General features: G+C 44.9%; 49 protein-coding genes, 3 pseudogenes and 1 riboswitch (2 of these 53 cut by a window edge). Of the genes and pseudogenes, 35 read left to right on the forward strand and 17 right to left on the reverse strand.

The genetic code is table 11. From position 1 onward, the window contains the following. Positions 1-264, forward strand: partial view of a zinc-binding alcohol dehydrogenase family protein gene (locus AB6E54_RS14600; protein ID WP_102333933.1) — the 3' end only. The gene continues 762 nt to the left of window position 1, outside the view; only the last 264 of its 1,026 coding nucleotides appear in the window; the start codon falls outside the window, past its left edge; it ends in the stop codon at positions 262-264. Between the two features lie 122 nt (positions 265-386). On the opposite strand, the gene AB6E54_RS14605 is transcribed toward AB6E54_RS14600, so the two are convergent. The 7 genes and pseudogenes from AB6E54_RS14605 to AB6E54_RS14635 form a co-directional block, all read right to left on the reverse strand. Continuing rightward, the gene (locus AB6E54_RS14605) at positions 387-998 is read right to left on the reverse strand and encodes a CIA30 family protein (protein WP_102333932.1); all 612 of its coding nucleotides are present in this window, start codon (positions 996-998) and stop codon (positions 387-389) included. Between the two features lie 41 nt (positions 999-1,039). Then, complete coding sequence (locus AB6E54_RS14610; RefSeq protein ID WP_102333931.1) at positions 1,040-1,306, reverse strand: DUF3081 domain-containing protein; 267 nt, start codon at positions 1,304-1,306, stop codon at positions 1,040-1,042. Between the two features lie 274 nt (positions 1,307-1,580). Beyond that, on the reverse strand, positions 1,581-2,783 hold the full coding sequence (locus tag AB6E54_RS14615; protein WP_372106324.1) for a type III PLP-dependent enzyme: 1,203 nt from the start codon (positions 2,781-2,783) through the stop codon (positions 1,581-1,583). After that, entirely contained in the window at positions 2,776-4,641 is a 1,866-nt protein-coding gene (locus AB6E54_RS14620) for an IucA/IucC family siderophore biosynthesis protein (protein WP_372106326.1), read from the reverse strand. Before AB6E54_RS14620 ends, AB6E54_RS14615 begins: the two co-directional genes overlap by 8 nt. After that, positions 4,613-5,830: an MFS transporter gene (locus AB6E54_RS14625; protein WP_372106328.1), complete on the reverse strand. Its 1,218-nt coding sequence runs from the start codon at positions 5,828-5,830 to the stop codon at positions 4,613-4,615. Before AB6E54_RS14625 ends, AB6E54_RS14620 begins: the two co-directional genes overlap by 29 nt. Positions 5,831-5,836: 6 nt before the next feature. Then, positions 5,837-7,647: pseudogene (locus AB6E54_RS14630) on the reverse strand (IucA/IucC family protein). Beyond that, positions 7,644-8,855 (reverse strand): acetyl-CoA carboxylase biotin carboxylase subunit family protein, encoded by a 1,212-nt coding sequence (locus tag AB6E54_RS14635; protein ID WP_372106330.1) that lies wholly within the window; start codon positions 8,853-8,855, stop codon positions 7,644-7,646. Before AB6E54_RS14635 ends, AB6E54_RS14630 begins: the two are co-directional and overlap by 4 nt. Before the next feature lie 241 nt (positions 8,856-9,096). Here AB6E54_RS14635 and AB6E54_RS14640 point away from each other — a divergent pair, with 241 nt between their 5' ends. From AB6E54_RS14640 to AB6E54_RS14670, 7 genes are all read left to right on the forward strand, one after another. Further along, positions 9,097-11,145, forward strand: a complete 2,049-nt coding sequence (locus AB6E54_RS14640; protein WP_280541703.1) for a TonB-dependent siderophore receptor — start codon at positions 9,097-9,099, stop codon at positions 11,143-11,145. Positions 11,146-11,329: 184 nt separating this feature from the next. Beyond that, positions 11,330-13,459, forward strand: a complete 2,130-nt coding sequence (locus tag AB6E54_RS14645) for a TonB-dependent siderophore receptor (RefSeq protein ID WP_017089233.1) — start codon at positions 11,330-11,332, stop codon at positions 13,457-13,459. An 87-nt stretch (positions 13,460-13,546) separates the two neighbouring features. Then, entirely contained in the window at positions 13,547-14,524 is a 978-nt protein-coding gene (locus AB6E54_RS14650; protein ID WP_372106332.1) for a Fe(3+) dicitrate ABC transporter substrate-binding protein, read from the forward strand. After that, complete coding sequence (locus tag AB6E54_RS14655; RefSeq protein ID WP_372106333.1) at positions 14,521-15,555, forward strand: FecCD family ABC transporter permease; 1,035 nt, start codon at positions 14,521-14,523, stop codon at positions 15,553-15,555. The genes AB6E54_RS14650 and AB6E54_RS14655 overlap by 4 nt, the downstream gene beginning before the upstream one ends. After that, positions 15,555-16,526 (forward strand): FecCD family ABC transporter permease, encoded by a 972-nt coding sequence (locus tag AB6E54_RS14660; RefSeq protein WP_372106335.1) that lies wholly within the window; start codon positions 15,555-15,557, stop codon positions 16,524-16,526. Before AB6E54_RS14655 ends, AB6E54_RS14660 begins: the two co-directional genes overlap by 1 nt. A 2-nt stretch (positions 16,527-16,528) precedes the next feature. Beyond that, the gene (fecE, locus tag AB6E54_RS14665; protein ID WP_372106337.1) at positions 16,529-17,293 is read left to right on the forward strand and encodes a Fe(3+) dicitrate ABC transporter ATP-binding protein FecE; all 765 of its coding nucleotides are present in this window, start codon (positions 16,529-16,531) and stop codon (positions 17,291-17,293) included. A gap of 230 nt (positions 17,294-17,523) precedes the next feature. Then, the gene (locus AB6E54_RS14670) at positions 17,524-17,943 is read left to right on the forward strand and encodes a VOC family protein (protein WP_108180409.1); all 420 of its coding nucleotides are present in this window, start codon (positions 17,524-17,526) and stop codon (positions 17,941-17,943) included. Positions 17,944-18,101: 158 nt separating this feature from the next. Here AB6E54_RS14670 and AB6E54_RS14675 read toward each other — a convergent pair whose 3' ends face one another. Together AB6E54_RS14675 and AB6E54_RS14680 are read right to left on the reverse strand one after the other, a co-directional pair. Then, complete coding sequence (locus AB6E54_RS14675) at positions 18,102-19,001, reverse strand: DMT family transporter (protein WP_372106339.1); 900 nt, start codon at positions 18,999-19,001, stop codon at positions 18,102-18,104. Positions 19,002-19,043: 42 nt separating this feature from the next. Beyond that, the gene (locus tag AB6E54_RS14680; protein ID WP_372106341.1) at positions 19,044-20,018 is read right to left on the reverse strand and encodes a LysR family transcriptional regulator; all 975 of its coding nucleotides are present in this window, start codon (positions 20,016-20,018) and stop codon (positions 19,044-19,046) included. 100 nt (positions 20,019-20,118) lie between these two features. Here AB6E54_RS14680 and AB6E54_RS14685 point away from each other — a divergent pair, with 100 nt between their 5' ends. Beyond that, complete coding sequence (locus AB6E54_RS14685; RefSeq protein WP_017062432.1) at positions 20,119-21,471, forward strand: MATE family efflux transporter; 1,353 nt, start codon at positions 20,119-20,121, stop codon at positions 21,469-21,471. A 200-nt stretch (positions 21,472-21,671) separates the two neighbouring features. Continuing rightward, positions 21,672-21,917: a hypothetical protein gene (locus tag AB6E54_RS14690; RefSeq protein ID WP_010430578.1), complete on the forward strand. Its 246-nt coding sequence runs from the start codon at positions 21,672-21,674 to the stop codon at positions 21,915-21,917. A gap of 27 nt (positions 21,918-21,944) precedes the next feature. On the opposite strand, the gene AB6E54_RS14695 is transcribed toward AB6E54_RS14690, so the two are convergent. Further along, positions 21,945-22,142, reverse strand: a complete 198-nt coding sequence (locus tag AB6E54_RS14695) for a hypothetical protein (RefSeq protein WP_102501220.1) — start codon at positions 22,140-22,142, stop codon at positions 21,945-21,947. 102 nt (positions 22,143-22,244) lie between these two features. Between AB6E54_RS14695 and AB6E54_RS14700 the strand changes: the two genes are divergently transcribed. From AB6E54_RS14700 to AB6E54_RS14710, 3 genes are all read left to right on the forward strand, one after another. Continuing rightward, complete coding sequence (locus AB6E54_RS14700) at positions 22,245-23,249, forward strand: response regulator (protein WP_029236531.1); 1,005 nt, start codon at positions 22,245-22,247, stop codon at positions 23,247-23,249. A gap of 1 nt (position 23,250) precedes the next feature. Next, positions 23,251-23,691, forward strand: coding sequence for a PAS domain-containing protein (locus AB6E54_RS14705; protein WP_017062430.1), 441 nt, complete (start codon positions 23,251-23,253; stop codon positions 23,689-23,691). 778 nt (positions 23,692-24,469) lie between these two features. Then, positions 24,470-25,513, forward strand: coding sequence for a GMP reductase (locus AB6E54_RS14710; RefSeq protein ID WP_372106373.1), 1,044 nt, complete (start codon positions 24,470-24,472; stop codon positions 25,511-25,513). Positions 25,514-25,616: 103 nt separating this feature from the next. Here the strand turns inward: AB6E54_RS14710 and AB6E54_RS14715 are convergent, their stop codons facing one another. Next, a complete protein-coding gene (locus AB6E54_RS14715; protein WP_102333929.1) occupies positions 25,617-26,291 on the reverse strand; it encodes a glutathione S-transferase family protein in 675 nt (224 codons plus the stop codon). A 497-nt stretch (positions 26,292-26,788) separates the two neighbouring features. Here AB6E54_RS14715 and AB6E54_RS14720 point away from each other — a divergent pair, with 497 nt between their 5' ends. From AB6E54_RS14720 to thiM, 10 genes and pseudogenes are all read left to right on the forward strand, one after another. Further along, entirely contained in the window at positions 26,789-27,886 is a 1,098-nt protein-coding gene (locus tag AB6E54_RS14720) for a YdcF family protein (RefSeq protein ID WP_017061919.1), read from the forward strand. Between the two features lie 107 nt (positions 27,887-27,993). Next, a complete protein-coding gene (locus AB6E54_RS14725) occupies positions 27,994-28,245 on the forward strand; it encodes a DUF2999 family protein (RefSeq protein ID WP_004731647.1) in 252 nt (83 codons plus the stop codon). Between the two features lie 245 nt (positions 28,246-28,490). Further along, positions 28,491-29,231, forward strand: a complete 741-nt coding sequence (locus tag AB6E54_RS14730) for a helix-turn-helix domain-containing protein (protein WP_372106343.1) — start codon at positions 28,491-28,493, stop codon at positions 29,229-29,231. Between the two features lie 77 nt (positions 29,232-29,308). Next, entirely contained in the window at positions 29,309-30,226 is a 918-nt protein-coding gene (locus AB6E54_RS14735; protein ID WP_017061917.1) for a DMT family transporter, read from the forward strand. Positions 30,227-30,324: 98 nt separating this feature from the next. Then, a riboswitch (TPP riboswitch) is annotated at positions 30,325-30,436 on the forward strand. A gap of 98 nt (positions 30,437-30,534) precedes the next feature. Then, positions 30,535-31,419: a bifunctional hydroxymethylpyrimidine kinase/phosphomethylpyrimidine kinase gene (gene thiD / locus AB6E54_RS14740; RefSeq protein ID WP_017064402.1), complete on the forward strand. Its 885-nt coding sequence runs from the start codon at positions 30,535-30,537 to the stop codon at positions 31,417-31,419. Beyond that, complete coding sequence (locus AB6E54_RS14745) at positions 31,409-32,167, forward strand: ABC transporter ATP-binding protein (RefSeq protein ID WP_372106345.1); 759 nt, start codon at positions 31,409-31,411, stop codon at positions 32,165-32,167. The genes thiD and AB6E54_RS14745 overlap by 11 nt, the downstream gene beginning before the upstream one ends. Before the next feature lie 73 nt (positions 32,168-32,240). Continuing rightward, positions 32,241-32,975: pseudogene (locus AB6E54_RS14750) on the forward strand (ABC transporter permease); the annotation flags it as partial. Between the two features lie 120 nt (positions 32,976-33,095). Further along, positions 33,096-34,052, forward strand: coding sequence for an ABC transporter substrate-binding protein (locus tag AB6E54_RS14755; RefSeq protein ID WP_372106347.1), 957 nt, complete (start codon positions 33,096-33,098; stop codon positions 34,050-34,052). An 8-nt stretch (positions 34,053-34,060) separates the two neighbouring features. Beyond that, complete coding sequence (tenA, locus tag AB6E54_RS14760; RefSeq protein ID WP_076666710.1) at positions 34,061-34,741, forward strand: thiaminase II; 681 nt, start codon at positions 34,061-34,063, stop codon at positions 34,739-34,741. Between the two features lie 29 nt (positions 34,742-34,770). Continuing rightward, complete coding sequence (thiM, locus tag AB6E54_RS14765; protein ID WP_017064406.1) at positions 34,771-35,556, forward strand: hydroxyethylthiazole kinase; 786 nt, start codon at positions 34,771-34,773, stop codon at positions 35,554-35,556. A gap of 123 nt (positions 35,557-35,679) precedes the next feature. Here the strand turns inward: thiM and AB6E54_RS14770 are convergent, their stop codons facing one another. Continuing rightward, a complete protein-coding gene (locus AB6E54_RS14770; protein WP_372106349.1) occupies positions 35,680-37,623 on the reverse strand; it encodes a methyl-accepting chemotaxis protein in 1,944 nt (647 codons plus the stop codon). 261 nt (positions 37,624-37,884) lie between these two features. On the opposite strand from AB6E54_RS14770, the gene thiE reads away from it, so the two are divergent. Beyond that, the gene (gene thiE / locus AB6E54_RS14775) at positions 37,885-38,502 is read left to right on the forward strand and encodes a thiamine phosphate synthase (protein WP_171733114.1); all 618 of its coding nucleotides are present in this window, start codon (positions 37,885-37,887) and stop codon (positions 38,500-38,502) included. Between the two features lie 100 nt (positions 38,503-38,602). Here the strand turns inward: thiE and AB6E54_RS14780 are convergent, their stop codons facing one another. Then, positions 38,603-38,947 (reverse strand): hypothetical protein, encoded by a 345-nt coding sequence (locus tag AB6E54_RS14780; protein WP_017064409.1) that lies wholly within the window; start codon positions 38,945-38,947, stop codon positions 38,603-38,605. Between the two features lie 421 nt (positions 38,948-39,368). Then, entirely contained in the window at positions 39,369-40,271 is a 903-nt protein-coding gene (locus AB6E54_RS14785; protein ID WP_372106351.1) for a LysR family transcriptional regulator, read from the reverse strand. Positions 40,272-40,409: 138 nt separating this feature from the next. Between AB6E54_RS14785 and AB6E54_RS14790 the strand changes: the two genes are divergently transcribed. From AB6E54_RS14790 to AB6E54_RS14805, 4 genes are all read left to right on the forward strand, one after another. Continuing rightward, complete coding sequence (locus AB6E54_RS14790) at positions 40,410-40,838, forward strand: PACE efflux transporter (RefSeq protein ID WP_372106352.1); 429 nt, start codon at positions 40,410-40,412, stop codon at positions 40,836-40,838. Between the two features lie 451 nt (positions 40,839-41,289). Next, positions 41,290-42,354, forward strand: a complete 1,065-nt coding sequence (locus tag AB6E54_RS14795) for a PAS domain S-box protein (RefSeq protein WP_372106354.1) — start codon at positions 41,290-41,292, stop codon at positions 42,352-42,354. A gap of 22 nt (positions 42,355-42,376) precedes the next feature. Further along, positions 42,377-43,456 carry an AI-2E family transporter gene (locus tag AB6E54_RS14800; RefSeq protein WP_372106355.1) on the forward strand — a complete coding sequence of 360 codons (1,080 nt, stop codon included), beginning with the start codon at positions 42,377-42,379 and terminating at the stop codon, positions 43,454-43,456. Then, complete coding sequence (locus AB6E54_RS14805; protein ID WP_010430488.1) at positions 43,457-44,116, forward strand: potassium channel family protein; 660 nt, start codon at positions 43,457-43,459, stop codon at positions 44,114-44,116. A 101-nt stretch (positions 44,117-44,217) separates the two neighbouring features. Here the strand turns inward: AB6E54_RS14805 and AB6E54_RS14810 are convergent. Continuing rightward, a pseudogene (locus AB6E54_RS14810) lies at positions 44,218-44,475 on the reverse strand (hypothetical protein); the annotation flags it as partial. A 456-nt stretch (positions 44,476-44,931) separates the two neighbouring features. Here AB6E54_RS14810 and AB6E54_RS14815 point away from each other — a divergent pair. Further along, complete coding sequence (locus AB6E54_RS14815) at positions 44,932-45,525, forward strand: hypothetical protein (RefSeq protein ID WP_017061898.1); 594 nt, start codon at positions 44,932-44,934, stop codon at positions 45,523-45,525. A 230-nt stretch (positions 45,526-45,755) separates the two neighbouring features. On the opposite strand, the gene AB6E54_RS14820 is transcribed toward AB6E54_RS14815, so the two are convergent. Then, positions 45,756-45,965, reverse strand: a complete 210-nt coding sequence (locus AB6E54_RS14820) for a hypothetical protein (RefSeq protein WP_004731601.1) — start codon at positions 45,963-45,965, stop codon at positions 45,756-45,758. A gap of 928 nt (positions 45,966-46,893) precedes the next feature. Between AB6E54_RS14820 and AB6E54_RS14825 the strand changes: the two genes are divergently transcribed. The 6 genes from AB6E54_RS14825 to AB6E54_RS14850 all read left to right on the forward strand — a co-directional run bounded on the left by AB6E54_RS14825 (position 46,894) and on the right by AB6E54_RS14850 (position 56,901). Further along, a complete protein-coding gene (locus tag AB6E54_RS14825) occupies positions 46,894-47,826 on the forward strand; it encodes a siderophore ABC transporter substrate-binding protein (RefSeq protein ID WP_017066720.1) in 933 nt (310 codons plus the stop codon). Positions 47,827-47,926: 100 nt separating this feature from the next. Continuing rightward, positions 47,927-48,880 (forward strand): ABC transporter permease, encoded by a 954-nt coding sequence (locus AB6E54_RS14830; RefSeq protein ID WP_017061896.1) that lies wholly within the window; start codon positions 47,927-47,929, stop codon positions 48,878-48,880. Continuing rightward, positions 48,873-49,823, forward strand: a complete 951-nt coding sequence (locus tag AB6E54_RS14835; RefSeq protein ID WP_065585088.1) for an iron chelate uptake ABC transporter family permease subunit — start codon at positions 48,873-48,875, stop codon at positions 49,821-49,823. Before AB6E54_RS14830 ends, AB6E54_RS14835 begins: the two co-directional genes overlap by 8 nt. A 12-nt stretch (positions 49,824-49,835) precedes the next feature. Continuing rightward, positions 49,836-50,600, forward strand: a complete 765-nt coding sequence (locus AB6E54_RS14840) for an ABC transporter ATP-binding protein (RefSeq protein ID WP_372106357.1) — start codon at positions 49,836-49,838, stop codon at positions 50,598-50,600. A gap of 309 nt (positions 50,601-50,909) precedes the next feature. After that, the gene (locus tag AB6E54_RS14845; protein ID WP_372106359.1) at positions 50,910-51,935 is read left to right on the forward strand and encodes an HD-GYP domain-containing protein; all 1,026 of its coding nucleotides are present in this window, start codon (positions 50,910-50,912) and stop codon (positions 51,933-51,935) included. A 70-nt stretch (positions 51,936-52,005) separates the two neighbouring features. Then, positions 52,006-56,901 (forward strand): ATP-binding protein, encoded by a 4,896-nt coding sequence (locus tag AB6E54_RS14850; protein ID WP_372106361.1) that lies wholly within the window; start codon positions 52,006-52,008, stop codon positions 56,899-56,901. Positions 56,902-56,995: 94 nt separating this feature from the next. Here the strand turns inward: AB6E54_RS14850 and AB6E54_RS14855 are convergent, their stop codons facing one another. Next, a protein-coding gene (locus AB6E54_RS14855) for a LysR family transcriptional regulator (protein WP_017061891.1) crosses the window boundary here: on the reverse strand, positions 56,996-57,671 show its 3' portion. It continues 215 nt past the right edge of the window; the window shows 676 of its 891 coding nt (coding positions 216-891); its start codon lies beyond the right edge, outside the window — the gene reads right to left on this strand; the stop codon is at positions 56,996-56,998.

Consider the following 57,671-nt stretch of genomic DNA (forward strand, 5'->3'; position numbering starts at 1 on the left):
GATGGTGGCATTGACTTGTCAGCGCTGCAAGGCAAATCAGCAGGCTTTGTTTGGGAGCTGATGTTTACACGTTCACTGTTTAACACCGAAGATATCCAGAAGCAGCAAGACATCCTATTCCAAGCCGCGAATCTGATTGATGCGGGCCGTATTAAATCGACGCTAACCTCGACCCTAAATGGCTTTAGTGTGGAAACACTTAAAGATGCACACCAACGTATTGAAAGCAGTGCCTCGATTGGTAAAACAGCTATCAAATACTAATTGCTGATGTTTTAATCCGCCGTTGTTTTGAATTGTTGACGGTTTAAATAGAAGAAGCCCCTGATATCTGATTGCTAGTCAAAAGGTTTCAGGGGCTTTTGTTTGTTTTCAGTTTAGTCAGTTTAGTCAGCTTCTGGTGATGTGATAGGTTTCGATGTTCTGAAGTGAAGCTGTATTAGGTCTAGCTCAAAAGGCGAGGGCTCTTTGTCCGCAATCAAAAAAACGATTTGTTTGATGTCTCGTGCCTTAAGTTCCGGCGCATCGCTCAGTAGCCGACCTCTGAACACAGCTTGAAAATCATTGAAGTGGAACACCTTGTTAAGCCGCACTCCCTTTATCGTAACGAAATCGTGTTTGTATTGAACTCGATTACCATCTTTCGATGTTGTGAGCCTCAGTTGGTAGGTGCGACCATCACCAACGAAAACTAGCTCTGCGCTATCTATTTCATGGGCTGGTGATTCAATGGAGCGCTTTATGGAACTGAACCCCCCATTATTTTCTAACGATAGCTCGCCCTTAAATTGACTCGTCTCGCCTTCGTAAACAAGCTCGCCTGTTGAGATGCCGCCCATCACATTGTCGTTGGTCGCTGTCCAATTCTTATGTTCGTTCGGTTGTGTAAAGTCAATCATACCTATGCCTGCTACAGATACTTGAGACCATAAAAAGGAGAGGCTGAGTACTAGCCAAAAAGGGTGTCTTCGCTTAAGCAATGAAGCCGTTTCGTTCATGATTGTCTCCGTTAGCCGTTAGCCGTTAGTCTGTTCGCGTTTTATGGAGAAGGTTCAGTGGCAAGCATACCCATACAATGCTCAATAAATTCAGAGTAATTTGAAGCGTTGTCGTACTCAATTTTTAGCGAACCGTGAAACATCAGCGTCACCGTAACGTCTCGGTAGCTCAACCAACAGGTGTAACCATCGTAATCGTGCCACGCTACCATCTCGCCCAATTGATACTTGCTGTCCAATTGCTTGCCCGAGGAGCGAATGCAATCGAACACTCTGAGAAACTCTAAGATAGTGATTCTGTTGTCCATGTATCACTCCCGCTGCGCAGTCGATGAAAAATGCTAAGTGCTTGTATTCGAATTAACTACGGTTTGGTTCTGCATTACGATCACTGTGGGGGGGCGGTTGCTCAATCACTGCAGCTGTTTTGCAAAAGGGCTAAGATAAACAGAAGAAAGGCGTTAGTAGACTTGAGTTTACTAACGCCTTTTTATTTGGTGACTTTTTATTGAGTGCCTTTAGCTGGCTCTATGGAGTTTCAACTCAAACTATCAGTTAGAAATCATAGAGCACAGCGGATGCCTAGAAGTAATGAAACACCGGAGGTTCATGCATTAAGAAGTTTTGATGCGAGATGTTCCAAGCATAAGCGCCTGCTAGCGTGAACACCACATAGTCACCGATGTCGATGTGATCGATATTTTGATTCCGTGCCAGAACATCTTTTGGCGTACAAAGCTGTCCAACCAACGTGGCTGTGGCATGGTTTATCGGATGTGAAATAGTGGGTTGCTGATTACTTTTCACGATTGCAAAAGGGTGGTCATGGCTTTGCGCTGCCGGAGTACGGAAATGATGTGTGCCTCCGCGAGCAATCACAAAGTTTTCACCGAGATTTTGTTTAATGTCTAACACCTCCATCACGTAGTAGCCACAAGGTGCTGAGATGTAGCGCCCGCACTCAAAACGCAGTGTCCAATCTTGTAGTTGTTCTTTGGCAATCAGAAATTCCAATTTGTCACAAAACTCTACCCACGGAAAATGTTGTTTCTGATCTTGATAATTGATTCCCATACCGCCACCCAAGTTGATCGTAAGATCTTCAAGTGAGTATTCTTCTTTCCATTCCTTCACTACTTGGAAATAGCGTTCCATCAAAGCTAAGTGTCGACCGACTTCAAGCTGGTGTGACATCAAATGGAAGTGAAAGCCATTCAACTTGATTAAGGGGAAATCGCGTAGGTACATCAAGGCATTACTTAACTCACTCTCATCGAGGCCAAACGGGGTGGGCTTTCCTCCCATGGCTAATTTGCTAAGTGTGATGTCACCAATGTCTATGTTCATACGCAGGAAGATCGGAGCAGGTCGATTCAACTTTTGTGTTAAAGAACCAATGCGTTGTAACTCAGTGAGGCTCTCTACATGAATCGCATCAACATCGAGTATAATCGCTTGATCTAACTCACTGGGCACTTTCCCTGGGCCACCAAAGATCAGTGGTTTATTGAGTTGTTGCTGGTGGAGGTGTGCAAGCTCTCCGCCTGATGCTGCTTCGAAACCATCAACATAAGGGGCTAAAGTGCGTAATATCGGCTCTGAAGGATTCGCTTTCGCGGCGTAAAATAGCTCTACGTTTTTTGGCAATACATGGCGCATCTGCTTAATGTGCTGCTCCAATGCATCGAGATCATAAAGATAAGCACATAATGGTTGCGTTTGTTGCTTGGCCAATTGCTGGATTTCTTGATGGATAGAGGCTGAAAGTTGAGGAGAATTAAGCATGGTGAACTCCTTTTGAATGAGTTGGCCACGGTGCTGCAACTTGGGTGTAACCGGACTCTTTATCGGCATTTTGCATCAAACGTGTTGTGAAGTTATTTTTGCTTGGAAAATGACCATCGTTAAGCAATGCCATTAGTTCGGGTTGCTGGCCATTGATAGACGTCCAGCGGACGATAGCGTCTTTTAAAGTTCCCCATAACGTATTCTCAAGTGCCGAGTTACCCTCAGCGATAAAGAAAATGGCCTCGCTGATATTGTTAATGAAGGTGCAATAGCCAATACGGTTCCAACCTTGCTCACGGCTGTAGTACACCGATTGACGAGCACGCTCTGAAAGTTGCTGAAGTGTTTCTGATGGCCAAAATTCGCGTAGTAGCTTGGTACCTTCTAAGTCTCGAATCCATACACAGCAAGGCATGCCTTTTTCAAATCCAATCAACGTATTTTGTAAGTGCGGTTCAAACGCAACCCCATGTTTGAAGTAGTAGTTAAAGACGCCCGGAATCAAACAATGCAGATAGCGCTCAAACCACAGCGTGGCGACATTGTCATATTGGCTTTGTGTTGTTTGCGCTTTTTGTTTGAGTTGAGTGGCGATGCAGCTGTTCCCGTCTGTATCGTAAGCAAAGAGGGCACCCGCTAACGTTGGTTGCAAAATATCGGTTTCGCTTAAGGTGAAATTCTCTCGATACAAAATACCAAACGACTCGCGAGCTTTAATAACATCAGTTTGTTCCTGCTCGGCAACCGACTCTAGATCCAATGTGGTCGCGTAAGGTTCAGTCATTACCTTGAATACAGGATTACGTAACTGTTCACTCTCTTTGATGGGATGCAGAATCGAGGTTAATTGAACGGCACTATCGAGCTCATACCATGCGTTTTTACGTACGCAGTTAGTTAAACGTACATTGATAGAGAACTTAGCAAACCAATCCATATCTGGGTGGTACAGAGTGCGCACGGATGAAGTGGGTAAGAGTTTTTCACCACCTAATCCAAGCGGGATGATTTTGCCTTGTTCAATGGCCGTTTTGACCACTGGGTTTTGCAAAAGTGTGTAACTTTCCCAAGGGTGGCAAGGGTAAAGCATAGTACCTGCGGAATTGTTTTCATCAGGTGCAAGTTGTTCAAGCATGGTCGTTGGTGAGGTTCGGTCATCTGAACTCAAGACGTCGAGCAACGCGGTGTCGACCTTAAACCAATATAGGGGAACCTTAGCGCCAACCTCAGGGGAACACGCTAGCAGATCATCGATACTGACCCCTGAGCGACTCTTTGGCGTTGGATGAAAAGTATGTCCCCAAAGTAACGATTGCTCTGATGCGATAAACGCGTTGTGATGCTGAGGTGAGTTGTCTGAGTTTAGGAACTGCTCGGTAATCAACAAACTTTTTCCCATTTGCTCGACCAACTCGTGATTGAATGGAATCGTCAGCATTTCTTTTAGGTAACTGAGTAGAAGCGTCAGGGTTTGAGTTGCGTCCAATTTGCACCAAGCTGCACCTGGCATTTTAGCCCAAGGTGTATCACTGAGCTTCACTTTCCCCAGTTTACTGGTGTACTCAACGGGTAAAACCATCAGACCATTTTTCTGAGGTTGATCTTGGTGAGGTAGGTGAATGGCCACGCGTTGGTGAGCGTTGTAGTTTCTTTTCAAAGTTTGAGGCAGAGAGGCAGAACTGTAGCGCCAATTAACCTGTTTCTTTGGTATCGCGTATTCACGTAAGTAACAGTTCACCACGCCCATGATGGTATTGAGTTGAGCTTTTTCTCGGTTTAGCAGTACTTTTTTACGATTTTGAAGAGCTTGGTCTTCAGCGTAATGTTCACTTGGAGATAATTGAGTCTGTAACATGTTGATGTCCAAATTTTGAATGGATGATCAGCGCGATAGCCGCAATGCCACTGACCAACATAGAAAGTATGAAAGGAACCTCAAGCCAGCCCAAGCTTGATATGAAAGACGCGCTCAACCCAGCCGCAACGCCACCCCATTTAGACATAGCATCAAAGCGCGAAAATACTTTGCCGCTTTGTCGTCGATCAATTTGGTTTGCCAACACTTGATGCAAGCCGTGATAACAGCAAACCATGCCAAGTCCGAAAACAATACGAGCAATAATCAACACTTCTTGATAAGGATTGAGATGCATTGCTGCACTGAGTGAAAGCAAACCAAAGCCTAGCCATAAAGTACGCTGCGTTTGATTGCGTTCAAACTGGTGGCGATCAACCCATTCTGAGAACAGATGGACTTTTCCTGCAAAGAGCAGATAAACACCATGTGGGAGGGCATATAAAAACCCAATCCACGCTTGGCTTGTCACGCCATATTGCTGCATATAAGGCGAGAAATAGGGGAACGTGACGACCATGGCGAAAGCAAAGCTGAACTGCGCGCCAAACACCCAATAAAGCGTATTTAACGAGTTGGTTTGGCTGCTTTGAGCTTTATTCGATACCTGATCTTTTACAATTCCCTTAGATTTCGCTAAGTCATCGATGGGTAATGTTAAGGTGATCAATAGCGCGAATAGCGGCAAAGCGGACAACCACAGATACGCGTTCAGCGGGTTTGTTTCTGATAAGCTCCAGCCAAGCCCTATCGGAGCAATAATTAGAGCCAGACGGGCAGAAAGCTGAGTTTTATTGAGTGACTTACCGAGTGATTTCGCATCGTTGATTTGGCTGGATAAGTAGCTGTTTGAGGCGGCCATGGTGCCACCAAAGGTTCCTTGAATGATAAGACCAAACACAAACATTGAGAGATTATCGGCTAAGCCACACAGCGCGAAGCCTGCTGCAAGCCCGAGTTGAGCACGTAATAGAGAGCGACGTCTGCCATATTTATCAGCAAACTGCCCCCAAAAGCGTGCCGCAACGGCAGTGCAAAAGGTCGGCAAAATGAACAGTACCCCCGCCCAGTCCGAAGTAATGTTTGCATCCAGTGTTGGCAATACCATTGGCAAAAACAGCGGCATTCCTAAGGCTGCAAATGCGGCGATAAAGTGGCTTAAAAGTACACAATAGATGAGTTTGGTCATGATGCGTTAACTCACACTCTGCTTGATGTTTTCAAGGTAAGCGTGTTGTGCTTCTTCGCTGGTTAGCAATAAAAAGTTCGGTGCTGACAAGCCATAAAATTTATTGATATCGCTTGCACCGGATGACTCTTTAGACAACAAACTACCCGAGCTCAATAGATACTTAGCGTATAGGTTGGGTGACTCAAACAACATCTCGTTTGCGAGCTTGGTGTTGTGTCCTTGTTTGTCCAACTGGCTAAGCTGTTGGGAGAGGCTATTGGCGACCACTTCATACAGATAAGCTGACGTGGCGATTCCTTTCGTCGCCATTGCTTAGACAATCGCGGCAATGTCTAACTGCAAAGTAATCGTGGTAAACATCTGACCAAGAGCAAGCTCGTTGTCTACAGTGATGCGTTGATCTAAAAGGTGGTCGCATTTTACGGGCGATTGTTGCTCAAACGTTTGGAAACGCTCTGGCCAAATACGCGCAGCATCGTTGTCTTTCATGGCTAAGGTCATCTTGCCTTGCTGATTGAATGCAATGATGGCGTTTTGTTGGTTAGACTCCAAAGCAATACCGTAACGAATCCACAATGTAAGGTGCACCTTGCATAGCAGATCGACGTAATCTTTAAACCAAGTCAGTGTATTTTGCTGATAATACTGCTCTGCGAGGTGTTCCAAGAACAAACGTCCATCAGGCATTGGACTGGCAAGCGCAGCCACAGGCACCAGTGCTTTGTCTTGGAAGTAACTCAGCGGGTATTCACGCACAATATAAGCAAAGGTTTTATCATCACCAACATGGCCGCCATGTTTCTCATAACAATGGAAAAACGTGCCATGTAAGTCTATATCTGTTTGCTCTAAGTGCGTCAACAAACGTTCAAACCAATGCCCATCATAGAGCGTGGAGGGTTTGATTAGGCGAATGTTTTTAGTACCCAAAGATCGCATGATCAGCGGACCTTGATGTGGGTCTGTGGTGCTTGATTCACGACCACAGTGCGCACTGACAGGGTAGGAGTCACCTCAAGATACGCAACCGGTGCTTCAATGACACCGTCAGAAATGCCATCAAGACTTCTTAGTGTTAATGGGTGTGCGGGGAATAACTCATGGCTAAGAGTAAAATCGGCGGGCAGACCCACTTGTTCCATCGTTGGCCAACATTCTGGTTGTGGACTGGTCAATGTAACGAGTGACTTCTCGATTGCGAGCCAACGAAGTTCAAAGCTTTGTGCAAATTCTGGCGCGAATTGTTCTAGGTCGTGATCGCTTAAACCGAACTTAGCACGTGCTGTCGGGTAGTAAGGGTGGTCAAGATAGGATGCGATTTGATCGGCACGTAATAGCTTTTTCTCCCAACGTTCTAGTTGAGAAATCGGCTGCATGAGTGATTCGGATTGCTGACTGAAGGCGCTATCACACAATCCTTTGTGTTTTTCTGCGCATTCGAGTTCTTGCAAATAACCATCTAATAACGAATGCGAGCTTTCGTGAGCACTTGCTTTCAATAATTCGATCCAATCTTGATAGTGCTGCTGGGTTTCAACGACACCATTTCTCTCGATGAACCAACCATCACCTTTCGAGCCATCTGGTTGGCCGTATACCCAACGCTGCATGTAATAGCTCGGAGTAACGGGCAAGTAGAGTGTAAAGTCTGAACCCGCAAAAACAGCCCAAATTTGATTACGAGGATAAGAAGATAACTTGAGTGTACTCGGGAGCTGAGATTCAAATCGGCTTTGAGAAACTAATCCGAATAAATCTTCACGCAAGCAAGTATCGACTAAGCGTTGAGTGAGGTATAACGCGTTTTCATTCATGCTTTTACCTCGTTTGTTGCTGTTAGATTGAAGCGAGAGATTGCCTGTTGTAGCGCGGGTTCTAGAGTTTGACCAGAAGGAGAAACGACCGAAATTCTCGCTAAGTAATCCTTGTTGGAGAAACTTTGTTGGAACGTCTCACCAACCTTCTTAAGCACTTGCTGTTGAGTGACAATATCGCCCTCTTGGTGAATGAAAGAGGTTGATGACCCTTCAATCAAACCGCTTTGTTGCGCCACTACATAGTGCACATGGGCACTGCCATCAATACGAAATATAGGGTCAAGCTTGTGACCCAAGTGAAGATTTAAGATGGTATTGAACCAATTCCCGCCACTGAGGTTATCAAGCAAAAATTCCCGGCCATCACCAATACTTCGATAGTTGATCTCGACCAGTACCGGCCCCGAATCTGTGATGATGAATTCGCTATGACAGACACCAAACCCCACCCCAAATGTTTGAAGCTGACGTATACATTCTTCTCGGTAGTGCACGCTGTTAATACCATTCCAACTCGCCGCTGTTTCGATGAAGTAAGGTGGCGCAGAGAGTTCTACATCGAACCCACCAAGTGCGACTAAATTTTCCCCGTCGCCAATGGTTTCGACAGTGATAAGCGGACCTTGTAAAAACGCCTCAACCAAAATGGGAGTCGTAGGGTGCTTTTGCCAAAACGTATCGCAATAGTTATCCAGCTCAGCTACAGACTCGCAGCGCTGCACGTCTAAACTAGCCACGCCTTCCTTGGGCTTCGCAACGACAGGAAAATCGAAATCGAATACAGGAGCGCTCTCTCGACTTAACAAAACACTTTGAGTATTAGGTAACGATTTTTCGTTGAGAACCTGACGAGTTAAGTATTTGTTTTTCGCCTTAAGAGTCACATTCCAATCTTTAGCAGGCACACCAAAGAATTGTGCACAGATTGCGGTGGAAGTTTGTAGGTGGTCGCTGTTACTGAAAACAGCATGAGGTTCTAGCTCTTGCTCTGTGATGATTTCGATGAGTTCAAGAGGGTTGAAGACATCGCATTCCAAAATTTCATCGGGATTAAAGCGGTCATCTTCATTTGCCAGTTTTAAGTGGTTGAGTTTGTGGTCTGTGATCAAAATGACGTGGAGACCCATCGCTTTTGCTGTCGGCACGAAGCCGTGAGTGATCGCATCATTCACGACGTGACTCACGATGATTATCGTAGATTTCATGGGGCTTTCCTAATTTCCAAAACGTTGTTGTCACCTGCTCACAACTCGCTTTCAAGTGCTCTCTTTCGGGGTTAAAAGAAAGAGAATTTTTCTATCTTATTGTTTTTATTGATTCTTATGTCATTAGTTGTGTTGCATATTGCAAAGCAAATATAGATCAAAAAATATACATTGCAAATATAAATGATATTTGTTCTTATTCGCAATATTGTTATTTTATAAACTAAAACGGAATTAGAAAATGAACATTAGATTGGCCTTGTCCCCTCTCGCTTTGGCTATTGGAGGTGCATTAACCGCAGTGGCTACCGTGTCGAATGTAATGGCTGCAGAAGAAGTAACGGTGGATGAAACCCTACAAGTTATTGGTCATCAGTACGAAGGTTACGCGGAGCATATGCCTCAGTCAGGAACCAAAACGGATGTCGAATGGTTGGATGTACCGCAGGCAGTATCGGTGGTCACAAAGACGGAAATGGAAGACCGCGGTGCTGTACGTTTGGTGGATGCACTTGATGGTGTCGCAGGGGTTAACAATACCTTGGGTGAGGGAAGCCGAGACCAATTTGTGATTCGTGGTTTTGATGCGCTCAACGACATGTACCGTGATGGTATGCGTGATGACGGGACTCTGCAATCGTACCGAAGTCTAGCGAATATCGAACGTGTCGAAGTGGTAAAGGGCCCTGCAGGCGCACTTTACGGCCGAGGTTCTGCGGGCGGTATCATTAATTTGGTCACCAAACGTGCTAACGGTGATAATTTCACACACGTTAATGGCAGTGTTGGCAGCAATAATCTTTTTGTTGGTCAGGTTGACAGCTCGATGGCGCTTAGTGACAAGGTTAGTGGTCGTATCAACGTGGAAAGTCGACAGTCTGATTCCTATGTAGATCACGTCGACTCTAATGATTTCTTTATCGCACCCACCATTCGTATATTGCCTGCTGAGGGGCATACCATTGATCTCGATGTAGAATATGCGCACCAAGAGCTAGTGCCATATCGTGGTGTTCCATCTAAAAATGGTAAGCCTGTCGATGTCTCTGAAAGCACATTTTACGGTGGCACGAATGACTATCAAGAGTCAGACAGCATTCGTGTTGGCGTTAATTATGAATGGCTTTTGAATAGCGAATGGGCATGGACAAACCGCGCGGCATACAACCATATCGAGTTAGAACAAAAGGGCACACGCCAAGATAAAATGGCAGTCACAGGAAATGAGGTTAAACAAACTGTCAACAACCTCGGTTACGACCCTCGTACCACGACGACTCTTCAATCTGAGCTAGTTTGGGAAACCGGTTCCAATCAAATGATGATCGGCGCGGATTATAATCAGGTCAATATCGATCTCATTTCCGCTTTAGTACGCGACCAAGACTTACCCCCAAAAGATATCTATAACCCTGTTGCTGGTCCAACGCCTAATCCGGGGTTTAAACCTTCCCGCGACAACACCACAACGACCACTGGTATTTACATTCAAGATGTTTATACCTTTGGTGATCTTTCAGTGATCGGTAATGTGCGTTACGACTCGATGGAGCTTGAACAGCAAAAAGCGGGCTCAGCAAAAGAGAATCTAGACGATGACAAAGTGAGCTACCGTGGTGGTTTGGTCTACCGAATCAACGACGATATGTCGGTGTACGCAAGCTTAGCTCGTTCATGGCAATTGCCTTACTCAGGTATCTACATCAACCCTAAATTAGCAGAATTCTTCCACACCGATCTAAAAGAAATTGGCGCAAAAGCTTACCTATTAGATAACGCTTTGATGCTGAATGCAGCGGTCTTCCAAATCGATCAAGAGCAACCAGAAACCAATATAGACGGCGACGTTGTTAACAAGATTGAAGCTCGTCACCAAGGTATTGAGCTAGAAGCTCGCGGTCAATTTACCGAGCAGTGGGATATTTCGGTGGGCTATAGCTACCTCGATGCAGAAAACAAAGAGACAGGCAAAAAGCCGAACGATGTGTCTGATCACCTGTTTTCGCTTTGGAGCACTTATCAGCTAGACGATAACTGGCGTTTAGGTGGTGGCGTGAAATACGTAGGTGACCGTTATGCGGGTAATGATGAAGCGGTAGCGTTGGGTGACTACACCACGGTTGACTTGATGGCAGCGTACACCACGGGTCGTCACAAAGTTCAAGCGAACGCTTACAACGTGCTTAATGAGGAATACATTCTGGGCGCAACCAACGGCACGTCTGGTACTAACCAGATCGGTTACGGAGCGCCAGCCGAATTTATGCTCAGCTACGGCTATCAGTTTTAAAAGCTAATTCAGTTCTAAGAGTTCGTTCATTTCTAAGAGCTAGTTCGACTCTAAAAACGATTGATTTGTTCGCTACGAATGAGTGAACAGTTGGCTTCATTTTGAGGCCGTTTAGCCCATAGGATCAAAGCGCCGAATCGTAAACATGGCCTTTGATCTTAACTTGCCTATTTAGGAGATTTTCATGCCTTACCAGAATTTGGATGGTAAACCCTGTACTCAATCACATCAAAAGTTGCGTCTAAGTGCCCTTGCAATGGCCATCGCTTCAGTGACTTCCATGGGCGCATTTGCCGCGTCAGATCCACAAACGACGACCATGGAAACGGTTGTCGTGACGGGCAGCTTGATCGGTAATTCAGAACTTGAGGATGTGAAAGAGTATCCGGGAGCTCGTACTGTTCTGACTAATGAACAAATTAAAAAGACTGGCGCACTCTCGATTGACTCTGCCTTCCAAAGTGTACCGGGCATTAAGGTTCAAGACGAAACGGGCACCGGTGTTTTGCCTAACATCTCAGTGCGTGGTTTGAAAGCGAGTCGCAGTGGGCACGCTCAATTCCTCATGGATGGTGTTCCTCTGACACTGGCGCCGTATGGTCACACAGGACAATCAATTTTCCCTGCAACGCTGTCGATGCTTGATCGTATTGATATTGTGCGAGGCGGTGCGGCGGTTCAGTACGGACCAAACAACGTCGGTGGTGTGATCAACTTGGTGACCAAGCCTATTCCACATGAGTGGCAAACGGAAATCAGTAATCGCTTTACTGTATTCGAGGGTGGCGATACGCCGCTCAACGACTTTTACCTGCGAACGGGTGGTTGGTTAACCGATACGCTGGCACTTCAAGTTGAGGGGAACTTCTTAAAAGGTGAAAGCTTCCGTGAACACTCCGACACGGATGTAAAAAACTTCCAAGCGAAATTGCAATGGTTACTGAGCGATACTCAAGAGTTACAAGCTTTCGTTCAACGTTATGATGCCGACACCCAAATGCCCGGTGCTTTATCGCCAGATGATTATGACAAAGATCGTACTCAGTCGAAGCGTCCATACGATGAATATCAAGGCACTTCAACGCGTTGGAGCCTGAAGTATTTACATGACTTGAATATTGCAGATAGCGCCGAATTAGAAATACTGACGTTTGGCCACCGCTCTGAGCGTTTCTTCCAATGGGGCTTTAACAGCGCTGGCGGTCACTGGGCGGACCCGGCATTACCATCAACCGATATTCGTACGTCACCACGTGAATTTGCTGTTTATGGTGTTGAACCTAAACTCGCGATGTACTTTGACGGAAATACCGTAACGCAAAATGTGATTGTTGGGGCACGCTACGTCAACGAAGATATCGATTACAAGCTGACTCAAACGCCAATTGCTGGTGGTGCTACAACAACCCCACGTGATTGGCACTTAGATACTGACGCTTTTGCTGGTTACATCAGTAACGAAATCGGCCTGTTCAATGATGTACTGAAAGTGACGCCGGGTATTCGCTATGAATCGATTGATATGGCATATAGTGATCTAGGCCAAGGACAGAATAGAAACAATAAGGTGACTGAGTGGTTGCCGGGCTTGACGGTGGCATACCATCTGACTGAACAATGGGTTGGGTACACAAATGCACAGAAATCTTTACGTGCACCACAAATATCTAACATTAAGGTTAATGGTAAAGAGGGCAGTGAGCTCGCATGGAACTACGAGTTAGGTGCACGTTATAACCAAGATTCAACAAGCTTCAATGTGGCGCTTTACCGAATCGATTTTGAAGACCAGCTGCAATGGCAAAGTGCAACTCAAACTTTTCACAACATTGGTAAAACACTTCACCAAGGTGTTGAACTTTCAGGTCGTTACGTGCCTCAAGCGATGCAAGCTTTGAGCCTCGGCGCTGGTTATAACTATTTGGATGCGACGATCGAGGAAGAGGGTGCAAACAAAGGTAATCAACTTCCTTATACGTCTAAACACCAATTTAGCTGGGATGCGACTTACGCCTTTAGCAAGGTAGATACGACTTTGTCTGGTTACTACTTCAGCGAGTCTTACTCTGACAATGCGAATACAAGTGCCGAAGATGCAACGGGCGCGACAGGTAAAGTGCCTGCCTACATGGTCTGGAACTTTAACCTAGGTTCGGATTTGTACAAGGATGAAAACAGTAAGCTGCGCATGAACCTTGCGGTGAACAACTTGTTTGATGAGGACTATTACTTCCGCGGTATTGATACCAGCCCCGTTGGTCGTTATCCAGCCCCAGGACGTTCTTACACTTTGGATCTGAATTATCAGTTCTAATACGTAATTTATTGAAAGTAATAACGAATAAAAGTCGCCAATACTCTTGGCGACTTTCACGGTTCTAGCGTTTAAGGAAAATTAAATATGGAAAACAGCTCTCGCCTTTTGTTTTCGAATCCATTGCTGCTGTCGAACGGACTGCTGTCATTCAATAAGCAGTGTTTATTCAGCAAGATAGCGATAACCTTAACTTTGCTGATTTTAAGCTTGTTTTCATTCTCCAGTTCAGCACAAACCAGGGTCATACAAGATGAGCAGGGTCAGTTTGAGATAGCGACTACTCCGCAACGTATTGTGGTGTTGGAGTTCTCATTTGTAGATGCGCTAGCTGCGGTGGGGGTTTCTCCTGTTGGTGTTGCTGATGACAATGATGCTTCGCGAGTGATTCCGGCGGTACGCGAATTGGTTCAACCATGGGAATCAGTTGGCATGCGTTCTCAGCCTAGCCTAGAAGCCATTGCGGTATTAAAGCCTGACCTGATCATTGCAGATGCAGAGCGTCATCGTACTGTCTATCAAGATCTACAACGCATCGCACCAACTCTGCTGCTCAAAAGCCGCGGCGAGACGTATCAAGAGAATTTGGAGTCTGCGCTCAAGATTGGCATCGCTCTCGACAAGCAATCGTCAATGGAACAACGAATTCAACAACATCAACACGCCATGGCTGAATTCAAAAGTCATTTCTCGCTCAAACAAACCGTCCAATTCGCTGTCGTGTCGGATAAAGGTATGTGGTTACATAGCCCTGCATCTTACGCAGGGGGCGTGCTGACCGCATTAGGTATTGCGAGCCCTATTGTGAAACCAACAGAGAAGGCATATTTACCAACCAGTTTTGAGTTGTTGTTGAAAACCAATCCGGATTGGTTGCTCCTTGGCGCTTACTCTCATCCTAATATTGTTGATGATTGGCAGAAAAATCCGTTATTCAATGTACTAACCTCTGCTAAAAATCAGCAAGTTGTAGAAGTGTCACCAGCACTTTGGTCATTGAATCGAGGCATGTTAGCGGCAGAACAAATGGCGAAAAATCTTGAGCAGATCTTGGACCCATCATGAGTACGATGTCGTTCTCTAAAAGTAAGCGATTCTGGCCAATACTGTCGTGGCGAGTCATATTATTTACGGCATTAGTGTCGTGTTTGGCACTATCTGGTTACGCAGCCTCTATGACCGGATGGTCTAATTTCTCTTTAACATTGAGTGACTTGATTCACTACTGGTTTGCGTTTGATGAAAACAATATGACTCATCAAATATTGGCGACGCTAAGAGCACCAAGAGCTTACGCCGGGGTGTTTATTGGTGCGAGTTTGGCAGTCGCTGGGTTATTGATGCAAGGCTTGACACGTAATCCACTCGCGTCTCCGTCGATTCTTGGCATTAACGCTGGCGCAGCCTGTTTTATGGCGTTAGCTGCAATAGGCATACCTGTGGTTAGTGATTTAAACCCAATCCTTAATGCGGTTCTTGGTGCATTGCTAAGCGGCGGTGCTGTGATGCTCCTCGGTGGTTTTTTCTCCGAACGTTCTCATCCGTTACGTTTGGTTCTCGCGGGTATCGCCATTACTGCGTTATTGCTCGGACTGACACGAGCGGCGCTGATTCTTGCTGACGACATGGCTTATAGCGTCTTGCATTGGCTTACTGGCTCACTGTCTAGTGTCGATGATGAGCAATGGCAACAGCTTTGGCCGCCTGTAGTGATTGGTTTGGTGTTGGCAATGAGTCTTGCTCGCAACCTCAACTTGCTGGCACTTGGTGAAGAGGTAGCAGTGGGGTTGGGCAGTAACATCAGGTTTACTCGCCTCGTGAGTGGACTGACGATCGTATTGCTTGCCGGAGCAAGCGTCGCTATCGCAGGGCCAATTGGCTTTGTTGGATTGTTAGTGCCTCATTTGGTTCGACCTATGGTTGGGCACAATTATCATTTACTGATTCCTATTTCAGCATTGGCAGGCGCAGCATTAGTGTCTTGGTCAGATGCACTGTCGCGAGCGATTGCTTTCCCGACTGAAACACCCGTTGGTGTTATTACTGCTTTGCTCGGAACACCTTGTTTTATTTTGATTGCGACGAGGAGATCTTAATGCACCATCACACTAAGATAATTTTGTTATCAGGGATTCTCATATTAGTGGCATCCGCAGGTTTGTTTGTCGGCGCAGCTTCGCTTTCTGTTTCTCAAGTCATCGAACATTTGGTCGCGTTTTCCAGCGACGACTTTGTTATCCATCAGTATCGGCTACCACGTATGTTGCTCGCGATAAGCGTGGGCGCAGGGTTAGGGCTTTCAGGAGTATTGGTGCAAGGCGTGATACGTAATCCGTTAGCATCGCCTGATCTCATGGGTATTAGCGCCGGGGCAGGTCTTGCTGCGACAGCGAGTTTAGTTTGGTTCCCCAATGCACCAGTCAGTGTGCTTCCGGTTGTGGCGATGTTCGGTGGGGTATTGGCTGCTGGGCTGATTGCTGTATTGGCATGGTGGTCAAGGCCAACACCCGCCAAATTGGCGCTGATTGGTATTGCGGTGAGTGCGTTTCTGGCCAGTTGTATCGACTTCTTGCTGGTTACCAATCCGATCGAGATCAACACGGCTATGGTGTGGCTTACTGGCAGCCTTTGGGGGCGAAACTGGCAGCAAGTTCCCTTTATTTGGAGCGTACTACTTTTGTTGTTACCCATGGCATTGTGGCTTGCTTGGCGAATAGATGTGATGGGGCTTGGCGAGGAAAGTGCGACCACATTGGGCACTAAGCCAAAACAGATTCAAGCTCTTGCGTTATTGGCCGCTGTATTGCTTGCCAGTGTTAGCGTTTCTGTTGCTGGAACGATCAGTTTTGTGGGTTTATTGGCACCTCACTTAGCACGCTTGTTGTTTGGGCATAATCATAAATTGTTAATCCCAGCATCTGCATTGGTGGGGGCAATTCTGGTTACCAGCGCTGATGGGTTGGCCAGAGGTCTACAACCACCTATTGAATTGCCAGCAGGCGTTCTCACGTCTGTGATTGGCGCGCCATATTTCATCTTTCTTCTCTATCGTTATCGAGGTTGGTAACCATGCTTAAAACGCAGAATCTTTCCGTCGCGTACGGCAAACAAACGATCATACCGAACCTGTCTGTTTCTATCCCTAAGGGAAAAATCACCGCATTGATAGGACCTAACGGGTGCGGTAAATCTACCTTGTTAAAGACGTTAGTCAGAATTAACAAACCAGTGGCAGGAGAGGTGTTGTTTGAAGACAAACCGCTATCAAGCTATGGCGATAAAACGCTCGCTCGTTCGTTGTCACTTCTTCCGCAAATCTTGGTCAGCCCAGAAGGGATCTCGGTCAGAAAATTAGTCGAATATGGCCGTTCGCCTTATGTGTCTCATTGGGGGAGGCTAGGGCAGGACGATCAAAGGATTGTCGAACAAGCTATGCGTGATACAGGTGTGCTTGAGTTTGCTGATAAGCCTGTTGAGTCACTGTCTGGTGGCCAGCGTCAAAGAGCATGGATTGCGATGGTAATTGCACAAGATACGGACGTAGTGATGTTGGATGAACCGACCACATACCTTGATATGTCTCACCAGGTGGAATTAATGAACCTGATGCAACAGATGAATGCCAAAGGAAAAACGGTGGTTGTTGTGTTGCATGATCTTAACCAAGCCAGTCGTTACTGCGACCATCTAGTGGTTTTGGAAAAAGGGTGTTTAATAGCAGAAGGCTCGCCTGATGAGGTGATGACCGAAACTATGCTCAGTAACGTATTTGATCTCAAAGCGAGCGTGTTTCGAGACCCTATTTCAAATACGCCAATGTGTGTCGCGATTTAGTTATCTGTTCTGAACAACGAGATCACCAAGGCACAAAGAACAGAACACAGGCAAGGAAGCCACATTAGATTAAGTCGTCTAAACTTAAGGTTTGTATGTAGTCAAAGCAGAACAATTTGGGCTCTAAAAAACGTTCTCGAAAATAAACGCAAATTAACCCTTTACCTCAACTTAACTTGAGGTATTAGGATATGCAACGTTGCTTACGAGAATACTTTAAGGAGAGAAGAATGATCCAACTTGAACATGTAAATTTAGTGGTAAAAGACATCCCAGAAATGCTGGTTTTCTATAAAGCGGCGTTCCCTCATTGGTATGTCCGTGACGAGGGAAAAGGGGAGTGGTCAGGCAAGCCACGTAACTGGCTGCATTTTGGTGACGAGTACCAATACATCGCGTTGAGCGATCACGGTGAAGGTGAAAATAGAGATTTGGCTGGGCATTCTGTTGGTCTCGCACACTTCGCTTATGTGACCAATAATATCGAAAGTGTCACTCAACGCCTTGTTGATGCGGGCTTTCCAATTGCCAAACCCGGTGCCGAAGAACCTTATCGAAAAAATGTCTACTTTGTGGATCCTGCAGGCTTTGAGATCGAGTTTGTTGAGTATTTGAGTGATGATCCTAAGTTACGAAATGCCACGAGTTAGTTACGTAATACGCCGCTTTGTTAAAGTTGGTTAGCTGAATGAAAGCGCGCTAGAGAGCATTTATAGAAAAGGGCATTGTGGAATAATCCGCAATGCCCTTTTTAGGTCTATGCAATAGCTGATTATTTAGCTGATGTTTAGCTCAGTTGTTGGGTTGTTTATTTAGCCTTAAAAGGCACCAACAGTTGTTTGCCAAACACATTAATCAGCGCGCCAGTCACAATCAGGCCACCGCCTAGATAAGTCCAAACCGATGGAATTTCATTAAAGATCCACACGCCTAACAGTGCCGAGAAGACAATCTGGACGTATGAGTAAGCCGAAGCTTTACCTGCTGCTTGGGTTTGCATTGCTTTGGTCAAACCATATTGGCCGATCTGAGTGAAAATACCGACCAGAACCAGCATCATGGTTAAGAAAAGGCTAGGCCATACAAAGTCGTTCCAGATCAGGGCGGTCGATATTGGCAGAGCGACCAGTGGGAAGTAGAAGATGATCACCGAGCTGTCTTCAGTTTGGCTAAGCTTTCTTACAATCACATAAGCAATTGAGCTACCAAACGCGCCACACAACGCCAGCATAATACTGAATAGCGGCAACTCGCTGCTCGCGCTGCTGTTCATGCTTGGCTGTACCATTACCGATAATCCCGCTAGGCAGAATACAATGCATATCATGGTCGACTTTTGGACGCGTTCTTTCAGGAACAGTACGCCAAGTAACGCGGTAAAGACAGGATGCACGTATTGCAGAATGGTTGCTTCTGCTAATGGCAAAGTGGTCACAGCGTAGTAAACACACATCAAGGCTGCGGTACCAACTGCGCCTCGAACAAACAACAAAGGTTTGTTATTTCCCCAGATCGAAATGCCTTTTCGCTTAACGTCGATATAACTGATGATCAAAGACACCAAAGCCCTTGCTGCAACAATTTCGAATACAGGAATGCCATAATTGCTGATGTATTTCACACAAGCTGACATCAGTGCGAATCCAAAAGCGGAGAGGATCATGAATCGAACCCCAACAGGGATTTGTGAAAAAGAGAAAGAAGACATAAAAATATCAATCGGTTGAGGGAACAGGAATCATAACTTAGTTTAGAAGAGCCGACCAAAGTCTTTGTCCTGTTCTATTACACCAAACCATTGATATTGCTGTGCGAGTACTTTCAGCAACTCGATCTCTTTTGTTGTCTCTTCTCTAAGCCATTCAATAAGGTCGTTGATGATAGGCGTGTGACTACGCTGGTGCATGAAGTAAGTCCAAGCACTGTGTTGGATTTTTGCATTTCTAGGGCAGTACAAGAAGCCTCGTTGGAGATCTTGTTGAACTAACAACAGATCCGTGACCGTAACCCCTTCACCGGATAGACAGGCACTGAGCGCCATATCTAAAGACAAGAAGCTGGTATTTCTGACAGGTTTCTTTGGTGGGAATTCAACATCGGCCAGCCACACTTTCCAGTCGTGATGATCTAAGGTTGGATGCAGCCTTGGCAAGGTTAAGATTGAATCAAGGTCGGTGTCTTTGGTGGTTAAACTAGTAGAGCAAACCGGCGCCATGAACTCTTCACGCAAGAAGGTAATGTCAGGTGCCTTGTCATAGCGCTTTTTGAAGCGCGTGTGGAAGATCAGTAGATCATACTCACTACTATTAATCGATTCGTCTTCCTCAATAACAGGAACTATGACGATCTCATGATCTTGATAACGCTCGTTTAATTCCCGCACTTTAGAGATCAATACTCGCGTCGCGAAACTCAAGGTCGCTTTGATCACAATACGCTTCTGCTTCGGCTCACTCCAAGAGGCGATAACAGTTTCGATATTGCCGTAGCTTTCACGCAAAGCCACATACAAATCATGACCTTGTACCGTTAATTCAATGGCTCGATGGCTACGAATAACCAGTGATGCGTTTAACTCATCTTCAAGCTGTTTGATCTGCCGACTGATCGCACTTTGTGTCACGTGCAGCTCTTCGGCAGCCAGAGTAAAGCTCATCAGCCTTGCGGCAGCTTCAAAGGCTTTTAAGCCATTATGTGAGGATGGCAAGCTAGGATATGGGGTCATAATTCGTTCGCATGAGTTTATGGAATGTTAGAGTCGCAAATTTATCAATTGAACGCCAGCCCCATCGATCGTATTTTGGGCGAAATTAACTGAGGCGCTCATGAAAAAAATACTCACTCTTGCATTCCCTTTGATCATTTCACAGCTGATCTCTATGGCTTTAGTCCTTACTGATGTTTGGATGATGTCGCGTATCAGTGTGTCAGCCCTTGCGGCTGGTGGCTTAGGTGCCTCAATCTACTTTTTCATCTTCATTATTGCGAGCAGCACCGTGGGTTGTGTCGCGAATTTGATTGCGATCGCTTATGGTCAGCGAGTAGCTCGCCCTGAGTTTGGTAATACTCAAATTAGATTGGCGGTGAAAGGCGCAACCATGTTGGCATTCGTGCTCAGCGTGACCTTAATGGCCAGCTTCTGGTTTGCTCCGTTGGTATTAGAAGCAGCCAAACAGCCACCAGAAGTGATCACTTTAGCCATGGAATATGTCCATGCTTTGAAGTGGGTAATGTTGCCTTCGCTTATCTTGTTGGTACTTCGTGGCTTAACCAGTGCGTTTGGCAACGTGCGCTCCATTCTTGTGATGTCGATTATCACCGTAATTCTGAATGTGCCAGTGAGCTACTTTCTCACCTTCCAATTAGACATGGGCTTAACAGGTTTAGGGCTTGGTACGGCTATCGCGGCATTTATCGTGATGGTTGGATATACGGTTTGGGTATTTAAGCGTGACGAGTTTAAGCAGTTCGCCCCTTGGCTAAATACAGAAGAGTATTCAATCAAGTTGATGAGCCCATTGTTGTTGATGGGTCTACCTATCGGCTTGGCTGCTTTACTTGAGCATGGCTTGATTTACGGTGGCACCTTGATGGCGGGCACGATCAGTATTGCTTCGTTAGCCTTGCACCAAATCTTGCTGCAATGTTTAAGCTTTACTTGGAACTTCAATTTTGGTTTCTCACAAGCTGCGGCGATTTTGGTTGGCCGTGATTTTGGCGCGGGTAACTACGAAGGAATAAAAAGAACCTCGATTCAAAGCTTCATATTGGTGTCGGTGTTGAGTGTGGCGTTGTCGGCCGTGTTCATTATATGGCCTGAGATGATCGCTTCTATCTTCAAGTTAGACGATGGCACGGGTGCTATGACTTCACTACTGGCTTCTGTGATTTGGGTCGTTGCTTTGTGCTTTATTGTTGATGCTTGGCAACTACTGGCGATTAACCTGCTAAGAGGCATGAAGATTGTCTCTATGCCAACCGTGATGACTGCCATCGGTTACTGGGTATTTGGCTTGCCTGCGGCTTGGTATTTGATGCCTAAGTTCGAATTGGCAGGGATTTGGGGCGGAATCGGTGTTGGCTTAGGCGTGACAGGTATTCTGCTGCTTATCCAATTGATGCGTGTCATTCAAAAGAACAACCAATCTCCAGATTTGTCGAATCATGCTTATACGTGATTTGCTTGTGATGCTCGCCTTTACCATGGAACCTTGAACGATAAACGTTGTATTGCTGACCGAGAACTATCAATTACCAACAATGACCTATAAGCCCTAAATTGCGTACTTCGTAATTTAGACCTTGGTCTTACAGAAACCGAGCTAAAAGGTGACTAGAATGATTTGAGTTGCTCACCGTTTTATCAAGGAATACACAAATGGAAGTTGGATTGTTCTGGGCTGAAAAAGGAATGTTAGTGCTTGGCGCACTGTTTGTTTTGACGAGCATGATGCAGTACGGAAGACGCAGTAGCGATTGGAAAGGCGTGATTACGATGTTCTACAAGCGTATCCCAATGAACATCGCCGAATACAAATGGTATCGCCTGGGGATCGCGTTGTTGGTATTTGCTGTGATCATACGTTTCGCATTACTGATTTTATGGCCTTCATATCAGTTCTAGCTATTCACATTACGTCTCTTATCATGGCTACATAAAGCCGATAAATGAATGAGCAAACCGAGCCTTAATAAACTCACTTATTAAGGCTACCATTTCATAAACTAGCTCTATTGTTCTATCAAAAAGTGCTATTACTCTATAATGATGAACGGTTATTACCTTTGTAGCATATTGTTTTTCATGAAGAATAATGCCAGATAATAGCTCACCTGCTTGTTCCATCATTCTTACTAATAATCTACACATAAATTCATTCACCCCGTACCTGATATTATAATGTTCTGTTACACTCGTCCGAATTAGCTTTAATTTGTCGGTGATGCATTTATGTCGTTCCCAGTTCTTATATGTGATGATTCTGCGTTAGCAAGGAAGCAGATGGCTCGATCACTGCCTAGTTCTCTAAATGCAGATATAACTTTTGCTGTTCATGGGCTTAATGCACTTGAAGAGCTCGCTAAAAACCAATTCAAATTGATGTTCCTCGACCTAACCATGCCGGAATTAGACGGCTATGGCACATTGGAAGAGATGCAACGTTTAGGCGATACCACGCCAGTTGTCGTTGTTTCTGGTGACATACAACCAAAAGCACAACAGAAGGTGCTGGATCTTGGCGCCAAAGCATTTTTGCAAAAGCCGATCGATAAAGAAGCGCTAAAAGCCATTTTACGTGAGCATGTCGAGCCGCCAAAACAACCTCAAATCATTACCCCAACCGCTTTAGAACTGCCAATACTTCGCAGACGCGATATCTATATGGAAGTCGCGAACGTAGCGATAGGCCGTGCCGCTGATGCACTGGCTCGTCACTTTAATGTGTTTGTTCACCTACCGCTGCCGAACGTGAACATCTTCGAAGTGAGTGAATTGCACATGGCACTTCGTGACCTAGCGGATAACGACCAAGTGTCGGGTGTTTGCCAAGGCTTTAGTGGAGAAGGCATTGCAGGTGAAGCGCTAGTTTTGTTGAGTGATTCCAGTGTGAGCGATCTTAAGAAGCTCATGAAGGTGCCAACAGAAAGCGAGCAGCTAGAAGAATTAGAGTTGTTGATGGATGTATCGAACATCTTAGTCGGCTCTTTCTTGAATGGGTTAGGGGAGCAATCAGAAGTTCGTTTCTTTCAGAGCTCTCCTGTGCTGCTAGGTCAACACATCTCGATTGATTCGGTGATTGAAAATACCAGCGGCTCATTTAAAAAGACCATGACGTTCGAAGTCAGCTACAACATCGACGGCACGTCCATCCGTTGTGACCTTCTATTTATGTTTGTTGATGAGTCTCTGCCTCTTCTAGATAACAAATTGGCCTACCTAATGGAGGAGTTTTAATATGTTGAATCTTCCTGCTGAATTTGAACAGTTCCACTGGATGGTAGACATGGTTCAAAACGTCGATATGGGGCTGGTGGTCATTAACCGTGACTTTCAGGTACAAGTTTGGAATGGCTTCATGACGCACCATAGCGGTAAGCAATCGCATGATGCGATCGGTAAGTCGATCTTTGAGTTATTCCCTGAAATTCCTGAAGAGTGGTTTAGGCTTAAAACAAAACCGGTTTATGACCTAGGCTGCCGTAGCTTCATAACGTGGCAACAAAGGCCTTATCTGTTTAAGTGCCGCAACGTGAGGCCAGTAACTCAGCAAGCCGACTTTATGTATCAGAACGTCACGCTTAACCCGATGCGTTCTCCAACTGGGCAAGTGACATCCTTGTTCTTGTCGATTCAAGATGCGACTGCTGAAGCTCTGATGTCTCAGAAAAAGGCTTGACGTACCTTAAGGTGAAAATTGAATCGCCTTATAAGAGCACTCTGAAAACCAAATAAAAATGGCCAAGGTTAATCCCCTTGGCCATTTTTGTATCTGATCCTGTAGTAATGAGTTCGAACTAAAGAAAGGCGTTCCGTGTTCGTTAACTTTAGTCGAGTTGTTGTTAGGCTCTATCAACAGCGGCTTGTATCCGCTGGGTTCTCATAAATAAGCGCATCTAACCTGCCATATTTTGTGGACTTTACCCCGCTCATCCAAGTTTCGAACGTGCTAATCGATCTTGCCTTTGTACTTTATAAATTTCAGGGCTAATGAAAGAGGGCTGAGATCGGCACTCGAAGCGAAAAAAGTCAGAAAAAAATGAAATTATTTAAGAAAAAACGCATTTTTTGATTCAAGAAAAGTGTGATTTTTATGTGATTAAAGGGCACTTTTTTCACAAATTTGCCTTATCGAAGATTTTTTCCCCGAATTTGCAAGGGAAACGTTTGCGCAATAAACCGACAGCGTTTGCGTGAATATGTTGTTAAGTTATTAATTACTATGAATTTAGTAGGAAATGACGGGCGGGAAGCTTTTACCAGATATGGAATCTTTGAGAGGATAGCACAAAAAAAAATGAAATATCAGACTTGCTGTTAGTAAATCACAGCCTATAATGCTGAAAACCGGAGCGTCTGCCAACGCTCCGGTTTTTTTGTGTCCGAAACTCAGTAAAGCGTCTGCCAACGCTTACCGAAAACGCACGACACGTAATATGATTACAGGACAAATTATCATGCGTATCGAACAAGAACTTAAGTTAGGTTTCAAAGATGTACTCTTCCGTCCGAAGCGTTCTACCCTTAAAAGCCGTTCTCAAGTTGAATTAACCCGCGATTTTACATTCAAGCATAGCGGTCGTCAATGGTCTGGTACTCCAGTAATTGCAGCGAACATGGATTCGGTAGCAAGCTTTGAAATGGCAGCTGCTCTAGCAGAGCACGGTGTTATGACTGCAGTACACAAGCACTACACAGTAGAGCAGTGGGCTGAGTTCGCAAAAACAGCAGACAAGAAAACGCTGAACAACGTATTTGTTTCAACAGGTACTTCTGAAGCTGAGTTTGAGAAAACTAAGCAAATCATGGCGCTTAGCGACGAATTCGTATTTATCTGTATTGATATCGCTAACGGCTACTCAGAGCACCTAGTTGAGTATGTACAAAAAGTACGTGCTGAATTCCCGACTAAAGTTATCTCTGCTGGTAACGTTGTAACGGGTGACATGGTTGAAGAGCTAATCCTAGCTGGCGCAGACATCGTTAAGGTTGGTATCGGCCCTGGTTCTGTTTGTACTACACGTGTTAAAACAGGCGTAGGTTACCCTCAACTTTCTGCAATCATCGAGTGTGGCGACGCAGCACACGGCCTTGGCGGCATGATCATCGGTGACGGTGGCTGTTCATGTGCGGGTGACGTATCTAAAGCGTTCGGCGGCGGTGCTGACTTCGTAATGCTAGGCGGCATGCTAGCAGGTCACTCTGAGTCAGGCGGTGAAGTTGTAGAGCAAGACGGTAAGCAATACATGAAGTTCTACGGCATGTCATCTCAGTCGGCTATGGACAAGCACTCAGGTGGTGTTGCTAAGTACCGTGCTGCGGAAGGTAAAACTGTTTTACTTCCATACCGTGGCTCTGTTCACAACACAATTTCTGACATCCTTGGTGGTGTACGTTCAACTTGTACATACGTAGGTGCAGCAAAGCTTAAAGAGCTAACTAAGCGTACTACTTTCATCCGTGTACAAGAGCAAGAGAACAACGTATTCGGTAAAGAGTAATCTGAACGAGTTCGAATAGTTTGAAGATCAAGAGCCGCTTTTTAGCGGCTCTTTATGTTTGAGTTTTAGCTATCACTCAGTAGAGCATTAACTCTCAATTTTTCTACTTCGCATAATTCGAAGGAAACAGTGCTCGTTTCGCTTCTTCATCACGTTCAGTTTTAAATTCAATGCCTTTGCCGATTTCGCGAGCACGCAGTGCAGCAGGGCGAGTGTTGATTGCGTTAAACCAGCGCTTCAAGTTCGGGTAAGGTTCTAAGCCTTCTTCACCAAGCACGACAGGTGCTTTATCAATCCAGCCCCATGCAGCGACATCGACAATCGTGTACTCATTTCCGACGATAAACTCACGACCTTCCATATGCTTCTCTAACACTTCGTAGTGACGTTGTGCTTCACGTAGGTATCGGTTCACAGCGTAGTCTAAGCCTGCTGGTGCAGCATGGCGGAAGTGTACCGATTGGCCTGAATATGGACCAAGGCCACTCGCGATAAACATCATCCAAGAGAGTAGTTCAGCTCTGTCTTCTGGCTGACCGCCAAGCTTGCCTGTTTTCTCTGAGAGATACAGAAGGATAGCGTTAGAGTCGAATACACGTTGTCCTTCATCTTCAATCGCAGGCGTTTTGCCATTTGGATTGATTAAACGATATTCCGGTGAATGCTGCTCACCCTTTAAGGTATCGACAGGAACAAGTTCAAAATCTAGGCCTGTCTCTTCCAAAAACAGAGCGATCTTCATTGGGTTTGGTGTTTGGTGAAAATAGAACTTAAGCATGGGGTAACTCCTTGTATTGGTCATTTATTAAAGCACCACTTGAACGATCGTTCAATGGTTGATTTTGAATTATTTGAAGATCTTCTGACTCGCATTCCAACTCTATGTGTTGAAGACCTCGTTATTTGAGCGAGGGGTAAAATCGCGCGATTCAGTGTGTTGGATTTTAAGTTGTTGAAAAAATGAGCTTAAAGTGGTTTTTTTGATTCGTTGCTTTATGCGGAGTTCGGATTTGTGATGGGTGGTTTTTGGCGGGATAGGGCGTATGAAATCCGCAGTCAGATATTCCAACAAAAACGTTGAGCACTGGTTCAAACCAGAATTATCTGGATGCACAGGCTTATTGGTAAGTTCAAAATCGTGATCTGCTGCCACACCTTATGCAACAAATGAATATAAACGTTAGAGATTAAGGTGTGCTTCACGGTTTTTTAATCTTAGGGACTTACATTGGTGAGCAAATCTGATGTGAACACTTAACGACACAGGATCTTTTCATGAAAAAGAACATTATCGCCCTCGCTCTTGGTGGCATGCTGGCTTTTGGCGCAACACCTTATTCTTTTGCTGCTAACGACGGCGCAGTACAGGCTTCTGCGGATTACGCGCAGTTGGTGACTAAGCGACAAGTTGTCGACCAATTACTTCTTGATGCGTTGCAGGCGTTTAAGTCTCCGGCAAGAATTTCTCACGCGGGCTTTACGGCTAAAATGCCAAGCAACATGGAAATTGTGACTAACCGATTGTTAGAAGCTTACCAACTAGAACCTTACCGTACTGATTTGCTTATCTCGGCAGCGAACGCTCAGATCTACAACAAGAATGCAGAGCGCGCTATTGAGCTGTTTGAACAAGCGCTGACGGTTGCACCAGACGATGTTGATCTTCATGCTTACCTTGCGGTTTGGCAGCGATTTGAAGGCAATGAAAGTGAATCCAATAAGCACATGGAGAAACTGGAAAGCCTGAACAAAGGTAAAGCAGAAGACATCAAACGCATTTTTGCTACGGTCGACCGCGTGTTAGAAACACCGTTGAAAGAGTCTGCGGATAAAGGCTTGCTTGATCATCATGGCGCGATTGTCACTTTGGGCTATGCGCTTAATCCAGACGGCTCTATGCATCAAATTTTGATTGAGCGTCTTGAGACAACGTTGGCGATGGCTAAGGCGAACTCAGATGCGATGATCGTGTTAACGGGTGGCGTGCCCAAGAACCACAAGACTGAAGGTAAGTTAATGGCGGATTGGCTTATCGAGAAAGGGGTAAGCAAAGATCGCATCATCGAAGAGAATTACGCGACCAGCACGGTAGGCAATGCCTTATTCAGTAGCTACGCACTTGCTCGCCATGATATTAAGCACGCGACCATTATTAGCTCGGCAAGCCATGTTCGTCGTGGTCAAACTCTGTTTGAAATCGCTAGCTGGCAAACCGGCCCTCAGGGCATTACTTTTGATACGGTTTCTTACCCAGACAAGCCACTCGCAGATCTTAAGAAGGCGAGTGATGGTGAGCTACTAGGTATCTACCGAGATGCGCTTAGAACCTATGGTATGTGGAGCTACCGCTCTTACCCATTAGAGTCTCGCTAGGCTTAGGGTTACTTCACAGTAGGCAAAGTATAAGTTGCTAGTACAATCGAGCACAGCTAGATGGTATGCTGTGCTCCTACTTAATTTAGTGTTTCAAAGGCAAAAAAATGAACCCGATTTTAGCAATGTTGAAAGAGAACAATATTAGCGACGAGCAGATCAGCGAGCTATTCAAGACGTTGACCGAGAACCCTCTTGCAGCAATGGCGACGATCAGCCAACTTGGCTTACCACAAGATAAACTTCAAATGCTGATGGGCCAGGTAATGCAAAACCCTGCGCTAATCAAAGAAGCAGTTGAAGAGCTTGGCCTAGATTTTTCTAAGGTTGAAGCCGCTAAAGAGCAACTTCAAAAATAATAGAGTCTGAATGAGCGATTTTGTTAGGAAGTGATAGCCGATTCGGTTAACTGTTCTTGAGATTGCGAATTAGACTTGAGTAAAAAGCCGTTTGAGTATCAATACTTAAACGGCTTTTTTGATCCGACTTAGAAAGGCTAGAAAGAGATACGACAAAAATACTAGTCCGATGTGACTCCCTCGCTTAAATCATGTAATTTCTTTTTAACACTCATGTTTCAATAAACTGAATTCCGGCGTTGCTCATGAAATCTAGCTTAAGTATTCGATCTTACACCAAGCAATTTAATACTCATGCCCATGATGGCTACCATCAACTCGTGCTGCCTATTCAAGGGAGTATTAGTATTGAAATGGTGGGATATGTCGGCAAGGTGGCCGTGGGCGAATGCGTGGTGATTCCGGTAACCACAGCGCATGCGTTTAAGGCGGATGAAGCAGCGCGGTTTATTGTCGCAGATATGGCAGAGTTACCGCAGCACTTGTTAGAGCATGAGCTCTCGGTGTTTACTATCACGCCACCCTTAATGAGCTTCTTGCTGTTTGTTGAAAAGCAGTTGGAATACCAAGTGGACAGTGGCATTGAATCATCCATCTTGGATGTGTTTTCACTGTTATTAGAGCAACAAAAAGTCAGCAAGAGCATCGACCCTCGTATTCGAGCGGTCCAAAGGCTCATTGCGGATAATTACGCCCAGCCTCTCTCTATTTCTCAGCTTGCAGAAACGGCTTGCTTGAGCCCCACTCAATTTAAGAAGCGCTTTAAAGAGTGCATTGGAATCAGTGCGCTTAAGTACATCACTCGCTATCGTATGGAGAAAGCTCAAGCCTTGCTTAGCCATACCGATTTACCCGTTCAATTGGTCGCAGAAAATGTGGGTTATAGTGACTTGTCTGCATTCAGTCGACGCTTCTCTCAGCACTTTGGCGTGTCTCCAAGGGCGTTTTTGGGCTCGATGAAAGAGAGTCTTCCAAAACAAGAATAGCGTCCTTTTGGCAAACTCAACTTAGTATATGTTCACTATTATCTATTTCAGAAATGAAAATAGACTAGGTAATAGAAATGAATCTTGCCATCAATCGCGTTAACGAATTCCAAACGGGCACTTTAGCCATCGTGTTTGCTTCTGTTTTATGGGGCACGACAGGCACCGCCGCAAGCTTTGCGCCTGATCTCAGCCCATTAGCGATTGGTGCTTTTTCAATGGGCGTCGGCGGCTTAATGCAAGCAGTCTTGGCGTATCGAAAGATCTTATCTTCACTTGATAAGCTTTTGCTCAACAAAAAGTTGTTAGCGGCGAGTGCGCTGGCTTTGGCGATCTATCCTCTGGCTTTTTACTCTTCGATGAAGTTATCGGGTGTCGCAATGGGCACAGTGGTGTCGATAGCTACTGCTCCTTTCTTTTCTGCACTTTTAGAGTGTCTTATTAGCAAAAAGAATAATATCAACAAACGTTGGTTAACGAGCTTTGCCATTGGCGTGGTTGGTATTGGGCTACTGGTATTTTCAGAATCATCATCAGCGAATGATTCTGGTGACGATCTGAAGCTTTTGGGCATTGGATTAGGGTTGATTGCTGGGTTGTGTTACGCCATTTATTCATGGGCGACAAAAGCTCTGATAGACGAAGGCATTAAGTCGCAAGCAGCGATGGGCAGCATATTTGGGCTAGGAGCGATGTTGCTACTGCCAACGCTTTGGTTTACGGGGGATAACTTGTTCGCATCGAATACCAATATATTGGTGGTGAGTTACTTGGTGTTACTTCCTCAATGTTTAGGCTATATCGCTTTCAGTTTTGGGCTACGCCATGTCACAGCGAGTAGCGCCAACTTGATTACCTTACTTGAGCCAGTCGTTGCCGCCGTGTTGGCCGTGTGTATTGTGGGTGAGCTTATTCCATTGGTTGGATGGCTAGGTATGTTCTTGATAGTGATGTGTTTATTCATCCAATCTCAGCCAACTAAAAAGCCATTATAAGTATTTTTTAAAACGGGATTAATTGAATTAAATTCATGCGTGATTCTTATAATTGAATAAAATGAGTATCTCAGTTGCGAGAGTGCTGTTACTATCGTTATCAATAGTCGGGGGGCATATACCTTAGTTGGTGTTTGCTGAGATCGTTATTCGAGACCCGTTGAACCTGATTCAGTTAACACTGGCGTAGGGAACTATGATTACTTTGCCTACGTGGTTCAACAATGATCTCTCATTGCTTTCACCTCCACTCTCTCTTTGCGGCCAAAGTTCGGTTCTCTTACGTCTTTTAGACAGTAGGAGCGACCATGACACAGCATTCCAATTCTCAAGTATCACCTAACAGCACTCAAACACCAGAAAACCAATCTTCTTCGATCAATACTCCGATTGTTTTGACCATTGCGGGTTCTGACAGTGGTGGTGGCGCGGGCATTCAAGCTGATATTAAAGCCATGTCTGCAACGGGTAGCTTCGCTTGTTCGGTAATTACCGCGATTACATCTCAGAACACCCAAGGCGTGTCCGCTATATTTCCAATCCCACTAGAGCATGTCGCTAGTCAGTTAGATGCAGTGTTTACCGATTTGAATATCGTGGCGGTAAAAGTCGGCATGTTGGCGGATTCGCAAATCATCAAAGTCGTCGCGGACAAAATCAAACAATACCAACCTAAACACCTAGTGATTGACCCTGTCATGGTGGCGACAAGTGGCGACCTTCTTTTAGAAAACTCGGCGATCACCACGCTAAAACAAGAACTGATTCCGCTCGCAGACATCATTACGCCTAACTTGCCGGAAGGCGCAGCACTAACGGGCAAAGCTGTGCCTGAAAGCGAAGCCGAAATGCAGGACATGATTGAAGACCTGCGTGCTTTAGGTGCTAAAGCAGTCCTGCTAAAAGGCGGTCACTTGGAGAAAGATGAAAACAGTAACGATTTACTGATTCTGCCAACCACGTCTGCTTTGATTAGTGCGAAGCGTTTTCCTACCAAAAACACCCACGGTACGGGTTGTACGCTTTCATCTGCTATTGCTTCTTTCTTAGCGCAAGGCAACACGCTGTCAGAGGCTGTTGAGCTAGGCAAACAATACATTTCGCGCGCGATTGCTCATGCTGATGAGTTGCAAGTCGGCCAAGGTCATGGGCCCGTAAATCACTTCTTCGCTGGGCACGGGAATGTCCGTTAATACGGTGGGTGTTCAGCTGAGCAATGCCTCTTTACGTTATAACGACAGTGAGCACGCAACCTTGTCTGGGTTGTCGCTTAGCTTAAGCGCAGGTAAGTGGACGGTATTGCTAGGTCGAAGTGGCTGCGGGAAAACCACGGTATTGCGTTATCTGGCAGGCTTGTTGGACGACAAGGTGGAGTGGCAGGGAACATTGACAACCTCTGATGAATTGCCTTTAACGGATCGCATCGCTTACATGGCGCAGCAGGATTTGTTACTGCCGTGGCTGTCGGTTATCGACAATGTATGTCTGAGTCATTGTTTTCAAAATTCAGCTTCTGACAAAGCAGTGCAAACCAATCAAGCACTCGAGTTGCTCGCTGCGGTTGGTTTGGCTGATTATGCGAATGCGATGCCGGATCAGTTGTCTGGTGGTATGCGTCAACGTGTCGCTTTGGCTCGAACTTTAATGCAAGACAAGCCAGTGGTGCTGATGGATGAGCCGTTCTCTGCGCTGGATGCGGTAACGAGACACAAACTACAGAGCTTAGCGTGTGAGCTGTTGAGAGATAAAACCGTTGTGTTGATCACCCATGACCCACAAGAAGCGGTGCGTTTGGCGGACAATTTGTATGTGTTGCAAGGCACACCGGCGAACGCTCAGTCTTTATCTGTGCCTCTCACTGCCACACCAAGAGTGTTAGATGGTGAATGTGCTGAGTTACAACAAGCGATCTTAGATCAGTTGGAGCGTGATTATGAATGATCTAACGCGAAGCGAAACTGTGGCTCATTCAACTAACGCACAGACTACCACTGCACGCCCTCGTCAGATGAATCCTGTTGTTCGTTTGCTTATCAGCAGTGCTGTGATTCTCGGTTTATGGCAGTTAGTTGTGGTTGTCTTCGAGATGCCGATCTTCATTTTGCCAGCGCCTGCAGAAGTCTTTTTAAAGCTGATTGAACGTTACGATGTGTTACTCAAACACACATGGGTGACTGCGCAAGAGGTCCTACTTGGCTTGTTACTCGGATTGTCTATGGGGCTATTTTTCGCTCTGCAGATGTTGATGTTTGATCCGTTAAAACGTTGGTTATTGCCTATCTTAATTGCCAGCCAAGCTATCCCTGTATTTGCGATCGCGCCAGTATTGATGCTGTGGCTTGGTTATGGCATCGCCTCAAAAGTGGTGATGGCGGCGATCATTATCTTCTTCCCAGTAACCACTTGTTGTTACGACGGTCTGCGCAATACACCGACAGGCTATCTCGATCTTGCCAAAACGATGGGTGCATCGAAATGGCAACTGCTCCGCCATATCCAACTTCCTGCTGCACTGCCAACCTTAGCGTCTGGCATTCGTGTAGCGGTGGTGATTGCGCCAATAGGTGCCGTAGTCGGGGAATGGGTTGGTTCGAGTGAAGGGTTAGGTTACCTAATGCTGCAGGCCAACGCGCGCATGATCATTGATGAGATGTTTGCTGCCTTGTTCATCTTGGCGGTGCTGTCTATCTCGCTCTACTTCATCATAGACAAGTTACTCAAAAAAGCTATCCCTTGGGAGAACCAGTAATGGCTTGCTCAATAACACTTTGTTTAATAAGGCTTCGCTCAACGCTATTTATCTCAACAATAGCTCGTTAAAAATGAGCTCTATAAACACAATAATAATATTCAAAAGGAAAGGTTAACTATGAAAAATACCAAATTGGTAGGTGCAGTGGCACTGCTTGCTTCGTTAGTTTCAGGTCATGCTCTAGCGGACTCTGAACAAAAGAAACTGACATTGATGTTGGATTGGTTTGTAAACCCGAACCACGGCCCGATTGTGATTGCTCAAGAGCGTGGTTACTTTGCTGACCAAGGCTTAGAGGTTGAAATCCAAGAACCAGCAGACCCAAGCACGCCAGCAAAATTGGTCGCGGCAGGTAAGGTCGATTTAGCGGTAACTTACCAACCAAGTTTAACCATAGATGTGGCAGCGGGTCTTCCTTTAGTTCGTGCATCAACCCTTATCGCGACGCCACTGAACACACTAATGGTACTGGATAACGGCAAGAACGATTCGCTAGCGGATCTGAAAGGCAAGAAGATCGGTATTGCGATTGCGGGTAACGAAGAAGCGACTATCGGCACTATGTTAGCGCAAGAAAATGTTGCATTTACAGATGTGCAAACCATCAATGTCGGTTGGGCACTTTCATCTTCATTGGCATCGGGCAAGGTAGACGCAATCTGGGGTGGCTTACGGAACTTCGAAACCAACCAGTTAGCACTTGAAGGTTTTAAAGCGAAAGCATTCTTCCCAGAAGAGCACGGCGTACCCGCTTACGACGAGCTTATCTTTGTTGCGAACGCAAAGAAACACGATGATGAAGCGATCAAAGCGTTCAACAAAGCATTGGAACAAGCAACGACTTACATTGTGAACCACCCCCAAGAGTCATGGAGTGAGTTTGTGGCGTATTCACCAGATACGTTGAATAACGAGCTTAACCAACGCGCATGGAACGACACGCTGACTCGTTTTGCACTTCGTCCTTCTGCTGTAGATATGAAGCGTTACGACGATTACGCACAGTTCATGTTTGACAAAGGCATTATCAAATCACTACCGAAAGCCGCTGACTACGTACCGACTTTTGACTAAGGAATCTCATGAAATACCAAGACTTAATCCAAGCCTGTCAACAAGATTGGCAAGACTACACCGAGCATGATTTTGTTAAAACGCTGGCAAACGGCACACTCGCTCAGCCGTGTTTTCTGCATTACTTGAAGCAAGATTTTCTGTTTTTAAAGCAGTATGCCCGCGCTTATGCATTGGCAATTTACAAGGCTAAAACCTTGGCTGATATGCGTCGTGCACTGCCAAGTGTTCATGCGTTGCTAGATTCTGAAATCTCTCACCATGTGACTTACTGTGGTCAGTGGGGTTTAACCGAATCGGATTTAGAAAACGAACCTGAAGATTTCGGCACTGTTGCCTACACGCGCTACGTTCTAGATGCGGGTATGACGGGTGATCTTGTCGACTTATATGCGGCACTGGCTCCGTGTTCAATCGGTTATGCCGTGATTGGTAAAGCGCTGTTAGAAAGCAGTGATACTGTTTTGGAAGGCAACCCATACGCAAGCTGGCTGCAACTATACGGCGGAGAAGAGTTCCAATCTGGCGTAGCAACGGGCGCGGAATACTTCAATCAGTTGCTTGCTGAAATTGATATCAACAGCGAACGCGGTCAGAACATCGTTCATATCTTCAAAACCGCAACGCGTATGGAAGTGGCTTTTTGGCAGCAAGGGCTGAACGCTCTTGATGATTCAACAGCGGCTTAAAAGCGACTTTCACGAATAAGGATTTACCCATGCTTACTGAACAAATTATTCAATCGCTACGCGCAGTACGAGAGCAAAAACCACTGGTTGTGAACATCACTAACTATGTAGTGATGAACAACACGGCCAACGCGTTATTGGCGATTGGCGCTTCGCCTATTATGGCGCACTCGCAACAAGAACTGGCAGAGATGATGTCTTTCTCTGGTGCTTTGGTGATTAACATCGGCACGCTCGACAGTGTTTGGACGCCAAGAATGTGTTTTGCTGTTGAGCAAGCGAACGCGAACAACAAGGTTGTGGTTCTTGACCCTGTGGGTTGTGGGGCAAGTACGTTGCGTACCGAGACTTCTCGTGAAATTGCACGCTTAGCCGATAAGTTGATCATTCGTGGTAACGCGTCTGAGATTATCGCGTTAGCGGGCGAACAAGCGCAGAGCAAAGGCGTTGATGCGCTTGATAGCAGTGATGCTGCGTTAGGTGCTGCACAGTGCTTAGTGGCTGAATACGGTGCAAATGTGGTGATATCTGGTGAGACAGATTACGTTGTCACCAAAGACAGCGTGGTGACGTTAAACAATGGACACCAAATGATGCCGTATGTGACGGGTATGGGGTGTACTTTAACTGCATTGACGGGTGCTTTCGCGGCTGTTGGTGATGATAGTGGTTTAGCTGCAGCAGCGGTATTAGGCGTGGTTGGTGAAATCGCGGCTGAAAACTCTCGCGGCCCAGGTAGCTTGCAAATTAACTTGCTTGATGAGTTGTATCAGTTAGACGAAGAGACTCTGATTCAACGCTTGAAGATTCAGTAGGGCTAATCTAACTCTAAGCCACAAGTTAGAGTTAGATTAACTTAAAAAAGCCCCCGACACTTATGTGTAGGGGGCTTTTTATTACTGGTTTGGAACTGTGTCAGCTGTGTATAGACTGGCTGGCTAGGTTCTAAATCGGTTAACTTGGCTCTCTAGGTGATGAGCAACCTCGGTTAAGTCGCTCGCTGCACCTGAAATGCTGCTTACCGACTCTTGGTTGCTTTGAGCAATAGTGTTTGCACCTTGCGCGTTTTCACCCAGTGATTTGGTAAGACGATCCTGCTCATCAACCGACACCGCGATTTGGCTGTTGGCTTGGTTCAGATCTTGGATGTGTTGATTAATCACATGTAAGTTCTGAGAAGCTTGCTGCGCCTGCGTTGAAGCGTCTGAAACCGTGCTGTGGCTCTCTTTGATAGACTCTAACGCATCTTTAGCGCCACGTTGTAGTGAGGTGATGAGCTCATCAATCTGGCTAGCAGAGTCTTGGGTACGTTTAGCGAGCGTTCTTACTTCATCGGCTACTACTGCAAATCCGCGACCTTGTTCACCTGCGCGCGCAGCTTCAATAGCCGCATTCAATGCCAACAGGTTGGTCTGCTCAGAAACGCCTTTGATTACTTCAAGAATGGCACCAATGTTCATCGACTCTTTATGTAGGTCGGTCACTTTTTGGCTGCTTACCTGCATGCTTTCATCGGCGCTACCAATTTCATGCAGTGTCTTATCTACTTCTTTCAGTCCCATCGCCACATTCTCGGTGGCTTGGTTGGCAACTTGAGACGCGTGGTTAGCACTTGCCGCAATTTCTGATGTGCTGGAAGCTAATTGATCAACGGCAGAAGAGATATTGATCATTTCACTGTTCAATTGTGTTGCGTTGGTCGAGCTGTTATTTGTCACTTGATTGAGTGACTCCGACATCTCACCAATACGCACGCTAGAACGGTTCACTTGGCCAACAATATCGCGCAGAGATTCAATGGTGATCTCCATATTAGTCAGCAGTTCGCCAATCTCATTTTTGCTCTCAATGTTCACTTCCACATTCAGGTTGCCCTGAGAAAGCTCGTTGGTGATCTGTTTAACCTGTGCAATGCCTTTGGTAATAGAACGAGTCACTAATACGGCGCTCGTCATACCAATAACTAAAACCACACCCGTCAGCAATATGATGATTTGAATCGAACGCTTTTCACTGGCTTGCAGTACTGGCGTGAGCGCTTGTTTCTGTTGCTCGAGAATACTTTGAGCATCCGCGACTGCAATCGCTAAGCTGTCACCAATAGAGGCGAGGGTAGCGGTTCTTTGCGTGTTCTCAATCATCTGTTGATGAACTTGCTCAAAGCCTTTCGCGTACGCTTCCCGTTGGTTAGAGAAATCTTCAATCAATTCACTTTGATAAGGAGATGATTTAAGAGATTCAATATCGCCCTCGATACCTGGCAGAGCATATTCAAAGATGTCTTTACCGGCTTCGTAGGTTTTGAGGTCGTTGTTGTTCGAGTAACTCAGTACAGTGATCTTGGCGGCGAGGAAGTTCTCCATCAACATGCCCGCATATAAGCTCGCGTTTGGATCATTGTTATTGTAAGACTCATACAATAAGCTCTGAGCCGCTTTCAGTGCGTTGGTTTCTCGTGTGACCATCTCCACGTTCACTAACTGGTCAATGAGCAGTTGGCTCTGTTTCATTGATCCATAAGCCGCATCAAAAGCTGCAACGCTGTCTTGCACTAATTGCAGGCTCGACAAGCTATCAGTATTGGTGGTGGTTTGGATTAAGTTGTTCAGCAGTTCATCAATCGCAAGTTTGCTCGATTGATAATTCGCTTCGTATTGATCATCCAATGACTCTAAGTAACGTTCAGAAGCTAAACGCATCTGAAGAAAGTGCACTTGAATGTTGCCTGACAATGTCGCCTTGTGGCTGAGGTCACTGTACTGGCTAAAGCCGTTCGACAAGGTTTGAATACCTTTGTAACTCACAAGGCCTGAAATGACGAAAAAGAGCAAGCAGATGGCATAACCCAGCTTGATCTTGAGCGCTATAGAAAGGTGGCGCATAACTATCCCTATATTTACCTGATTCCTTCATAGGGGAGTATTTCATAAAACAGCATTCTGGGCATGCTAAAGCGAATAGTTTGTGTAATAAGTAACGCTTTTGTTAGAAAAATCGGGTTTTTCGACATGCTTTCAACGAGTTGCGTATTTGAATTCAACCGCCTAACTTAAGGAATTAAGTGCTAACTTCCATGCATAGGATGTGATTTGTCGGTAAAATGGCAGAAAACCAATTTTAGAAATCGACTTCAAAGGTACGCGATGAACCCTTATAAACTTTATCTGGTGACTGACGACCAACAAGATCTAGAAACGCTTAAATTCGTGGTTGAACAAGCGGTTGCTGGTGGCGTCACTATGGTTCAAGTAAGAGAAAAACATGGGGACGTAAGAGCCTTCATTGAACGAGCACAAGCGGTTAAGTCGATTCTGGCTGGCTCAGGTGTTCCGCTGATCATCAATGACCGAGTGGACGTAGCATTGGCTGTCGACGCCGATGGTTTACATCTGGGTCAATCGGATATGCCTGCAGAGTTAGCACGTAAGCTGATTGGTTCAGACAAGATTCTTGGGTTATCAATTGAAACTGAACAGCAGCTACAACAAGCAGATAGTTTGCCGATCGATTACATTGGTCTCAGTGCGATTTTTGCCACACCGACTAAGACGAATCTAAAGAAACATTGGGGTTATGAAGGCATTCAAATGGCTTTGAAAACAACGAAATTGCCGATTGTTGGTATCGGTGGAATCAACGAATCGAACATTCCGCAGTTGGTTAACACAGGTATTCATGGATTAGCCTTGGTATCAGCGATATGTCACGCAGAAGACCCGAAACAAGCGACCCAAGATTTGTTGTTTTTGATGGGAGAGTGAGTTTGTGGTGGCTAGAAAACAAATGAGACTCGTCATTTGTTTTCTAGTTAGAGCGCATTAAAGCGCTCGATGCAGTAGCCAGTAAAATTTGTGGTCTAACTTACTGAATACACAGAGCAACCGTGCCGATGACCATAAGAACGATCGCAGCGTACCAACCGTATTGTGCTGTTTTATCAGCAACAAACACCTTAATGTAGTTGATCTCTTCATGCGCCATTGCGATGAAGTCCGTGTAGTTAATCGATAACTCACGGCTAGCTTCTTTCAGGTCTTGTTGAAGCTTGTTGAAAGACTCATCGATGAAGCCCTTTGTTTCCGAAGCAGACGGAGTAGCAGTTAACGCAAGGCTATTCCAAACCGCCATACGCGATTCATATTCGCTTTCACTGACACAATTAAGTACGCGTAAATCATACTCTCGTTTGTTACGCTCTTTACCCATTTTCTCAGGGCAAATATTTCTTAAAACGTTCACGACAAATTTTCCAAAAGGTTCATTTAGATATAAAAAAGCACTCAAAGAGCGCTCATAAACTGGGTGCGAATTAATATTCAAAAAGTGATCTATTTGAAACCGATATAAGCAACGGCAAGGCTGAGCGCTTATCTGGGAGATTTGAAGTTGGGTCAGTGGTGTTAAAGAACGATTTGGGTCTGTCTATATTCGTTTGAAAAGACAAACCCGTTGGGATCGCATAGTAGTTATGTCACTTTGGGACATCAACTAGGGTGTTTTATCCACACGACAAAGATATTTATCGGCAAGATAAGCAGAAATGAGGTAGCGGTGGTGTGTTCCATGCCGATATTGAATCTCAATTGACGATGTTTTGAAAATGGAGATGTTTTGTAAACAGGGGAGGCTAGTTGGCTTGCCATTGATTGTACTGCAGTGAGTGCCCCTTAAGCTGCTCAATAAGGCTGGTGAGAACTGGGCCGTTGATGTGGCTGCGAGACACCAAACATCCCACTGGAGTAATCCAACCACCATGCTCGTGCGAAACAGGCAACGCCACAAGGTCGCCTTTTTGAATGCCTTCCATCACCATCATCTCGGGCACATTAGCCCAACCCACGTTCTGTTCAACGAGATCAACAATGGTCTTGTGGTTGTTCGCATACCAAAGCATCGAGCTAATACCGTAGGTGAACCACAATTCGCGCTGCTTTGAACTGCGATGTACACATTGGCGATAACGTTTGAGGTCTGAGTCTTGTACGACCGACATTTGGCTGAGTTCGTGAGTGGTAGAGCTAACGGTAAGGAAACGCGCTTGGCCCAGCAAAAAGAAATCCATATCCACCTTAAGTTCGCCGTCCGCGTAGATGATGCCAATCTGTGCTTTTCCGCGTCTTACTAGGTCTTCAACATCAAAGGTTGAGGTGGTAATGATATCGAAGTGTGTGATCGGGAATTGATCGGCGAGTGAGCTGATTATCTTAATGAAGTTCTTATCTATGATGCTTTCATCAACCGCAATGATCAGTTCGTGCTCATCTTCTTGTGTGAGCGATTCTACTTTTTGGTCGAAGTACTTTTGTTGGTCGAGAATCGACTTAGCGACAGGTAATAATGCTTTACCTGTGTTGGTCAAAACGGGGATGTTTTTCTCTCGATTAAACAGCTCTTGGTCGATGGCAATTTCTAGGTTGGCGATCGACTGGCTGACTCCAGACTGAGCGCGTTTCAGTTTGCGAGCGGCGGCAGAGAAAGAGCCACTTTCACACACAGTGACGAAGACTTTTAATTGCTCAAAACTGTACATGTTATCTCTCGCTCAATACCAAAGGGAGTAATAACTCCTAGGCTATCACTATTCGTGATGGCTGTTAACTTTCTCTTATTATTTCAGGTGACATAATCTCGACCAATCCAACACGTAATAGATTATTTAGAGGAATGTATGAGTACGTTAGAAAGAGTGTTCCACTCTGTGTTATTTGAAGTATTGGCCGTCACACTATCAATTATAGGCTTAGCGATATTTACCGATCATGATGTGAATGCCTTATCAGAAACCATGATAGTTGTTGCGACCATCGCGATGATTTGGAACTACTGTTTTAACCGTATTTTTGATCGTTATTTCACGGGGGAAAAATCAAAGCGTTCGCTTAAGTTACGTGTTTTTCATGTCGTGCTATTTGAGGCTGGCTTGTTGATAGCGACAATCCCTGTGATGGCATACTTACTTAACGTGGGGTTATGGAAGGCATTTTTGATGGACATCGGCGTGACCATTTTTATTACCATTTACGCGTTTGTGTTTAATCTGATTTATGACCATGTTCGAGCATTCTGGGTACGCAGAGGGGAGCTAGCCGTTCAGTAATCTACCAAGTCAGTAAACACGAGCTTGGCCACTAACCGTTAGTTTATTCGTTATTTTGACGGAGATATTCGGTTAGTAGGCCTAGGTAACCCGGCACTGGTTGGCATTCAAAGTGGCGGTCTCGAATCTTTTCAATCTCTTCCGCTTAATAGTTAGTGTAACCCTATGCACTTATTGTTCGATATGTAATTTGAATTTGTATGTGTCGTAAAATGGTAAATATCTTAATTAAAACTTAGCCATCATAGTCATTCGCCCATCACCAGAGCAAACTATGAACAAGTTAAGTTATGACCGAAAAATGCCGCTATACGTGGTGTCTGCACTTGTCCTCAATATGGCATTTAGCTTGTAGTTGCTGAGTATTGCTTCTACGCCAGCCATGTTTTTTTCGGTGTGTGCGTTGTTTTTACTTAGCACTCTTATTACCGCACGCCTTTATCGACATGAAATGGCTCAAAGCAAGAATAACTTGTCGGAAGCGATCATTGATGGTGTCGCAGGTTTTATTGTCCTCGATAGTCAATTGAGGGTCATACAAGTGAATCAACAATTCTCTCGGGTTTCAGGTTATGCCTTTGACCAAGTCGAATCTCGTCCGATTTCTGATCTCTGTTTTATGAATAACAGCAGCCTAATCACGACCATTACTCGCTCACTGAAGGAAAACCAGAGATGGAAAGGTGAGTTGAGTGGCGTCAGTCGACTTGGTGAGCAGTTTACCGTAAACGTTGTGGTGGAAAAGCTAACTGAAATTCTGCCGCACAATAACAAGTACGTGGTGACCTTTACGGATATTAGCCGACGCAAGATATTGGAGCGTCGATTAAGAATGCTGGTGGAAACGGATTCACTGACAGGGTGCTGGAATCGACGCCGCTTTGATAACGACTTAAAACATTATTCTAACCTGGCAGAGCGTTATGGTTACACACATTCCTGTTTTGCGTTAGTGCATGTATTTTTCCCTGAGCCAAAATCGGCGTTCTCAGGCTTCGCTGCTGCGCCACTCGAAAAGAAACAGCGTTGGTATGCGGCCTTTAGGGCGATGATTATCTCCTATCCAGTGGTGTGCTTTTTCTTTATTTTTCAAATATCTGAAGCTTTACTGACAATGATGTTCATTGCGTTGTTATCGTTGATGATTACGTCAGAGAAGTCGATAAAGTTGAGCGCTTTTTTGGTGATAAGTAACGGTATCGGGGGATTGCTGGCGATTGCTGCTTTTTCAATTCTTTCTATAGTACCCAACATTGTCTTCTATTCTTTGTTTATAGGACTTATTGCCATTCTTATGGCTACCAAGATCTACACGGTTCCCGAAAAAGCACCTATTTTCGCCACTGCATTTAGTACGTTGCTCGTACTGGTTGGTAGCACGTTGATGAGCTCCGGTGACATCGATAGCAACACTCTTATACGCATATTCCAATTGGTGTTAATTGGCATATATATGATTTTGGCTTCTCTATTCCTAGAAACACGGAATTGGAAGTTTCTACAAAATCAGCCTTAATTTTGTCTAACAAGGACGTCTTATGAAGTTAACCGATGATTTTTCAAAACAGGCGATAGACGCTGCCATCAAGATCGCAGCGATTGCCATGCTCGTGTATTGGTGTTTTTCGATTTTGCGCCCATTCATTCTTCTGGTGATATGGGGTGCGATCATTGCGACTGCGTTGTATCCAGTGGCGGTCGCAATTTCAAATAAAACCGGGATGTCGAAAGGTAAAGCCAGTGCATTGCTGAGCTTTATTGGTGTGATTCTTCTATTTATTCCTTTGGCGGCGCTTTCTTCTGGTATCTACACCAGCGCGACTGACCTGATGACAGGGCTTCAAGATGGCACATTGTCATTGCCTAAACCGAAAGAGTCCTTACAAGATATTCCATTCATAGGTGAGAAGGTTTATTCAACCTTGGTTGCCGCCTCCAACAATATTGAAGGCACTTTCATAAAGTATGCGGATGAACTTAAACAGTTTGCGACGAAAGCGGCTTCTGTTCTTGGCTCCTTAGGTGGCGGCTTTATTCAGTTCATCATCTCTACCATCATTGCGGGTGCATTCATGAGTAATGCCGATAAATGCAAAACCGGCGTGACTCACTTAGTGGCGCGTTTAACGGGCGGTAAAGGTGAAGAGTTGGTAGAGCTCTCTAAATCGACCGTGCGAAGCGTTGTGCAAGGTGTGATTGGTGTGGCTGTGATTCAATCCATGATGTCGGCAATCGGTTTGGTGATTGCAGGCGTTCCAGCAGCTGCGTTTTGGGCGCTAGCTGTGCTGCTCATTGCGATAATCCAACTTCCACCGATTCTCGCTCTATTACCGGCGATCATCTACATGTTCAGCGTTGAATCGACACTGGCGGCGAGCTTGTTCTTAGTGTGGTGTATTTTGGTGAGCGGCAGTGACGCTATCTTAAAGCCAGTATTGCTGAGCCGTGGCTCTCACATTCCAATGTTGGTAATTCTATTGGGTGCACTGGGCGGAATGGCGATGTCAGGCATCGTCGGTCTGTTTGTCGGTGCTGTGATACTGAGTTTAAGCTATGAGCTGATGATGGCGTGGCTTGGACTTGAAGATAAAGGCGAAGAAGACCAAGAGGCAAAGTAAATGAAACCAGTTTCGAAAGACGACAACTTCTACTTCTTGTTTTATGCACTGTTGGTGTTGTTTTTTGGTTGTGCTGTGATGCAGCAGTTCTATCCGCAAGGACAGAAAACAATACTATTTATTATCATTATTACTTTGGCGAGTTCAATTGTTGGTATTCATAAAGAGCGAGCTTTGTATCGCTCTTGGTATGGGATGTTGTTGATCACGGCCTTGGTGTCTGGTGTGTTTTCATTTTTGGAAGGCTATAACTTATCGGTAGTAACGTTATCGGCGTTGGCTGTGTTCTTGTTTTCACACATTTACTCTGCGTTAAAGCAAGTGATGAAAGCAAAAACGGTAACCCCTAATCACATCATCGGCTCTATCTGTATTTACTTACTGTTGGGGTTTGCTTGGTCGACTATCTATTTGTTGATTCTAGAAATCTTTCCTAACGCCTTTAATGGGTTAGAAGAGCAAATTTGGCTAACAAACTTGTTCAATGCAATGTACTTTAGTTTCATTACGTTGACCACGGTTGGCTACGGTGATATATCACCGGCTTTGCCTATTGCTCAGTTCTTTGTGTTTATGGAATCCATTATTGGCAGTTTCTACTTGGCCATCATGGTGGCGAGCTTGGTGAGTATTCGGCTTGCTCAATCTCAATCCCAATAAAGGACACACAAAGAAGCTCGGTAATTGCCGGGCTTCTTCTATCGTATGAGCTTCAAAATATGTATGGGCTTTGAGCTTTAATTTTGTGTGGCCTAGGAATCTTAGGCCTCAGTGCCTTGTATCTTTTCTAGCTTTTCGATAGTCGTTTGCGACACGATCTGACCATCCATATAGTAGCTAACGTTTTGACCATCTTTGATTCCGGTAAGCGTTCCTGTTTCACCAGAGGTATAGACGATATCCATTTGAACCGTGTTTTTGTCGATCTTAATCATCGCACCCGTTTCAATCGTGCGATTGTTTGAGATTGGGCCGACAGGAGCTTCTTTGAGGCTTGGGTCTAGGCCGTCGTTCAGTTTTGAAAGGGAGGTTGTGGCAATACCAACGGTTACTTCATGATATAGGTGTAAGTTTTTACTGCAAGCCAACGTAAAAGGCGAAAGATAAGGGTAGTGGCTTTAAAAGCAAACTTGGCGATTGAGGTCATCGCTTCAGCCGCAATGCTCAAGCATTTATGCAAATCGGATTCTTTGTATTCTGAATAGGTCATCTGTTTTCTCATTTCTCGCGCTTGTCTTTCATATGTAAGTAACGACTCCTGTCTGGCGATATCCCCTGAGCGCGTAATGTACGAACTTTCGCCGATAGAGATTTACCATTTTATGCCAAGTGGGTTAATAACTAGCCAAAAGAGAAAGGGCTGAGAGAATTTAACGGCATAGCGAGGTGTAACTGATCAAGTTACCGAAAAAACGAGGGTAATAATGGTATGATCGCGGGCTCAGCACCATAAGTGATAAAGAATAGGAAACAGAATGACTCACCTTACCGAACAGCAAGAAGCTGCAATGGCGACGTTTAAGGAAAACTTACACCTTCCAAACGGTGGTTTTCATAAACTGATTATCGAGCTAAGTAAGGAGTATCAGTTGCCTTTCCAAAAGGTGCGTGCGGTTTTAAAGAAAGCTCAAAAAGACGTTGAACGACAAATACGAGAAGACTTTACCAGCGTTGATGACACAGTACTGAGCCAAGCGAATTGGGTAAACATCATTAAGTCGAAGCTTGTTGACTTAGCGGAAGAAAACCAAACGGTCATGGATAAGCTGCAACAAAACCTGAAGTATCAAAAAGTGTTGTCGGCAACCGAGGGTTCAATCGCAAGCGAAGACGAACGTGACGAGTTGATTGAAGAGTTGATTCAAGCTTATGAGAAAGAGGTGTTCAAACCGTTACTGGCGATGTTGCATACAACGAAGCTGTATTGGAAGTTAATGCTGGTGGATGAGACATGTAAGATGAATGAGGAGAATCGTGAGAAGTTCAGTGATTACCCTCAACACATGCAAGCTGCAGAACACTTATATACTCTTGATCAGAAGTTAAGGTCGATGCCGTTAACTTATTAGTCCATGAATGCACTGATAATGACTCAATGGTGATTTAGAGTTTGATATAAGTTGGTTTCAATAGAAGTACGATAACCTAGCTAGCGTTAGCCGCGTGTGAAATGCAAAAAGGGCTAGGTTTCAGATCTGTTTTACTTCTACTCTATTTTGTTCTGCTAGAGCGAATTGAGGGTGACATCTTTTACATCTTTGGGACTAGATGGTGTTTCTTTTGTAGCCTTTGGGAAATGCTATAGGAGTGTGAAATGTCCTAGGGTGTTTCCGTTGCCTGAAACGATAGTTCCGATGCTTTCTCGTTCATTAAATTCAAAGTCGATGAGATAGCTGTGATGTTGTAGCTTGGGCAATATGTGGCGGTGGAGTATATCGCTATTGAGCTGTCGAATCTCGGTGACCCATGAAATCTCTTCTTTGTGTAAATCTATTTTAATCTTGAGCATTTATTACCTTTTAGTTTATTGACTGTTTTTTCGCGTGATAGTTGGTACCAATGGGTTTGTCGTGTTGTTCTGCGTGACATAACTGTGCCTTGTGTTTATTACATTTGTATTTAAGTGCTCGATCTATTCTGACTTCGCTGACAAAAGAGCAAATGACGATAGATCGGTAGTAGGATCGAATTTAAAAGCTATTGAATGACTATCTGGGTGAAAGCTGACGCAGAGATGGTGTAACGAGGGAATCGAGAACTGTCTATGTGGAACTTGGACTTACTTTAGCATTAACAGCTCTATAGATTAGAGCCAGGTGGCGAACTATACGCCTAGTTTTCAAAATTACAACCCTATTTTCAATTAAATTCAAAAATATTTTTGGGTGATTTATCATCGGTTACTGAAGGTTAAATGAGCGAAGGTCAGGGATTTGACCATGATATCTGACTGAGTCTTGGCTTTTCAGCTGTTCGTATTCGTTGTCATTAGTGGGTTTAATTGATCAGCTAATTTGGTGATGATTAAGTCTCTGTTGTATATGATCTTTACATTGTAAATTACAATCCATTATTTTGGGGTTCAGCGTTGTAATTACAGGGTTTTTGGGTGCTTTCCCCATCTGTTTTTTTCTTCAGGTTGATGAGTATTTTCCTCTTCGCGTCTTTTTGATATTTCTGATTCCTAATACCTCTCCTGACTACGCAAAATATGAATACTCACTTTTACATTTCTGAATAATAAAGTTGTTGTATCGCCAATTTAGTGCAAATATAATTGATAATAGTTCTCACTTGCGTTACAGGTTTGTTGTCAATCCAATGACAGACTTTAAATTATCGTTATTTAGCAGTTGTGTACGCCCCATGCTCGTCTATGAGTAATGTGACTTTCATTGTCATGAGTGGTGGTTTGTATCAATGGCAAAGGAAGAAACATGAAGAAAACAATCAATTCAGTTCGCCAGTTATTGAGCGGGCTTGCCATCGTTCTAGCATCATCATTCATGATGACCGCGCATGCGGAAACCGTCACCATTGAGCATGTGAAAGGCACAGCGCAGTTTACTGAAGTACCACAGCGAGTGGTGGTTCTAGGCCACGGTAGCTTAGACGTGCTCGATAAAATTGGTGTACAGCCAGTTGGCGCGCCTCATAGCTTGCTGCCTGATTACCTAGCTTCGTACAAAGATACGACGGCAAATACAGGCTCTTTAAGCGAACCTGATTTTGAAGCTATCTACATGTTGAAGCCTGACATCATCATCGCGGAAAACCGCATGCTTAAGGTTTACGACAAACTGGCACAAATTGCTCCTACTGTCATGTTTTCTATTGAAGGCGACAAGTACTGGGCTGATGCTCAGCAAAACTGGCGTGTGCTAGGCGACATCTTTGGTAAGCAAGCTGAAGTCGAAGCGATCATTAAAGAGACTCAAGCTTCTATCACAGCGGTAAACGACAAAGTAGCGTCTGACGAAACTTCAGCAATGATGCTAATGAACAACGGTAACAACATTGCGATGTTCAACAAAGGCAGCCGTTTCTCAATCATCTTTGATGACTTTGGTTTCGTGGAATCAAAGAGTGCAACTGTGGCTCCGATCAAAGGAACACACGGCAACCTAATCTCTTTTGAATACATTGCTGATGCAAAACCGGAAGTGCTTTACGTGCTTGACCGCGAAAAAGCGATTGGCAAATCAGAAGGTCGCGCTCAACAACTGTTTGATAACCCACTGGTTGCGGCAACACCTGCAGCGCAGCACGGCAATATCGTTTACCTTGATTCAAGTGCTTGGTATCTGGCTGGTGGCGGTGTGACGGCGATTCACAGAATGATTAGTGACATTGAACGTACGATTCAATAGTTACTAACCATCAGATTTTCGGGCTTATAAGAGTGTTCTTATAAGCCCTTTTTCACTTTTTTATACGGGCTACCCGAGACCTACCTTTAGTATTATTTCTATGTTGAAACCCATTGCAGCTGCTGTATTTCTTGTTGTGTTATGCGTTGCGTCATTGATGATTGGAGTCGCTGAAATCAGTTTTAGTGACTTTTTCAATGGCAACCAACACGCCAACTCTATTTATATTGTTAGTCGGATCCCTCGACTACTCGCGATCGTGCTTGCCGGAGCGGGATTGAGTGTTTCTGGCTTGATCATGCAGCAAATCGTACAGAACAAGTTTGCCGCGCCTTCGACGATGGGCACCATTGACTGTGCGATGTTGGGTTACATTGTCGGCATTCTAGTGCTAGGCAATGCTGCGCAATGGAGCTACTTAGGCTTTATCTTCGCGTTTGCAGTGTTTGGCACCATGCTATTGGTTCGCTTCCTACAACACCTCAAGTTTAAGAACGCGGTATTGGTGCCTTTGATTGGCATTATGTATGGCAACGTTGTTTCGTCTCTAACAACCTTTATTGCTTATAAGTACGACTTAGTACAAACCATGTCGGCATGGACTATGGCGAACTTTGCGAGCGTGTTGCAGGGCAGCTATGAAATCCTTTATCTCGCGGTGCCTGCTTGTGTATTGGCTTACTATTTCGCGAGCCAGTTCAGTGCGGCGAGCATCGGTGAGAGCTTCGCGAAAAACATCGGTTTGAATTATCAGAAGATCGTCTTCATTGGTGTTGCGTTAGTGGCTATCAGTGCCTCCTCTGTGGTGATGATCGTTGGTGTTATCCCATTCCTTGGCCTTATCGTGCCGAATATCGTGTCGCTGATGATGGGCGATAACATGAAGAAGATTCTGCCTTGGACTGCCTACTGGGGGGTGATCTTGGTGTTGGCTTGTGACCTGCTAGCTCGAATCGTCATCTTCCCTTATGAGATTCCAATCTCGATGGTAATCAGCATCTTTGGTGGCATGATTTTTATTTACCTAATCATGAGAGACAAGTCGAATGCGTGATTCAGTAAAAATTGCGATTCTGGCTATCGCGTCTTTGGGTATGACAGCGCTATTCATCGGGCAGGGGCTGACGTGGGATAACTACGAGTTCTTCTTGTCTCTGCGACTACCTAAACTACTGTCAATTGTGTTGGCGGCGGTGGCGATTTCTGCATCGTCATTGGTGTTCCAAACCATTACTAATAATCGAATTTTAACCCCATCCATCTTGGGCTTTGATAGCTTGTATATGCTGGTTCAAACGGTACTTCTGTTTGTGTTTGGCAGTACCAGTTTCTGGGTGATTGATTCAATCGCAAACTTTTCGATGTCTGTAACTGTGATGATCTTGTTCTCGTTTGCTTTGTTCCATTTCTACTTTAAGAGCAAGCGAAACAACGTATTCACACTGCTGTTGATAGGCATCGTATGTGGCAGCGTATTCTCGAGTTTGTCTAACTTCTTGGCGATGTTGATTGACCCGAACGAGTTCGCGGTGCTGCAGAATGTGATGTTCGCAAGTTTCAATAACGTGAAAGGCGAGTTGGTTTACCTCAGCCTTATTCCTTTGGGTTTGAGCTTGCTTGGCCTTTGGTTGTTAGCGCCTAAGCTTGATGTACTTTGGCTTGGTGTTGATAACGCAACAAGCTTGGGTGTGAACACCAAACGACTGACTCAGATTACCTTGGTGATTGTGTCAGTGATGGTCGCGGTATCGACTGCTTTGGTTGGCCCAGTGCTGTTCTTTGGTTTAATCACCGTGAGCTTAGCTCGTCAGATATTCAAATCTTATCAACATCGTGTGCTTATCATCGCAAGCAGTTTGTTAGCGGTCGTTCTATTGGTTTCAGGCCAATGGTTTATCGAAAAAGTAATGGCGTTTGAAACCACAGTGAGTGTGATCATTAACTTGGTCGGTGGTTTGTATTTTATGTTCTTGTTGTTACGCACCAGAATTCAGTAAAGGTAGTAAGTAGTGATTAAATTAACAGGTTTAATTAAGAAGTATGGCAAGTCACTCGTGGTGGATGATGCCAGTGCTATGTTCCCGAAAGGCGAAGTGACTTCTATCATTGGCCCAAATGGTGCGGGTAAAAGTACACTGCTTTCAATGGCGAGCCGCTTAACCGACAGTGACGCAGGTGAAGTGGTCATTGGCGATAAGTTACTGGCTGAGTGGGATACCAAAGAGCTAGCTAAGCACCTTGCCGTGTTAAGACAATCAAACAACATCAATATGCGATTTACGATTCGTGAGTTGGTCTGTTTTGGTCGCTTCCCACACTCTCAAGGTCGCTTGAAAGACGAAGATCATAAGATCGTCGATACAGCACTAGAACACCTTGGCATTACTGACATCCAAAACAAATACCTTGATGAGTTGAGTGGCGGTCAGCGTCAAATGGCGTTTATCGCGATGGTTGTGGCGCAAGATACGGATTATGTGTTCTTAGATGAGCCTCTGAACAATCTTGATATTAAACACTCGGTCGAAATTATGCAGACGTTGCGTCGTTTAGCGCATGAGTTCAATAAAGCGGTCGTTATCGTGATTCATGACATCAACTTCGCTTCTTGTTACTCAGATAACATTGTTGCGATGAAGAAAGGCAAAGTGGTTAAGTCGGGTAAGGTTTCGGAAGTGGTTGAAAAATCAGTGATGGAGTCTATCTACGAGATCCCATTTGAGATTCGTGAGTTCGATGGTGTTCGAATCTGTATGTATTATTCTGGTCGTTAGATTACTGAATAACTCGGTTGTTTTGCTTTCTAGCCGTTGAACGAAAAGAGCTCCCATATGAGGAGCTCTTTTTGTTTTCGGATAGTATCTGTGTTGTTAGTGAAATGTTGCAATGCAAAGGTAATTCCCCTTGTATAATAATAACTTAACTGACGTAATATTGACTGGTCGTACTTCTAATAACGCCAGTTTGAAGTCACTCACAGATCTACTCTTCATTTTTGAAAATCAATTGCTTTTTTTCTGCTTAACCTCTGAAAACCGTTCTACACTATGGTTATAACTGTTTGATTTGTATACGAGGTATCAATGAGTCGGAAACCCATAGTGTTAGTCGTGGATGACACCCCAAGTAACTTGGATGTGTTAACGGCAATACTCAAAGATACCTATCAAGTGAAAGTGGCGATTAACGGCGCCATTGGTATCAAGATTGCGAAGATGGTGCCGCAGCCAGACCTTATCCTCCTTGATATCATGATGCCTGACATTGATGGTTACGAGGTTTGCCGCCAACTTAAAGCTCAGCCGAATACGGCTCACATTCCTATCATTTTCGTGACCGCCACAATTGGTCCAGAAGCCGAAGTGAAAGGCTTGTCTTTAGGTGCTGTCGATTACCTAACGAAACCAATTACGCCTGAAATCGCGCTCCAGCGTGTCAAAACCCACATCGCGTTGTATGACCAACAACGAGCGCTGTTCCATCAAGTGAAAGACAAAACCGTCGAGATCAACCTAGGTAAACTTGAGACGCTCAATATCTTAGGGAGAGCAGCGGAATTTAAAGACAACGAAACGGGTATGCACGTTAAGCGCATGAGCCACTACTGTGAGGTGCTAGGCAAGGCGTTGGGCATGACTGACGAAGATGCCGAAACGCTCCGTGACGCGGCGCCAATGCACGATATTGGTAAGATAGGTATCCCTGATAACGTGTTGCTTAAGCCCGGAAAACTCGATGCGGAAGAGTGGGCGATCATGCAGAAGCACGTCGAGTATGGTGTGGAGATTTTAGGGCAGCAAAGTGATTCAAAACTGATGCGCATGGCGATTCAAGTGGCGCAGTATCACCATGAGAAATGGGACGGCTCTGGTTACCCGAGTCAAGTGGCAGGGGAAGATATCCCACTGGTTGGCAGAATTGCTGCTGTGGCTGATGTGTTTGATGCCCTGACCGCAGAGCGCCCTTATAAAAAAGCTTGGAGTATTGATGAGGCGCTGAACTTGTTTGAAGAACAGAAAGGCAAACATTTTGATCCAACTATCGTTGATGTGTTTTTTCTGAAGTTACCTGAGATTCTAGCAATTAAAGAGAAATTTAGAGATGAGTGATGGCTTGATGTTGTCGCTAAATCGTTTGGTTGTTTTTCTGGTCATTACACTTGTGGTGTGGTCGCTGCTAATGCGATCTACGAATGCTGCTGAGGTAACAGATACTGAGTTAAATCAGTGGTTGGGAAACCAACCAACGGTAACTTTTGTTGTCTTGGCCAACCATTATCCTTACTCATTCATCGATGATGATGGGCAGGTTTCTGGGATCATCAAAGATTGGACATTAGATCTTGAACAGCGTTTTGGTGTTCATGTTCGGTTTGTCACAGTTAACTCGCGTGTCGAGGCTAAAGCCGCGTTAGTCGACGGGCGAGGCGATGTATTTCCATTCCAACAGTTCGACCCAAGTGAAGGTGGCCGTTTTCTTGCGAGTGCTCCCTATATTCCTTATCAGGTCGCAGTGATTGTTCCCATCGACAACAAACTCGATGGAAACCTAGATCAAAATAATAAACGCCGTATTGCGATGGTTAATGAAAATATCGATTTGGAGCGAGCCGGTGTCAAATTGAGTTCTATTGAGCGAGTGAATTTTGATAACGTTATTGATGCAGTACGTGCGTTAGGGGCCGGGGATGTCGAAGGCATGGTCGGTGAACCTATCACCACTATGGATCTTGCGAAAAAGATTGGCGTTCATGATTTAGCGGTAAATTATGTTCTGGAGCATTGGAAAAGGTTTGAAGCATCAATGGTGATTCGAACCGATGAACCAGAACTGCTGACGCTAATCAACAAACAGATTGAAACCTTCGACGTTGATAACAAGAACCAGATTTTATCGAAGTGGCTAGACAGTTCCCCCTATCGAGTGCCGCTAAAAGGCGTGTTTGGCTTTGGTAACCCTCCGTATATTTACCCAGACAGCACCGCAGTCGGGCTAGAGCACGACATTCTTCAGCGTGCACTGAATGACATGGGATATAAACTAGGTGACGTTGTCACACTTCCACCTAGCGCCGCTAAAAAAGCCATCGATAACAATAATTCTATAGCCTTTGTTTCTGGTGTTCAGTTTGATGATCCTAATGCGCACTTTTTAAGTGATAACGTTCTTAATATTGAGTTTGTTCCTGTTTCACTAACTCGCCGCAAACTCCAACTTCAATCCCAAAAAGACCTATCATTAGGGGCGTTATTGTTCGACGAAACATCCTCAATTAAAAACTCTGTTGAAGTTCTGAAGAGTAAGTTAGACATTGATCGTGTTGAAGATTACGAAGATCTTGAATCAGCATTCTCGCAGTTGAGGGCTCAAAATGTTGACCTGCTAATGGTTGAACGAAGAGTGCTAGAGTGGTTTATCACCAATACTCGTTTTATTGAAATGGCAGAGCTAACGCTACATGACGAGTATAAAGTTGAGTATCCGATCTATGTGGACTTTAAGAGTGAAGAAATCAGAGATAGCTTCAATGCCGCAATTAAAAGGCTTAAACAGGAGGATGACGGCTTAAACCAAATTATCGAGATGCAGGTTCAGAGTGATTTAAGCCTAGTCCTTAAAAAAGCGAATATTATCGCGCAAATATCTGCGTATTTTATCGTCAACGACCGCTTTGAAGAGTTGACGGAAGTGTTTGAAATTTTCGACACGGACAGTTCTTTTCAGATGATCACCGCACAAGCGGATAACAATAGTCGCCCGATCAAATCTTGGTACATAGGCAACCTAGTTGATCAATATGGAGAGAAGAAAAATACCTCTCACTTTTCATCAGTCACCAAGGTGGCGAATTATAGGACCAAGGGAGGGAGTATCAACTCTGGTTCGATGACTTTCTACTTTGATGTTAATTCGTTAGTGCGGAACCATGTTTATTTTCCATCTGTCGAACAATTTAGTTCATTCGGAGATGCGGCGAAACGCTATATTACGGATGTTTATCAAGCGAGTAACTTGACTGGAGAGATCCTAAATCTAAGCCAAAAAGAGAGGGCGTGGATTAAAGATAATCCGGATGTACGTATAGGTATCGATCCGAATTCGTTACCTTATGAAGCGGTATCCAATACCGGTGAATACATCGGGATGATTGATGATTATCTAACGCTGATTGAACAAAAAACAGGGCTAAGTATTCAGCATGTTGACGTGGCGAATTGGTCTGAGACCCGAAGCTTGGTTGATCATCATGAAGTGGAACTGGTCTCAGCAGCTCAAGAGAATCGTTCGTTAGGAGATAACGTCAAAGCAGCTAAAAGCTTGTTTTCAAGTCGTTTGGCCATTGCATCGAGAAGAGACGTTAGTAGCTTGGTACTTGAAGAAGCTGATGGTTGGAAAATCGGTATATTGAAGAATGCGGCAAATACTAACGCGATTTTAGATAAGTACCCGAACGTTGAGTGGGTAGAGGTAGAATCCACGGCCGATGGGCTCAACCGATTGGATGATAAAACCTTAGACGGCATGGTCGACACTGTTGATGTCCTCAATTACCTCATTGATTCATTTGGTCATCGAGGGGTTGGTATCATCGGCCGGTTAGACTTCTTCCTGTCGCCAACTCTGCATGTCATCAAATCTGAACCTTTGCTTTATTCGATTGTGAATAAGGCGATTGAGAGTATTTCTGCTGAAGAACATCAAAAGATCTCTGCAAAATGGGCGGCGCCAAAAGCGATAGAAAGAGTTAATTATCAATTGGTTTACACCATTTCGGTGTTCTCTCTGGTGATCCTTCTTCTTATTATTTTCTGGAATCGTAAATTAACTAAGCAGATCAGTATTGCTAAGGAAGCAACCGAAGCTCTGGAAAAGGCGCAGAACCAACTCTACAACATGCTAAATAGCTCTCCAATTGCAGCCAGCGTGGTATTTGAAGAAGAGGTTCGTTACGCGAACGATACGGCAAAACGTTTGTTTGGCGTGGAAGATCAGGCGTTGTCTTCTATCGACGTTGCCGCTATCCATGACTCGCTGAGCGTTCGTGATGGCGTGCATGAAGAGCTCGACCTTAACGGTAAAGTTGAAAATAGGGAGTTAGTACTCAGAAAGTCTGATGGAACCCGATTTGTTGCTTTGGTCAGTTACTATCTTTTTGAGATTGATGGTGAAGTCGCCACACTATTTTGGGCATTCGATATTTCAGAAATGAAGCGCCTTAACGAACAATTGGAAGAAGAGAAACAGAGAGCCGATTTGGCGAGCCAAGCTAAATCGGAATTCTTAGCCAATATGAGCCATGAGATAAGAACCCCAATGAACGCCATTATTGGCTTGTCTTATCTGGCGATTGGCGAAATATCTAATCCTGTCGCTCGAAATTATATTGAGAAAGTGCACCGTTCTGGCCATTCGTTACTCGGTATCATCAATGACATCCTTGATTTCTCAAAGATAGAAGCTGGACAACTTGTTATTGATAACGTCCCGTTTGATCCCGTAACGACCTTTAAAGATGTGATTGAGCTGATGGAGTCGAAAGCGGCTGAGAAGCAGCTCAATTTGTCGATGGTCATAGACTCTGAGTTAGACACGCCATTGCAAGGCGATCCATTGAGGTTGTTCCAAGTCATACTCAACCTTGTGGGTAACGCGATTAAGTTTACGGAAAAAGGCAGCGTAGCGTTAACGGTGGAGCATGTTGACTCGAACGATAGCAGTCTAACCATGAAGGTGAGTGTGATGGATACCGGGATAGGCATCTCGGATGGGAACCGTCACAAGCTGTTTGAAGCCTTTAGCCAAGCGGATACCACAACGACACGTCGGTTTGGCGGTACAGGGCTTGGACTCAACATTAGCCAGAAATTAGTGCATGCGATGGGCAGTCAAATTACGGTGGAGAGTGTTTACGGGCAAGGCAGTGAGTTCTCCTTTGTACTGACATTGCCACGCTCAAGCTCGGATGCGTTAGCCGACTTCAAAGCTCAAGAGTTGCAACTGGATTATCAGATAGAGTTCAAAGGGCAAAGAGTGCTATTGGTTGAAGACAATGAGCTGAACCAAGATCTCGCCTTAGCATTTTTCAGTCGCTCTAAATTAAATGCCGATCTTGCTGAAAACGGAAAGGAAGCGCTGGAGTTAGCTAAAAACAACGACTACGAAATAATCTTCATGGATCTTCAAATGCCGATTATGGACGGCTTTGAAGCTACCCGTTTGATTCGTGAATTCGATATAGATGTACCGATTATTGCAATGTCAGCCAATGTTTTTGCTGATGCGAAACAACCAGCGAGGGCGTCGGGCATCACGGACTTCTTGGATAAGCCTATTGTTATTGATAAAGCGATGTCTTTGATTACTCGATACATTGTTCCTGAGGTCTTAGTTGAAGGTCGAGCGCCATCAGACACCTCTTCAGATGCGATCCAGACAGGTGATTCTGGTGAGAGTGCGGAATTGCACTCCGATCCCCAAATTGAGCCGCCTGTTTTCTCTCAGTCGAGGTTTGAGCAACTGACTTATCATGATGTGAAGCTGCAAGCCAAAATGCTTGATAGGTTCTGCCAAGGATCGCCAGACATTATGTCGGATGCTTTTGATAACTTAGTACAAGGCGACTGGGAGACGTCAGAGCGTAATCTACATACCTTAAAAAGCATGGCAGCTTCGATTGGTGGATTGCGATTGGCAGAGTTACTCAGTGATTTAGAAAGCAAAGCGCATAACAAGGCGTGTGATGAAGCAGATCTTAAGCAAGGCGAACTTGGGTTAATCGAACTGATTAAAGCAGTTGAGATCAGCTTTGATGTGTCTGGTGTTGGGGGATTCAATACGACAAGTACTGAAGAAGCCGATGCGAGTCTTGCTGATACCTCTGATTCACCGAGCATCACGTCAGAACAGCATGCTCAGTTGCTATCACTGCTGGATGCTTATGATAACGATGCAACTCAATATGTGACTGAGTTACTGGCACAGTATCCACATTCTGTTGTTCTCAAAGATGTTCGAAGTGCGTTAGATAATTATGACTTTGAACGAGCAAAAGAGGGGCTTGGCGCTTCTGAGTAGTTGTCTTTTATAAATATCACTTCAACATTAAAGCCTTTAGCTCTTATAGCGAAATACCGAGCTAGCTAAAGGCTTTAAATCTATCTATACCGAACTAACGACTCACGTTCTGTTTGATTAGCTCAACAACCGTATCGTATCGGTGCGGCAGTTTTCGGTTTCGTTTTTGAACCAGATACAGCGTTTCCTCTACTTCTACCTTTGGCGGCACAACGTGTAGCTTGTCTCTATCTGGGAAGTGTTCAACCGCGCCAGCCGGTAACACGGTAAAACCTAATCCTTTTGATACGGGTAGCAAGATCTGGTGAAGCTGATTGATGTAGCCAGATCTTGGTATCTCATTAACGTTGATGTTCGCTAAGTCTTTATCTCCGCAAAGGTCGAAATACAAAGACAGATAGTGTGCAGAATCTGGGTGGGCAATCAGGCCAATGTCATTCAATACTTGCGGCGTTATCTCTAAATCAGCAAGGCTGTGGTGAACAATAAGACACAGTGCTTCTTTGCCGATGACTTGGCTTTGGTAGTAGCTGTCGTTCGGGGAATGCCTAACAATGCCGATATCGGTAGTGCCTTCGCTTAGGTCATTCAATATCTTTTTGTTTGGAGCGGCTTCTAAGTTAATGCTGAGCTCTTGGTGTTGCTGTTGAAGTTCAAGAAGCTTGGGATACAGACGCAAAGAGAGTGAGCCAGAGCAAGACAAGTGACATTGCCCAGCATAAGGGTTATCAAAACTCAGAGACTCAAAAAGATCTTCTTGGTCTTTCTCT

This window comes from Vibrio sp. 10N.247.311.49 (genome assembly GCF_041467655.1).
GTDB lineage: Bacteria > Pseudomonadota > Gammaproteobacteria > Enterobacterales > Vibrionaceae > Vibrio > Vibrio crassostreae_C.

Bases quoted from the DNA above. Each gene is read 5' to 3' on its own strand.
- AB6E54_RS14605 (WP_102333932.1), bottom strand. From the start codon at position 998: ATGAACGAAACGGCTTCATTGCTTAAGCGAAGACACCCTTTTTGGCTA.
- AB6E54_RS14610 (WP_102333931.1), bottom strand. From the start codon at position 1,306: ATGGACAACAGAATCACTATCTTAGAGTTTCTCAGAGTGTTCGATTGC.
- AB6E54_RS14615 (WP_372106324.1), bottom strand. From the start codon at position 2,783: ATGCTTAATTCTCCTCAACTTTCAGCCTCTATCCATCAAGAAATCCAG.
- AB6E54_RS14620 (WP_372106326.1), bottom strand. From the start codon at position 4,641: ATGTTACAGACTCAATTATCTCCAAGTGAACATTACGCTGAAGACCAA.
- AB6E54_RS14625 (WP_372106328.1), bottom strand. From the start codon at position 5,830: ATGACCAAACTCATCTATTGTGTACTTTTAAGCCACTTTATCGCCGCA.
- AB6E54_RS14635 (WP_372106330.1), bottom strand. From the start codon at position 8,855: ATGAAATCTACGATAATCATCGTGAGTCACGTCGTGAATGATGCGATC.
- AB6E54_RS14640 (WP_280541703.1), top strand. From the start codon at position 9,097: ATGAACATTAGATTGGCCTTGTCCCCTCTCGCTTTGGCTATTGGAGGT.
- AB6E54_RS14645 (WP_017089233.1), top strand. From the start codon at position 11,330: ATGCCTTACCAGAATTTGGATGGTAAACCCTGTACTCAATCACATCAA.
- AB6E54_RS14650 (WP_372106332.1), top strand. From the start codon at position 13,547: ATGGAAAACAGCTCTCGCCTTTTGTTTTCGAATCCATTGCTGCTGTCG.
- AB6E54_RS14655 (WP_372106333.1), top strand. From the start codon at position 14,521: ATGAGTACGATGTCGTTCTCTAAAAGTAAGCGATTCTGGCCAATACTG.
- AB6E54_RS14660 (WP_372106335.1), top strand. From the start codon at position 15,555: ATGCACCATCACACTAAGATAATTTTGTTATCAGGGATTCTCATATTA.
- fecE (WP_372106337.1), top strand. From the start codon at position 16,529: ATGCTTAAAACGCAGAATCTTTCCGTCGCGTACGGCAAACAAACGATC.
- AB6E54_RS14670 (WP_108180409.1), top strand. From the start codon at position 17,524: ATGATCCAACTTGAACATGTAAATTTAGTGGTAAAAGACATCCCAGAA.
- AB6E54_RS14675 (WP_372106339.1), bottom strand. From the start codon at position 19,001: ATGTCTTCTTTCTCTTTTTCACAAATCCCTGTTGGGGTTCGATTCATG.
- AB6E54_RS14680 (WP_372106341.1), bottom strand. From the start codon at position 20,018: ATGACCCCATATCCTAGCTTGCCATCCTCACATAATGGCTTAAAAGCC.
- AB6E54_RS14685 (WP_017062432.1), top strand. From the start codon at position 20,119: ATGAAAAAAATACTCACTCTTGCATTCCCTTTGATCATTTCACAGCTG.
- AB6E54_RS14690 (WP_010430578.1), top strand. From the start codon at position 21,672: ATGGAAGTTGGATTGTTCTGGGCTGAAAAAGGAATGTTAGTGCTTGGC.
- AB6E54_RS14695 (WP_102501220.1), bottom strand. From the start codon at position 22,142: ATGATGGAACAAGCAGGTGAGCTATTATCTGGCATTATTCTTCATGAA.
- AB6E54_RS14700 (WP_029236531.1), top strand. From the start codon at position 22,245: ATGTCGTTCCCAGTTCTTATATGTGATGATTCTGCGTTAGCAAGGAAG.
- AB6E54_RS14705 (WP_017062430.1), top strand. From the start codon at position 23,251: ATGTTGAATCTTCCTGCTGAATTTGAACAGTTCCACTGGATGGTAGAC.
- AB6E54_RS14710 (WP_372106373.1), top strand. From the start codon at position 24,470: ATGCGTATCGAACAAGAACTTAAGTTAGGTTTCAAAGATGTACTCTTC.
- AB6E54_RS14715 (WP_102333929.1), bottom strand. From the start codon at position 26,291: ATGCTTAAGTTCTATTTTCACCAAACACCAAACCCAATGAAGATCGCT.
- AB6E54_RS14720 (WP_017061919.1), top strand. From the start codon at position 26,789: ATGAAAAAGAACATTATCGCCCTCGCTCTTGGTGGCATGCTGGCTTTT.
- AB6E54_RS14725 (WP_004731647.1), top strand. From the start codon at position 27,994: ATGAACCCGATTTTAGCAATGTTGAAAGAGAACAATATTAGCGACGAG.
- AB6E54_RS14730 (WP_372106343.1), top strand. From the start codon at position 28,491: ATGAAATCTAGCTTAAGTATTCGATCTTACACCAAGCAATTTAATACT.
- AB6E54_RS14735 (WP_017061917.1), top strand. From the start codon at position 29,309: ATGAATCTTGCCATCAATCGCGTTAACGAATTCCAAACGGGCACTTTA.
- thiD (WP_017064402.1), top strand. From the start codon at position 30,535: ATGACACAGCATTCCAATTCTCAAGTATCACCTAACAGCACTCAAACA.
- AB6E54_RS14745 (WP_372106345.1), top strand. From the start codon at position 31,409: ATGTCCGTTAATACGGTGGGTGTTCAGCTGAGCAATGCCTCTTTACGT.
- AB6E54_RS14755 (WP_372106347.1), top strand. From the start codon at position 33,096: ATGAAAAATACCAAATTGGTAGGTGCAGTGGCACTGCTTGCTTCGTTA.
- tenA (WP_076666710.1), top strand. From the start codon at position 34,061: ATGAAATACCAAGACTTAATCCAAGCCTGTCAACAAGATTGGCAAGAC.
- thiM (WP_017064406.1), top strand. From the start codon at position 34,771: ATGCTTACTGAACAAATTATTCAATCGCTACGCGCAGTACGAGAGCAA.
- AB6E54_RS14770 (WP_372106349.1), bottom strand. From the start codon at position 37,623: ATGCGCCACCTTTCTATAGCGCTCAAGATCAAGCTGGGTTATGCCATC.
- thiE (WP_171733114.1), top strand. From the start codon at position 37,885: ATGAACCCTTATAAACTTTATCTGGTGACTGACGACCAACAAGATCTA.
- AB6E54_RS14780 (WP_017064409.1), bottom strand. From the start codon at position 38,947: ATGGGTAAAGAGCGTAACAAACGAGAGTATGATTTACGCGTACTTAAT.
- AB6E54_RS14785 (WP_372106351.1), bottom strand. From the start codon at position 40,271: ATGTACAGTTTTGAGCAATTAAAAGTCTTCGTCACTGTGTGTGAAAGT.
- AB6E54_RS14790 (WP_372106352.1), top strand. From the start codon at position 40,410: ATGAGTACGTTAGAAAGAGTGTTCCACTCTGTGTTATTTGAAGTATTG.
- AB6E54_RS14795 (WP_372106354.1), top strand. From the start codon at position 41,290: ATGGCTCAAAGCAAGAATAACTTGTCGGAAGCGATCATTGATGGTGTC.
- AB6E54_RS14800 (WP_372106355.1), top strand. From the start codon at position 42,377: ATGAAGTTAACCGATGATTTTTCAAAACAGGCGATAGACGCTGCCATC.
- AB6E54_RS14805 (WP_010430488.1), top strand. From the start codon at position 43,457: ATGAAACCAGTTTCGAAAGACGACAACTTCTACTTCTTGTTTTATGCA.
- AB6E54_RS14815 (WP_017061898.1), top strand. From the start codon at position 44,932: ATGACTCACCTTACCGAACAGCAAGAAGCTGCAATGGCGACGTTTAAG.
- AB6E54_RS14820 (WP_004731601.1), bottom strand. From the start codon at position 45,965: ATGCTCAAGATTAAAATAGATTTACACAAAGAAGAGATTTCATGGGTC.
- AB6E54_RS14825 (WP_017066720.1), top strand. From the start codon at position 46,894: ATGAAGAAAACAATCAATTCAGTTCGCCAGTTATTGAGCGGGCTTGCC.
- AB6E54_RS14830 (WP_017061896.1), top strand. From the start codon at position 47,927: ATGTTGAAACCCATTGCAGCTGCTGTATTTCTTGTTGTGTTATGCGTT.
- AB6E54_RS14835 (WP_065585088.1), top strand. From the start codon at position 48,873: ATGCGTGATTCAGTAAAAATTGCGATTCTGGCTATCGCGTCTTTGGGT.
- AB6E54_RS14845 (WP_372106359.1), top strand. From the start codon at position 50,910: ATGAGTCGGAAACCCATAGTGTTAGTCGTGGATGACACCCCAAGTAAC.
- AB6E54_RS14850 (WP_372106361.1), top strand. From the start codon at position 52,006: ATGCGATCTACGAATGCTGCTGAGGTAACAGATACTGAGTTAAATCAG.